This is a genomic window from Streptomyces sp. NPDC055103 (assembly GCF_053607625.1).
In genome coordinates this window covers 1-54,649 of the sequence record NZ_JBSGTX010000027.1, presented here as the reverse complement: position 1 = coordinate 54,649, position 54,649 = coordinate 1, and the positions used below count along the sequence as shown (strand labels likewise).

Genomic DNA, 54,649 nt, shown 5'->3' with positions numbered 1-54,649 from the left:
CCGGCACGTGAGGACCGAGGCGCAGGCGCTGCGCGAGGGCGGGCCCTGGCAGTCCACCGTCGGCGCCGACCTGGCCGGCCGGACCCTCGGCCTCGTCGGTCTCGGCAAGATCGGCGGCCGGGTCGCCCGGATCGGTCTCGCCTTCGGCATGGACGTCCTCGCCTGGAGCCCGAACCTGACGGAGGAGCGGGCCGCCGAACACGGCGTACGGCTCGCGAAGGACCGGCGGGAGCTGCTCGGGAGCAGCGACTTCGTCTCCCTGCACCTGGTGCTGTCCGATCGCACCCGGGGCCTGATCGGGGAGCCGGAGCTGCGGGCGATGCGCCCGTCCGCGTACCTCGTCAACACCTCACGGGCGGGGCTCGTCGACGGCGGGGCGCTGCTGCGGGCGCTGCGCGAGGGGTGGATCGCGGGGGCCGGGCTCGACGTCTACGCGACGGAGCCGCTGCCGGCCGACGACCCTCTGCGGTCCCTCCCGAACGTCCTTGCCCTCCCCCACCTGGGGTACGTGACCGAGGGCAACTACGCCCGCTACTTCGGGCAGGCGGTGGAGGACATCGAGGCGTTCCTGGCGGGCGCACCGGTGCGCGAGCTGGGCTGACGGGGGCGGCGCCTCCCCCGCACCCGCGACGGGGTACGGGAAGGGCGCCGCGTCACGCATGACTCAGGCCGGGACCGTACTCAGGCCGGGACCGTCTCCGCGACGGCGGCGCGGGCCGCGGCCGGGGCGAGCAGCCGCTCCGCCAGGACGCCGAAGGCGACGGCGAAGACCGCCCACAGGACCGCCTGGATCCCGAGGGTGGCGAGCCGGAACTCCCACAGGACGGCCGCCGGGAAGCCGGCCTGCACCGCGTCGCCGTTGCCGGGCAGGAACGCGCAGGCCACGGCGACGACGACGACGAAGCCCGCGCCGGCGACGAGGGTGGCGTTCCAGTTGCCGAGGCGCGGGGCGAGACGGCGGCCGGCGACGACCGCGGCGATGCCGAGCAGCACGCTCAGCAGGATCATCAGGAAGTAGAGCGTGGTGCGCTGCCCGATGGTGTCGGGGTTGCCGACGGCCGGCGGGGTCGCCGGGTACTTCAGGAACGGGACGAGGTACACGGTGGTGAAGGCGGCGGCCGCGACGAGCGCGGCGGTCGCCTTCGGCGTGAACCGGCCCACGCGCCCGAGGACGAAGGCGAACGCGAGGGAGGCGACGCCGCCGAGCGCGACGCCGTAGACGAGGACACCGGTGGCCAGGCCGGCCGTGGACTGGACGTCCCGGCTGACGAGTTCCTCCTCCTCGTGCGCGTGGGAGGCGGCGGCCGCCGTTCCGTGGGCCGCGTGCTCGGCCCGCGCGGCGGCCTCCTCGACGGCGATCGAGGCGTTGACGGACGGTTCGCCGACGACGTACGCGACGGCGAAGGCGAACAGTCCGGCGATCAGGCCCGCGAGCATGCCGCGGACCAGCAGTCTCCCCACGGTGGAGGACGACGTGTCAGACATGTGACGGAGCTCCTCTACCGCGTTCAGTGGCAGGGGAAGCCGAGCAGATGACGACCGTCGTGGACCCACTCGTGGACATCGCTGCCCGCGAAGACGGAGAGGGCGCCCTGCTCGGCGCCGACGAAGTAGAGCGCGACCAGCGCGAGCAGCCCGGCGAACAGCGCCCAGGGCAGCACGGTGCGGACCGGCAGGGAAACCGGCAGCGCGACAGGGGTGGCGGGGATGGCGGACGGGGCGACGGCCTCGGCCATGGCGGTACCTCCTCGGGAACTCGCGTCCCATAGCGGTGGTGCGCGACGACGGTCTCCGGGTCTGACTCGCCGGGTCCCGGGGATACCGGGGTGGCTCACAGTGGCGCGACCGTGCCGGTTTCTCACCGGACTTCCGTCTCGCCGTCGTCGGTTGTGGAATTGTCGCCGTGACCGTACCGCGCGGGCCGCACCGCGGGAAGAGCGCATGGGCGGCGGATCGAGCACTGAGGGATGAATCACCGTGAACGCGACCCCGAGCCCGGCCTCGAACCCGGCCTCGAGCCCGGCCTCGAACCCGGCCTCGAACCCAGCCTCGAGCCCGGCCTCGAACCCGGCCTCGACCCCGGTCTCGACCCCAGCCCCTGGCCAGGCCTCACCAGGCCGGACCGTACGACTCACCCTCGTGGCGCCCGCCATGAACGCGGCCCTGCGCGAGGCCCGCTTCGACGACGGCTCCCCGGTGGAGCCGGAGGACGCCGCCAGGGTGTGTCTCGGACGGTCGGTCCGGCTGCTCACCTCACCGTCCCCGCGCTGCCGGGGCACGGCCGAACTCCTCGGCCTGACGGGGGCCGTCCCCGAACCGGCGCTCGCGGGCTGCGCGATGGGCCGTTGGCGGGGCCGCCGACTGGACGAACTCGCCGCCGAGGAACCGGAGTCGGTGGCCGCCTGGCTCTCCGATCCGGACGCCGTCCCGCACGGCGGCGAGTCCCTGCGCGCCCTGTGGGACCGGGTCGCCGCCTGGATGGACGCCCTGGAGCCGGGCACCGTCTGGGCCGTCGCCGAGCCGGACGTGATCCGGGCGGCCGCCGCGCACGCCCTCGGCGCGCCGGAGGCCGCCTTCTGGCGCCTGGACGTGCGCCCCCGCTCGTCCGTCGAACTCACGGGCCGCTCGGGCCGCTGGAACGTCGGGATCGGCTCCGTACTCGGCTGAGAGGGGTACGCGGCTGCGCGTGACCCGGCCGCCACGGGGTACGCGGATCAGTTGAGGCTGGTACGCGCCATCTCCAGGAACTCCGCCTCCGTCAGGCCCAGTTCGCGGGCCTCCGCCGCCGCCTCGCGGAGGTGGGAGACAAGGCGGGCGCGGTCGGGGGCGGCGGCGCCGGGGACGATGACGGCGCCGCGGCCCCGGCGGAGTTCGATGAGGCCCTCCTCGCGGAGCCGCTGGTAGCCGCGGAGGACGGTGTGGACGTTGACGCCCAGGGAGTCGGCGAGCTCCCGAGCGGCCGGGAGGCGTTCACCGGGCTCGGCGGAGCCGTCGGCGAGCGCCCCGCGGACGCAGGCGGCGATCTGGTCGCCGAGGGGGACGGAGGAGGCCGGGTCGACGCGGAAGAGCACGTTCAGACCTTCCCATGCCGCTCGACCAGCGTGTTCAGGAGGGCGGCGGCGGTCCGCGCGTCGGGCACGGTGACCACGAACTCGCGCCCGCTCTCCGTATGCCCCGTACTCCCCTCGCTCCCCATACTTCCCTTCCGCCTCCGTACGACGAGGGCCTCGCCGGAGCGCGTCACCACGCCCGTCCGGTGGGCGCGGACGCGGTAGCCCCAGCCGCCGAAGTCGGCGAGCGGGTCGATCTCGCGGACGCTCGCGTCCGCGACGCCGTCGAGCGGGATCCGGACGCGGGGGCGGTGGACGAGGGCGGAGCGGACGGTGAGGCCGTGCCGGTCGACGGTGACCCGGACCCGGGCGAGCGCGAGCCCCGGCACGCCGACGACGAGACCGAGCAGGCCGAGCAGGGCGCCGGGCCAGGTGGCGACGAGCAGGGTGACGGGGGCGGCGGCGAGGGCGAGTACCGCGAGGGCGGTCAGCGCGCGGGAGCCGGTGTCCCGCGACCAGCCTGCGGCCTCGCCCGGGGCGAGCGGAAGGCGCGGACCGCCGGCGGAGCCCCGTACGACAGGCTTCTCGCCCGTCGCGCCCTTCGGGCCCTTCGCACCCTCCCCGGCCTCCTCGTCGCCCTCAGGCCCCTCAGGCCCCTCAGGCCCCGTGAGCCCTTCGGGCCTCTCGGGTACGAGCGCGGTCAGGGCCCATCCCGCGGCGCCGGCCACGACCGCCACCGCCAGGGCCACCCCGAGGTCCATCCCCGGGGAGAAGACGACCGACTCGAACTCGTCGACGCGGTTGGCGCGGAGGAGCTGGACGAGCAGCCCGCCGGAGAAGCCCGCGGTGGCCCAGGCCGCCCACAGGGACCGGCGCCGGACGAAGGCGGTCCAGCCGGCGGCGAGGCCGAGGAGCAGGGCCGTACCGAGGAGGACGTAGGCGGTCACGCCGGTCCAGCGGTCTGCCTCTCCCCCGAGGGAGAAGTGGGTGGCGAGTTCGTCGGGCAGCTCGTCCCGCCAGAGGGCGAAGAGCAGCAGGTGGACGGCGAGGGCGAGGAAGAAGGGGAGCGCGGCGAGCGCGCGGAGACGAGGTGTGGCACGGTTCATGGAAAACCTCCCTTGTTTGCACTCTACTAGAACAACCCCCCTTTACGAGCGGAAGGCGCCGGGGATCTTCGAGATGCGAGCGCTCCGCACCGGTTGTTGACTAGGCCAAACGCAGACACATGGGGAGACTTCATGCGCCGTCGGCCCGCCACCGCCACCCTCGCCGCCCTCACCGCCCTCGCCGCGCTCACCGCCGCGTTCGCCACCGGCTGCGGCAGCGACGACGACAAGCCCGACCCGCTGCGGAGCCAGCAGTGGGGGCTGGACGCGCTGAAGATGCCGGACGCCTGGTCCATGTCGAAGGGCGAGGACACGGTCATCGCCGTCGTCGACACCGGCGTCGACCTCGACCACCCGGACCTCAAGGGGCGGCTCGTCGACGGCTACGACTTCGTCGACAACGACGACGAGCCCAAGGACCTCAACGGCCACGGCACCCATGTCTCCGGCATCGCCGCCGCCCACACCGACAACGGCGTCGGGGTCGCGGGCGGAGCGCCCGGCGTCAAGATCATGCCGGTGCGGGTGCTCGGCATCGACGGCAGCGGCACCGACGCCAACATCACCAAGGGCATCGTCTGGGCCGCCGACCACGGCGCCCAAGTCATCAACCTCTCCCTGGGCGAGTCCGGCCTGATGGCGCGCCTCCTCAAGGGCGGCATCCTCAACCAGGCCATCACCCACGCCAACGGCAAGGGCGCGGTCGTGGTCGCCGCCGCCGGCAACGACTCGACCGCGCTCCAGCCGTACAAGGTCGAGACCCCGGTCATCATCGTCAACGCCGCAGACCAGACGGGCCGCCCGGCCTCCTTCACCAACTTCGGCGCGCAGAACGCCGTGACGGCCCCCGGGGTCGACATCCTCTCGACGCTCCCCACGTACACGACGAAGGAGACCCTGAAGAACCTCTCGGGGTACGGGAAGCTCTCCGGTACGTCGATGGCCTCGCCGTACGTCTCCGCCGTAGCCGCACTGCTGCACCACCAGGGCCTGGACCCGGCCGCCATCACGCGGACGATCCGCGACTCGGCGACCAACCCGCAGCAGCTCGTCAAACTGGGCCTCGGGAACGTCGACGCGGCGGCGGCGGTGAAGTCGGCGCAGGCAGCACAGGACAAGGGATGACCCGAAAACCGAGGTGACCCGGGACGAGCCATCCCAAGCCATGCCATCCCCCGAGACAAGCCACGCCCCGGTCCGAGGGATGACCCGAAAGGACGCGTGACGCCGCCCCGCCCCCTGTGGGACGGTGGAGACATGCCCGTACCCGTGATCCTCGACTGCGATCCCGGTCACGACGACGCCTTCAACATCCTGCTGGCCGCCGCCCACCCCTCCGTGGACCTCCTCGCGATCACCACCGTCGCGGGCAACCAGTCGGTGGAGAAGACCACGCTGAACGCGCGCCGGGTGTGCGAGGCCGCCGGGATCCGGGGCGTGCCGATCGCGGCGGGCGCGGCGGGCCCGCTGCACGGCCGGCAGCAGGGCGCGCCGCTCATCGCCGAGAACATCCACGGCGGCTCCGGGCTCGACGGCCCGAGCTGGGAGTCCGGCAGGTCGGGCCCGGGCGCGGGCTTCGGCCACGGCGAACCGACCGTGCCGCTGGACCCGCGCGACGCGCTCACGCTCCTCCGGGACACCCTGACCCGTCACCCGGCGCCCGTCACGCTCGTCCCGACGGGCCCGCTGACGAACATCGCGACGCTGCTCCTCGCGCACCCTCGGCTGACGGAGCGCATCGAGCGGATCGTCCTGATGGGCGGCTCGGTGGAGCGCGGAAACACCACGCCCGCCGCCGAGTTCAACATCCTCTGCGACCCGGAGGCGGCGGACATCGTCTTCGGCTGCGGAGTGCCCGTGACGATGTTCGGGCTCAACGCCACGCATCAGGTGCGGGCCACCCCCGAGGTGATCGGACGCCTCCGGGCGCTCGGTACGCCGCTGAGCGGGCTCTGCGTGGAGCTGCTCACCTTCTTCGCGTCGACCTACCGCGAGGTGTACGGCTTCGACGCGCCCCCGCTGCACGACCCGCTGACCGTGGCCCACCTCATCGACCCGTCGCTGGTCAGCCTGGTCCGGGCGGCGGTGCGGGTGGAGCTGGCGGGGACGTGGACGCGCGGCGCGACGGTCGTCGACCTGGACGGGGTGACGGGTCTGCCGCCCAACGCGGAGGTCGGCATGGAGGTCGACGCGGCCGGCTTCTGGGACCTGATCGTGGAAGCGGTACGGGTCCTGGGCAGCGCCGCTCCCTAGCTCACCGCTAACCGCTCACCGCTCACCGCTAACCGCTAACCGCTAACCGCTAACCGCATTCATGGTCGGCGGGATCGACGACGACCCGGTCCAACAACCCCCGCAACAGGACCTGTTCGGCCTCGGTGAGATCCCCGAACAGTTCGCGCTCGGCCGCGCTCACCGCCGAGTCGACCCGCTGGAGAGCGGCCGCGCCGGCCGGCGTGATCTCCACGATGTGGCGGCGCCGGTCGGCCGGATCACGCCGCCGCTCGGCAAGGCCTTCAGTCTCCAACTCGTTGAGGATCGCGACGAGTTGGCTGGGATCGACCTCCATCACCGCGGCCAGCTCGCGCTGGCTCATGGCCCCCGGGGCGAGCTGCATCAGGGTCATCGCGTTCCGCGGGTGCAGCCCCACGACACCCAGGGCGGCGCGGAGGCGCGCGCCGGTGAGCTCCCCCCGGAAGGAGAGGAGGAAGGCGAGGCGGTCGGAGGGAAGAGCTGCCATGTCGTCCACGGTAACAGCGGCCCTATTGTGGAGCGAGGACAATCGTTGATACCGTTCAACGATTAAGACGCACACATCATTGGGGTTGATCCATGTTCATCGGCTACGCCGTCGTCGCCGCGCTGCTCGCCTTCGCGCTCTCCGCCTCCGCCTTCCTGACCTTCACCCGGAACCCGCAGATCACCGGCAACATGGCCAAGGTGGGAGTGCCGGAGTCCTGGCTGCCCTGGCTGGCGACGGCGAAGGCGGCGGGCGCGATCGGCCTGCTCGCGGGCCTCGCCGTGGCTCCGCTCGGTGTGGCGGCGGCGATCGGCGTGACCCTCTACTTCGCGGGCGCGGTCCTCATCCACGTACGCGCGAAGGACTACGAGATGGCCCCGGCGGTCGTCCTCACCCTGATCGCGGCGACCGCCCTGGGCCTGCGCATAGCCTCCGCCTGAGCGTGCCGCCGGACGCGCTCGGGCTCAGCGGGCCGCATCCGGCGCTCCGGGTCAGCGGGCCGCATCCGAGGCGTCGTCGAGCAGCACGCACTGGTCGAACTTCATGCAGCCGCACTCCAGGCAGTCCGCGACGGCCTGCCGCAGGGCCTGCGCCTGCGCGATGTGCCGATCGAGTTCGGGCAGCTTGCGCGTGGCCATGTCCCGCCACTGGCGCGTGGCGGACGGCGTGGTGCCGTCGGCCAGCAGCCGCGTGATCTCGGCGAGGGTGAACCCGGCCCGCTGCGCCATCTTGATCAGGGCGACCCGGCGGACGGTGGACGCGGGCCACACCCGGCGTCCCTTCTCGCGGCGGGCGCCGGGCAGCAGACCGCGCTCCTCCCAGTAGCGCAACGCCGAAGCGCGGACGTGGGCCTTGTCGGCGAGCTCGCCGATGGGCATGTACCGCACACGCACCCCATCTCCTGGTCCGGCGTCCGGCCTTGACTTCAAGTCTGCTTGAAGGACGACTGTGAGCCGCATGCTCTCAGTGCTCCCGGGACGTCTGCTGCCCGGCCCCTACCGCGCGCTGTTCGCCGACCGGACGTTCCGGCGGCTGATGCCGGTCTTCGCGTTGTCCGACCTGGGCGACGGCATGACCGTCGTCGCCGTCGCGTGGCTGGCGCTCGCGCTGGGCCCGGAAGGCGGCCAGGGCACGCTGGCCGGCATCGCCGTCGCCGCCTATGTCCTGCCCGGCGCCCTGGGCGCACTGCTCCTGGGCAAATGGATGCGCCGACTTCCCGCACGCCGGCTCCTGGTCACCGACTCCGTACTCCGGGCCGTCCTCCTCGGAGCGATCCCGCTCGCACACATCACGGGCCTGCTCACCCCGGCCGTCTACGTAGGGCTCCTGGGCGCCTCGTCCCTGCTCCACGCCTGGGGCAAGGCCGGCAAGCACGCCCTCTTCGCCCCGCTGCTCACCGACGACCAGCGTCTGACGGCCAACAGCGTGCTCAGCACCAGCCTGTGGACCGCGACCATCGCGGGCCCCGCCCTCGCGGGTCTCCTCGGGGGACTCGTCTCCCCGGCCTGGATCATCGGCGCGGACGCCGCCACCTTCGCGATCCTGGCCCACCGCACGGCGCGCACCCCCCTCCCCCTCGCCCTGCCCCCGATGACCGGCGGCGGCAGCACGCACCAGGGTCTGGCCGTTCTGCGCCGCCACCCGGAACTCCTCGGCCTCCTGGCCGTGACCTGGCTGTTCAACCTCGCCTACGGCCCCGTCGAAGTCGCCCTGCCCCTGTTCATCTCCGACGACCTCCGCGCCGGCGCAGGCCTACTCGGCGCCTACTGGGCCGCCTTCGGCATCGGAGCCCTCATCGGCACCCTCGGCCTCGGCGCGGCCAGACGGCTGCCCCTGTGGCCGGCCATGCTCGGCATCATCGCGGGCCACGGCATCGCCCTGCTGCCCTTCGCCGTCACACACACCGCTCTCCCCTCCCTCCTCGGCTTCGCCTTCGCCGGACTCGTCTACGGCCCCTACTCCGCGCTCTCCCTCACCCTGCTCCAGGAACGCGCACCCGCCGAGTCCCTCACCACGGTCCTGGCCGCCCGCAGCGCGGTACTCCTGACGGCGGCCCCCCTGGGAGCGGCCCTGGGCGGCCCCCTCCTCGACCGCACGAGCGCCCCCACCGTCCTCGTCACCTGCGGAGCACTGATGATCGCCATCGCCCCCACGGCCGCCTGCGTACGGAAACTCTCCGCAACGAGGCAGCAGACCGAGACACCGGACCGGCCCCCGCGCGAAAAACCACGGAGCAAGGCCTGACCTCGACCCGTCGCACCTTTCGGCCCTCACTGCCACAGCCCGTACCGGAGACCTGACCGCCGAGGTCTTGGTACGGGGCCACCACCACCCGGACGGCACGCCGGTGTTCGCGCACCCGCGACTCCGCTCCCCGAACACCTGCGGCAGCCGGACTCGCCCCGGCAACCGACAAGCGTGCCGTCGCCCCCACATCCGCCTTGTTGCTGCTGTTTCCCACCTCACCCCATGACGGCATGTCACAGAAGGTGCCGGCGCAAGCGTCCCTCCGCCCCCGAAGACCTCAGCCACAGAAAGCGCGCCACGACGGCGGGAGAGCCGGACGGTCGCCCGTCACGTATGCCTCCATCAGCCCCGTCCGGCATCAGCCACGCTTCCCTCCAAACGGCGAACGACCCACGACGACCGTCGGCCGGGAACGACGACCCGCCCACCGCGTGCCCGGCGGCCGGAAGGGGGATGCGCCGTCTTTATAGGTAAAGGACCCCGCCGCGTCGGTAGCCTGTGCGTGCGGCCCGGCGAGTCACGCGGCTCGAAACTGTCAACCGCAGCACCGGCCGAGGTTCAAGAGCTCACCGTGCACTCGTCGGTCCAGGCCGCCGCTGGCCTGTCCTTCCGAGGAGGAGGGTTCACCACCATGGGATACGACGCACATCAGGCCCTCGCCGACGCCCCCCTCAGCGTCTCGGCGTACAAGCTGTTCCACAAGATGAGCGCCCTGCAGAACCGCAAGGACCACGGCCTCGTCCGCGTCGAAAGCCAGGCCAAGTTCGCCGAGCAGTGCGGCATGTCGCAACCTTCGGTCTCGCGCGGCCTCAGGCAGCTCGCCGAGAACGGCTTCATCCACCCTGACGGTCGCGACTGGCGCATCCGCGCTGACCTCCTGTTCAACGGCAACGGAACCGCGCAGGCGCAAGCCGTGCGGAACATCCCCGAGGACGCCCCCGACCCCTACGCCACAAACCGGCCCGCCGACCTCACCGTCATCAAGGGTGGCGACGACTCCGCCTGATTACCACTAGTGGAGTGGGTACGGATCCTCGCCCGATCTCCTCGCCGGTCAGCGCCACCTGCCGCCCCTGGGGGGACCAGTTCGAGGCCGGTCACCAGGTGCGGGCCAAGGTACGTGGACTCGCAGGGGGATTCACACCCGATTCCCTTTCAGAGCCGGTCGATCAAGGACTTTTCGATGGCCTCGAAGATGTCAGCGTCGGTCGCTTGCTGCCACGATGGCAGCTCCGGCCAGTCCGCCACGTAGCCGGGCTTGGGGTCTTCGAAGTGCTTGAACATCTGGGCGGTCCAGCACGTCGCGACGAAACGGCTCTTCTGCTCGCGGGTCAGCCGGGCAGTGGTGCCGCCACTGATCTCGATGAACTGGCGGACCTGCTCGAAGACGGAGCCCGCAGCTTCGCGCTCCCACTCCGGCGTATCCGCCCATGGCGTCACGTAGCCGGCCTTGGGCTCGCCGGGGAAGTGCTGGTGGACTCCCGCGATCCAGGCTTCCCGGAACAGTCGTGCACCCTCGGTCTGCGACATGGCTTCCCCTCTCGTCACGGCGTGCTCAGAGCGGCGATCTCCGCACCCAGCTCCGCCACGCGGTGGTCGCGGCTCAAGGGACCGAACTCGTCGCACAGGACTCGGAGTCTACGGGCGACGTACCCGGACCCGGAGGATCGGGCCAGCTCGACGGCTTCCCTGCCGAACTCCACAACCTGTTCTGCGTCCCGCCGCTTGGCACCGATGACGGCCAGGTTCGTGAGCACTGCTCCGCGTCGCCGATACGACTGCCCGAACGCCAGAGTGGTCCGCTCCAGGGCCTCCCGCAAGACGTTCTCCGCCAGGTCGAGACGGCCGAGCTGTACGTAGCGCGATCCGCGTTCCTCGGCCAGACGCGCACCGTCGAACCGAAGCCACCCGCCGTTGACGCTGTTCGGGGTGAGATCACGGACGGTCTCCGCCTGGTCCATCGCACGCTCGCAGGCATCCAGATCGCCGAGGCCGGCGTATGCCTCGGCTTGGACGGAAGCGACCCAATGCCGAGTCGCGAGGCCGCTGTCCCCTCGCCCGGCCAGTCGCTCGGCCGCACCGAGCATCTGCGCCGCCTGGCGGTAGCGTTGTTCGGAGATGTCCACGTAGGCGTGGCGAACGAGCGCGCAGGCCCACAGGTCGTACGCCTCGGCGTCCTTGCTGACCGAGGCCGCGAGCGAGTAGGACGCGGCTGCGTCGGAGTACCGGTTGGCGTCGAACGCCACCTCGCCGGCTAACTGAAAGAGGTCGGCTGCCGCGCTCAGCAGGGGGCGTGCACTTCCCTGGTTGCTCGCCAGCGCCTCGTTCAGCACCGCCAGTTGGTCCCGGATGACGGGATAGACGGATCCTTTGGAACGGGCCAGTTGATAGACCTGCCAGAGGTGTCTGTTCATGCACGCGAACTCGGCAGTCCCTCCCCGGCGGACACCCTCGGTGAGAGCTTCGGCCTCCTCGACCGGCAGGGCTGTCAAAGCCCCGCTGACAGTCAGTATGCGAAGGAACTCACGGCGGATCATTTCGTCAGGCTCTCCCGCGTTCGGGGGGTCAATGGGCTCATGCCAGGCAGCCGTCCGGCCGGCGGCTCGTGGCGGCTTCAGGAGGGTGTCCAGCTCTGGGAGGTTGACTTCGAGCGCGGCGGCCAGGCCCCTTCGCTGTAGCGGCTGAGGAGCGACTTTGCCACTTTCCCAGCGTCCGACCGTCGTGCGGTCCACGCCCAGCAACTCGGCTAGCTTCTCCTGACTGTAGCCCAGGGCCCTACGTCGTTCTGTCAGTCCCATGGCACCCCCTTCCCGCGGCTTCGGCCCCCACGGTGCCCATGCACGGACCTGCATCAAGACTGCCGCATTGATGCCGTGGAGAACGCCGACTCCTCACGCTTTCCTGGAAGTTGCCCTGGACGAGCAGCGGGATTCGCAGAGGAGTTCGGTCATGACCACGAGAGTCGAGATTCTGGCGCGCAAGCCGGATGGCAAGGCGCGGACGCACGGCCTGGACACCGAGCAGCGAGTCCTCATGACGCTCAGGGTCTCCCGTGACTCCGGCCGGACTTGGGGCCGGGTGACGGAGGTACGGGAGATCGAGAATCCCGTGACTCTCAACAACCCCATGGGCTTTCAGCCATGCATGTGTCCGCGCTGCACAGACCGCTCTCCCCACGCCGAAGACACACCCGGGCCGGTCTCGTGATGAGGTGCCCGCACTGGCGTTGGGTGCCGCTGAACCTTGCGCGGGAAGCGCGGGACAGGTCGGCTGGCGCATGCGTGGACAGGGCCGTGCAGTGCCAGTTGTCCGCGCACGGCGACGGTGAGCACTACGGCCTCCTCCTCGACGACTTCGGCGAGTACGCGACTGCGCTGTGGCTCCGCTGGCAGGAGGAGACCGACGTGGACCTGGTCGCGCTGCCGGACTGCCCGGTGGTCGCCCCGGGCCCCGACGGTGAGGGCTGCTGTCTGTTCGCCTACCACACCGAGCAGCACACCTGGGAAGACGTCCTGGAGGAGACCCCGTGCACCGGTTGATCGCGAGCCCGGACAACGCCCGACGCCCTCCCCTTCGCCCTCCTCGCAACGAGAGCTGCGGGGACTGCGGCGGCACCGGCGCCGACTCGTCCGGCAAGACCTGCGGCACCTGCAACGGCCTCGGCGAGATCCACTGCATCGCCGGCCGCCACGGCGCACGCGTGCCACCGCGTTCCATGATCCGTAAGGAGGGCCACTGATGGCCCATGCTCTGATCGCATCCCCGTTCCTCGACGGACACCTGCTCCTCAAACCGGGCGCGAGGGCCGGGGCCCGTATCCCCGCCGAGCACTACGCGAGCATCCGGCAAGCCGCCGCCGGTGGTGAAGCTCTGCCGGCCTGGGCGGTGCGGACCGCCGACGACCTGTGGGGAATCGACCTGGACGGCCGGCCCGCGCAGGGCACGGTGCTGGTGCGCGAGCCGTCCCCGTACGGCTACTGCCGTGCCTCCTGGGAGATCAACCTCGGCTGCAACTTCGGCTGCAAGCACTGCTACCTCGGCGAGCGGCCCTTCTCCGGCCTCGGCTGGGAGGACAAACTGCGACTCCTTGACCTCATGCGCGAGGCCGGGGTCCTCTGGCTTCAGATCACCGGTGGTGAACCCACCATGGACCCGCACTTCCAGGGCGCCTACCGGTACGCCTGGCAGGCCGGGATGATGCTCACCATTTCCACGAACGGCTCGCTGCTCTGGCGGCCGGACCTCCTCAAGCTCTTCCGGGACTCTCCGCCGTACCGTCTGGTGGTCAGCATGTACGGGGCGAGCGAGGAGTCCTTCGACACGCTGACCCAGCGCCGTGGCGCGTGGAAGGCGTTCCGGCGCGGCATGGACGCCGCACGCGAGGCGGGCCTGCCGCTGCGTATCAACGTCGTGGTGACCGAGGACAACGCCTCCGAGGCCGACGAGATGGCCGCCCTCGCCGAGGAGTGGAACGTCGAGAACCACGCGTACACGAACATGACGCCCACGATCTACGGCGGTGGCGAGCCGCTGCTCGCCCAGTCCGCCGCCCACCTGCGGCAGCGCAAGCCGTTCGCCGGCTGCAACGCGGGACACACCTTCTTCCACGCCGACCCGCACGCCAAGGTGTCGATCTGCAAGGTCGGCCGGGACGACCAGATCGACCTGATGGCCGAAGGCATCGACGGCCTCACCCGGCTCGGCGCCATCGCCGACCGCCTCATGCTTCGCACCGGTGGGTGCGAGGGCTGCGCCCTGTCCGGCACCTGCCGGGTCTGCCGCCCCCTGGCCAAGCACTACCAGGAGGCGAAGGCGCCGCTGCACAGCTACTGCCAACACGGAGACAAGGAGAACGCCTCATGACCCCGCCCGTACTGGTGCCCCTTCTGTCCGGCCCGCCGACCTCGGCCCGCCGCGCCGCGCCGCCCGTCGCCGCCCTCTCGGTGACCGTCGTCCAGGACCTGGACGACGTCGTGGAGAGCGCGGAGTGCTCCTGCGACGCCGGTGACGACAACCCCCACTGACCGACAGCATCCGGTCGGTTCCGTTCAGGCCCTGGCGCGTCCGCGTCGGGGCCTGAACCCCGTTCTGCCGACCGTTAGGGTGCCGGTCATGTTCTTCCGCTGGGACTGGCTCCGGCCCATGCTGACCGCGCCGATCGTGCCGACTCTCGGCCCTGTCCATCCCGATGCCCTGAGCGTCGACGTCTTCGAGGACGTCCTGCGAGCGGCCGTCACCGGGGACTTCCTGCCTTACGACAAGGACCGGCGGTGGGGCGGTGAGAAGGACGAGACGGTCCTCCGCGGCGACGTGGTGCACCAGCCCGAACACACCCTCGTCCCCACCCTGAGCCGGCGCGGTCGCGGAACCGTCAAGGTCTTCGCCTACGGGCACCGGGGCAGTGTCGTGGATGACGCCGCCGAACTGGCCGCGAAACTCGCCGCCGCGCACGACGCGGTCAACGCAAGGGTCGTGCGCCCGCTCGCACCCGAGACAAGCTCCCCTCGTGGCATCCGCATTCAGCTGAAGGACTTCACCGCCCGGCCCTGTCCCGACCCCGGTGGTCCCGTGCGTCCCGTCACCGACTGGCCGGCCGCCGTGCAGGAGACCTTCGCCCCGTTCGCCCAGGCCATGGCGGGCGATGGCCTGGCCTTCCTCCACGCCCAGTTGCAGGCAGGCCGGTGCGGTCCCGTCCTCGCCGCCGCCGTTGATCAGCGCGTCGTGGGCGCGATCGGCCCCATGGACGTACGTCCTGACGCGATCGGACGCCCCCAGCTCCTCCCCCAGTACTTCGCCGTCCTGCCCGAGGCCCGAGGACAGGGCCTCGGGCGTGTTCTGTGGCGGGCCGCGATGCACTGGGGCCAGTCCCACGGCGCCGCCTACCAGCTCCTTCAGACCGTGGTCGACGGCCCCTCCGACCGGCTCTGTCAGTCCGAAGGGCTGGCCTCCCTCGGCTTCAGCGCCTGAGCATGCCGAAGGCCCCGTCCACCGACCCCCGTGCGGTGAGCGAGGCCTTCGGGGACCTTGCGGGTGAGGAGGAGGGTTACTCCTCCTCGTCGGTTCCTCCGGCGCCTTCGAGGTCGCCTTCCGTTTCCAGGAAGACCTGGCGCAGGGCGGCCAGGGTCTCCGGGTCCGGCTTCTCCCACATGCCGCGGGACTCGGCTTCGAGGAGGCGTTCCGCGATGCCGTGCAGGGCCCAGGGGTTGGCGTCCTTGAGGAAGGCCTGGTTCGCCGGGTCCAGGACGTACTCCTGGGTGAGCTTGTCGTACATCCAGTCGGCCACCACGCCCGTCGTGGCGTCGTAGCCGAAGAGGTAGTCGACCGTCGCCGCCAGCTCGAACGCGCCCTTGTAGCCGTGGCGGCGCATCGCCTCGATCCAGCGCGGGTTGACCACGCGGGCGCGGAAGACGCGGGAGGTCTCCTCGACGAGCGTGCGCGTGCGGACCGTCTCCGGGCGGGTGGAGTCGCCGATGTACGCCTCGGGGGCCGTACCCTTCAGCGCGCGGACGGTCGCCACCATGCCGCCGTGGTACTGGAAGTAGTCGTCCGAGTCCGCGATGTCGTGCTCGCGGGTGTCGGTGTTCTTCGCCGCGACCGCGATGCGCTTGTACGCCGTCTCCATCTCGGCGCGCGCCGGGCGGCCTTCGAGGCCCCGGCCGTAGGCGTAGCCTCCCCAGACCGTGTAGACCTCCGCGAGGTCCGCGTCCGTGCGCCAGTCGCGGCTGTCGATCAGCTGGAGGATGCCCGCCCCGTAAGTCCCCGGGCGCGAGCCGAAGATACGGGTCGTCGCGCGCCGCTCGTCGCCGTGCTCGGCCAGGTCGGCCTGCGCGTGCGCCCGGACGTAGTTGTCCTCGGCCGGTTCGTCGAGGGCCGCCACCAGGCGTACCGCGTCGTCCAGGAGGCCGATGACGTGCGGGAACGCGTCGCGGAAGAAGCCCGAGATGCGGAGGGTGACGTCCACGCGGGGGCGGTTCAGTTCGGCGAGGGGGATGGCCTCCAGGCCGTTCACGCGGCGCGAGGCGTCGTCCCAGAGCGGGCGGACGCCGAGCAGGGCCAGCGCCTCGGCCACGTCGTCGCCGGCGGTGCGCATCGCGCTCGTACCCCAGAGGGAGAGTCCGACGGAGGTCGGCCACTCGCCGTTGTCCGTGCGGTAGCGCTCCAGGAGGGAGTCGGCGAGGGCCTGGCCCGTCTCCCACGCGAGGCGGGAGGGGACGGCCTTCGGGTCGACCGAGTAGAAGTTGCGGCCCGTCGGGAGGACGTTGACCAGGCCACGGAGCGGGGAGCCCGAGGGGCCCGCCGGGACGAAGCCGCCGTTCAGCGCGTGGACCGCGTGGGTCAGTTCGTCCGTCGTACCGGCGAGGCGGGGGACCACCTGCTCGCAGGCGAAGCGGAGGACCGTCTTCACGGACTCCAGCTGGATCCCGTACGCGGTGCCGCCCATCGGCGGGGCGCCCAGGCCCAGTACGGCGGCGTCCGTGATCGCGTCCACGGACCAGCCGGCGGCCTCCATGGCCTCGACCACCCGGCGGGCGCGCTCCTCGATGTCGTCGGTCCTGGCCCGGTCCATGGCCGACTCGTCCAGGCCCAGCGCCTCGCGCAGGCCCGGCAGCGCCTGCGTACCGCCCCAGATCTGACGGGCACGGAGGATCGAGAGGACCAGGTTGACGCGGGCCTCGCCCTCCGGCGCGCCGCCCAGGACGTGCAGGCCGTCGCGGATCTGCGCGTCCTTGACCTCGCACAGCCAGCCGTCGACGTGCAGCAGGAAGTCGTCGAAGCCGTCGTCCTCCGGGCGGTCCTCAAGACCCAGGTCGTGGTCGAGCTTCGCCGCCTGGATCAGCGTCCAGATCTGGGCGCGGATCGCGGGCAGCTTCGACGGGTCCATGGAGGAGATCTGCGCGTACTCGTCGAGGAGCTGCTCCAGGCGCGCGATGTCGCCGTACGACTCGGCGCGCGCCATCGGCGGCACCAGGTGGTCGACGAGCGTCGCGTGCACGCGCCGCTTCGCCTGCGTGCCCTCGCCCGGGTCGTTGACGAGGAAGGGGTAGATCAGGGGGATGTCGCCCAGGGCCGCGTCGGGGCCGCACGCGGCGGACAGGCCGGCGTTCTTGCCGGGCAGCCACTCCAGGTTGCCGTGCTTGCCCAGGTGCACCATCGCGTCGGCGCCGAAGCCGCCGTCCTCGGCGCGGGCGGCGATCCAGCGGTAGGCCGCGAGGTAGTGGTGCGACGGCGGCAGATCGGGGTCGTGGTAGATCGCGATCGGGTTCTCGCCGAAGCCGCGCGGCGGCTGGATGAGGATCAGCAGGTTCCCGCGGCGGAGGGCCGCGAGGACGATGTCGCCCTCGGGGTTGCGCGAGCGGTCCAGGAACATCTCGCCGGGCGCCGGGCCCCAGTGCTCCTCGACGTGCGAGCGGAGCTCCTCGGGCAGCGTCGCGTACCAGCGCTTGTAGTCCGCGGCCGGGATGCGGACGGGGTTGCGCGCGAGCTGCTCCTCCGTCAGCCAGTCCTGGTCGTGGCCGCCGGCGTCGATGAGGGCGTAGATCAGCTCGTCGCCGTCGCCGGAGACCAGGCCGGGGAGCTCCTCGGCCGGGCCGAAGTCGTAGCCCTCGGCGATCAGACGGCGGAGGAGGGCGACGGCCGATGCCGGGGTGTCCAGGCCGACCGCGTTGCCGATGCGGGAGTGCTTCGTCGGGTACGCGGAGAGGACGAGCGCCAGCTTCTTCTCGGCGTTCGGGATGTGGCGGAGCCGCGCGTGGCGGACGGCGATCCCCGCGACCCGGGCCGCGCGCTCGGCGTCCGCGACGTACGCCGGGAGCCCGTCCGCGTCGATCTCCTTGAAGGAGAACGGCACGGTGATGAGCCGGCCGTCGAACTCGGGCACGGCGACCTGGCTGGCCGCGTCCAGCGGCGACAGGCCCTCGTCGTTCTCCTGCCAGTTCTCGCGCGAACCGGTCAGGCACAGCGCCTGCAGGATCGGCACGTCGAGCGCGGCCAGCGCGCCCGCGTCCCAGGCCTCCTCGTCGCCGCCGGCCTGCGCCTCGGCGGGCTTGGTGCCGCCCGCCGCGAGGACGGTGGTGACGATCGCGTCGGCGGTACGGAGCCGGTCGAGCAGCTCAGGCTCGGGGGCGCGCAGGGACGCCACGTACAGCGGGAGCGCCTGCGCGCCGGTGTCCTCGATGGCCGCGCAGAGGGTGTCCACGAAGGCGGTGTTCCCGCTCATGTGGTGGGCGCGGTAGTAGAGCACCGCGATCGTCGGGCCGTCCGTGCGGCGCGCGGTCCGCTCCAGGGGGCCCCAGGTGGGGGCCGCCGCCGGGGCCTCGAAGCCGTGGCCGGTGAGGAGGACGGTGTCGGAGAGGAAGCGGGCCAGTTGCGCCAGGTTCGCGGGGCCGCCGTGCGCGAGGTAGGCGTGCGCCTCGGTGGCGACGCCGACGGGGACGGTCGAGGTCTCCATCAGCTGGGCGTCGGGGGCCTGTTCGCCGCTGAGGACGACGACCGGCTTCCCGGTGGCGCGGATCGCGTCGATCCCCTCCTCCCAGGAGCGGATGCCGCCGAGGAGGCGGACGACGACGAGGTCGGCGCCGTCGAGGAGGCCGGGCAGTTCGGCGAGGGGGAGCCGGGAGGGGTTGGCGAAGCGGTACTCGACCGGGCCACCGACCCCCTCGGCGGAGGCCGAGGCGGCGTTCGCCGCGCGGGCACTGAGCAGGTCGGTGTCGGAGTGCGACAGCAGCAGAAGCATGGCGTGCGCAGGCCCTTCCTCGGGGTTGTCCGCGCCCCGGGTGGTCGTGTGGACGGCGGGGGAGTTCCTGACTCACCCGCGCCATCGCTGGTACGGGCTCACAGTGGCGGGACCGCGCCGGATTCTCACCGGGCTTCCTCCCCGGGGTCCTGGGACCCCATGCCGATCTGCATCCTAGATCGTGGCGTCGTCGGGGCGGGGCGGGCCGTCGAGTCGGCCGGATCACACTCGGTGGTGGCCCGGTTCCCCGTGGGTATGCTCGCCGCCATGCCGCCCACCCCACCCCCGACACCCGAACGGGACGAAGCTCGCATACGGGACCGTGGCGACGCCTGCCCCGGGGCGCTGCGCCTGCACGCCGCCGACGACGGCCGACTGGCCCGACTGCGGCTCCCCGCAGGGCGCCTGACGGCACGTCAGGTCGAGGCGATGGCGGCCGTGGCGGAGTCCTTCGGCGACGGGTCGGTCAGCATCACCTCCCGGGGGAACGCGGAGCTGCGCGGCCTCACGGAGGAGTGCGGGGCGGAGCTCGCCGCGCTCCTCGCGGAAGCGGGCCTGCTGCCCTCCCCCACCCACGAGCGCGTCCGCAACATCGTGGCCTCCCCCGCCGCCGGTCTCGACGGACTCGGCGGCCCCGAGGTGCAGTTGTGGGCCCGCGCCCTGGACGGCCTCCTCTGCGCCGAGCCCTGGACGGCGGCGCTTTCCGGCCGTTTCCTGTTCGTCCTCGACGACGGGCGCGGGGACGTGGCAGGGCTCGGCGGGGATGTGACCTTGGTCGCAGTGGAGCCGGAGTCCGCCCTGGTGCGCGTCGGCGGGACGGCCTTCCGGGTCGCCGGAGCCGACGCCCCCCGCGCCGCGCTCGCCGCCGCCGGGGCCTTCCTGGACGCCGCCCTCGAGGCCGGGAACGGGGCCTGGCGGGTGCGGGAACTGCCGGAGGGGTGCGCCCCGGACCTGGCGGGCGCGCTCGCCCGCGCGGGGATCGTGGCGGAGCCCGTAGCGGAGCTCGTATCGGAGCCCGTATCGGAGCCCGTAGCGGCTGTACGCCTCCCCGAGGCCGCGACGCACCTCACCCCCGGCCCCCTCGGCCCCACCTCCCTCTACGTCCTCGCACCCCTCGGCCGCCTCACCGCCGCCCAGCTGCGCGCGCTGCTGCCCGCCGACGAGGTACGGCTGACGCCGTGGCGCGGTGCGGTCGTCGTCGGGGCGACGGCACCCGCGGCGGACCGGCTCGCCGCCCTGTCCTCCCACGGGCTGATCACCCGCCCCGACTCCCCCCGGGTGGGCGTCAGCGCCTGCACCGGGCGCCCGGGCTGCGCCAAGTCCCTCGCGGACGTCCGCGCCGACGCGCATCCGGGGTCCGCCGGAGGCCGCCCCGTCCCGGGCGCCGGGCTCCTCCCCGTCCACTACTCCGGGTGCGAGCGCCGCTGCGGGCACCCGCACGGCGCCTGGGTCGACGTCGTCGCCACCGCCGACGGCGCCTACCTGGTGAACGGCGCCCCCACCCCCCGTACCGCCCTGCCCGAAGCAGTCGCAACGGCCCGCACAACGAGATGAGCGAGAACAGGATGTTCGACTACGAGAAGGACGGGGCGGAGATCTACCGCCGGTCCTTTGCCACGATCCGCGCCGAGGCGGACCTCGCGGGCCTGCCCGCCGACGTCGCCCAGGTGGCGGTCCGGATGATCCACGCCTGCGGCATGACGGACCTCGTCCAGGACATCGCCTACTCCCCCCGGGTCGTCGCGAACGCCCGCGAGGCCCTGCGTGCCGGAGCGCCGATCCTCTGCGACGCGCAGATGGTCGCCAGCGGCGTCACCCGCAAGCGGCTGCCCGCCGACAACGAGGTGATCTGCACGCTCTCCGACCCGGCCGTGCCCGCCCTCGCCGCCGAGCTGGGCACCACCCGCTCCGCCGCCGCGCTCGAACTGTGGCGGGACCGCCTCGAAGGCTCCGTCGTCGCCATCGGCAACGCCCCCACCGCGCTCTTCCACCTCCTGGAGATGATCGCGAAGGGCGCAGGGAGGCCCGCCGCCGTCCTCGGCATACCGGTCGGCTTCATCGGCGCCGCCGAGTCCAAGGACGCGCTCGCGGAGCAGACCCTGGGCCTCGACTACCTCGTCGTACGGGGCCGGCGCGGCGGCAGCGCGATGACCGCCGCCGCCGTCAACGCCCTCGCCCACGAAGCGGAGATCCAGGCATGAGCACGGGTACGGGCAAGGGCAAGCTGTACGGGGTCGGGCTCGGCCCCGGCGACCCGGACCTGATGACGGTCGCGGCCGTGAAGGCCATCGCCGCCGCCGACGTCGTCGCGTACCACTCGGCCCGCCACGGCCGCTCGATAGCGCGCTCCATCGCCGCCGAGCACCTCCGCGAGGACCACGTCGAGGAGCGGCTGGTGTACCCGCTCACCGTCGAGACCACGGACCACCCCGGCGGCTACCGGGGCGCCCTGAACGACTTCTACGAGGAGGCCGCGGCCCGCCTCGCCGCCCACCTCGACGCCGGCCGCACGGTCGCCGTCCTCGCCGAGGGCGACCCGCTGTTCTACGGCTCGTACCAGCACATGCACAAGCGGCTCGCGGACCGCTACGACACCACCGTCATCCCCGGCGTCACCTCGGTGAGCGCCGCCGCCGCCCGGCTCGGCGAGCCGCTGTGCGAGGCGGAGGAGGTCCTCACGATCATCCCCGGCACGCTGCCGGAGGACGAGCTGACGGCCCGCCTCGCGGGCACCGACTCGGCGGTCGTGATGAAGCTCGGCCGCACCTTCCCCACCGTGAGGCGCGCGCTGGAACGGGCCGGCCGGCTCGACGACGCGCGGTACGTGGAGCGGGCGTTCATGACGGGCGAGCGCACGGAGAAGCTGACGGACGTGGACCCGGAGACCGTCCCGTACTTCTCCGTCGCCGTCCTCCCCTCCCGCGTCGACCAGGAACTCCCGGTACGGGAGCGGGGCGAGGTCGTCGTCGTCGGCACCGGCCCGGCCGGAGCGCCCTGGCTGACGCCCGAGTCGCGCGGCGCGCTCGTCAACGCCGACGTCCTCGTCGGCTACACCACCTACCTGGACCGCGTCCCGGAGCTGCGCCCCGGCCAGATCCGGCACGGCTCCGACAACAAGGTCGAGTCGGAGCGGGCCGAGTTCGCGCTCGACCTGGCCCGGCGCGGCCGGAAGGTCGCGGTCGTCTCCGGCGGCGACCCGGGCGTCTTCGCGATGGCCACGGCCGTCCTGGAGGTCGCCTGCGAGCCGGCGTACGCGGACGTGCCCGTACGGGTCCTCCCGGGCGTGACCGCCGCCAACGCGGCCGCGGCCGCGGCGGGCGCCCCGCTCGGCCACGACTACGCCACGATCTCGCTCTCCGACCGCCTCAAGCCGTGGGACGTCATCGAGACCCGGCTGCGCGCCGCCGCCACCGCCGACCTGGTCATCGCCCTCTACAACCCGGGCTCCAAGTCCCGTACGCACCAGGTGGCCGCGGCCCGCGACCTGCTCCTGGAGCTGCGCGACCCGGAGACGCCGGTCGTGGTCGCGCGGGACGTCGGCGGCCCGGAGCAGTCGGTCCGCGTCCTCACACTGAAGACCCTGGACCCGTCCGAGGTCGACATGCGCACCCTGCTCCTCGTCGGCTCCTCGCAGACGCGCGCGGTGGAGCGGGCGGACGGCCGGACGATCGCCTGGACCCCGCGCCGGTACAACTGACCGGACGCTAGGAGCGGGTCCGGGTGAAGGTGCCCAGACCCTCCTGGTCCAGGTACTCGACGCGGACGGACCTGCCGTCCGGGGAGAACGTGACGCCGGTCGGGCCGACGGCGTTCTCCCCGCGCGTCGGGAAGCTGAACGTGTTCCCGTCGTAGTGCGTGAGGCGGTACGACTGGGGCTCCGGCCCCAGTCTCAGCACCAGGACGCCGTCCTCCGCGGCCACCGAGAGCCGGCCGTAGTAGTCGTTGGTGTACGTGCCGGTGTAGGCGTCGGCGGCCTTCGCGGGGGTGGCGTCGGTGGGCGGCTTCGCGAAGTCCGTCTCCGAACGGCCCGCCTCCTCCTGCTGCTTGTAGAGCCCGTCGACCAACGGCAGCCAGTCGCGGGAGGGTTCGCCGTTCTGCGCGATGTCGAAGAAGTCGAGGGCGACGGTGTCCGCGACGCCCGCCGGGGCGCCGTTGGTGAGGACGACGATCCCGAGCCGCTCGCCCGGCAGCATCGTGACGTTGGTGTGCGCGCCGAGCGCGAACGCGCCGGTGTGCGAGAGGCGCAGCCGGCCCTCGTCGTCGTACGACACGTTCCAGCCGAGGCCGTAGAAGCCGGTCCGGCCGGCCGGGGCGCGGGGCGGGGAGGTCACGTTCTCGGGGCGGTGGGTGAGGGCCAGGGCCTCCTCGTCGACGATCCGGCGGCCGTCGAGCTCGCCGTTCGCCAGCTGGATCCGCAGCCAGGTCGCCATGTCACGCGCCGAGGAGCTGACGCCGCCGGCCGGTGACTGGGCGTCCGGGTCCCGCACGTACCGCGCCTTCCACGTCCCGTCGGACTCCTGTACGTGGCCGACGGCCCGGTCGGCGTTGGCGGCGAAGTCCTCGAAGCGGGAGCTGGTGTCGTTCATCCCGGCGGGCTTGTAGAGCAGGTCCTCGGCGAGCTTCTCCCACGGCACGCCCTGCCGCGCGGCGACGGCCTCGGCGGCCGCCGTCAGGCCGAAGTTGGTGTACGCGTAGCTCGCGCGGAAGGGCGCCAGTGGCTCGTACCGCAGGTGGGACAGGATGTACGCCTGGTCGTAGCCGAGGTCCTCCAGGAGGTCGCCCGCGTGGTCGGGCAGGCCGCTGCGGTGCGCGAACAGGTCGGCGACCGTCACATGGGAGCTCACCCACGGGTCCTTGAGCCGGAACTCCGGCAGGTCGGGGGCGACGGGCCGCTGCCAGCCCTCGACGCCGACGGCCCGGGAGACGACCGTGGACGCGATCGGCTTCGACACCGAGGCCAGTTGGAAGACGGTGTCGGCGTCGACCCTGGCCTCCTTGCCGACCTCGCGCACCCCGTACCCCTTGAGGACGAGGACCTGGTCCTCGTACACGACGGCGACGGAGACCCCGGGCACCCCGGTGCGCTTCATCAGCTCCGTGACCGTGGCGTCCAGCCGCCCGACCGCCCGGTCCACGTCCGCCCGGTCGAGCACGGGGGGCGGCTGCGGCGGGGGCGGATCCGGGGTGGCGGAGGTGCTGGGGGAGGGAGGCGGGGTGGGACTTGGGGTGGGGCTCGGGGAGGGGCTCGGCGCGAGGTTCTGGGAGGGGCTCGGTGCGGTGCCCAGCAGCGCCACGAGCCCCGCCGTAGCCAGCCAGCGGACGGTACCCACCCCTCCATTGAACGCCGGGCGCAATCCCCTGTCGCGCGGAAGGAACCAGTCGGTAGAGTGCGCCTTCGGCGGAACACACCGGCCCCAGCCGCACCGCCCCCTCCCCCACGCGTCACCCGTTCCCCGCAGGTCCGGAAAGGGCCCCACTCTTCGTGATCACCCGTACCCGACTGAGCGCGCTGGCCACCACGGCCGCCCTCGTCGCCTCCGGCGGTCTGCTGACCGCCACCCCGGCCGCCGCGGCCGTCACGTGTAATTCGCCGCTGTGGAAGACGGAGTTCTTCGCCAACTCCACCTTCGCCGGCACCCCCAAGCTGACGTCCTGCGACAGCGCCATCGCCGAGAACTACGGCTACGGCGACCCGGCAGGCGTCACGCTGCCCAACGACTACTTCTCCGTCCGCTGGTCCCTCAGCCGCGACTTCGGCTCCGGTGGCCCGTTCACGTTCACCGCCGAGGCGCAGGACGGCATACGCGTCTACCTCGACGGCGTCCGCAAGATCGACCTGTGGAAGAGCGTCTCCACGACGCAGAAGCAGACGGTCAACGTCACCGTCCCGGCCGGACGCCACAGCATCAGCGTCTACTACGCGGCCTGGACCGGCGCCGCGAACGTCAAGTTCACGTACACGCCGGTCACTTCGGCCACCGTCGACAAGATACGTCCGCTGGTGCCCACCGGCACCGGCGTCACGTACGACCGGGCGCTGAACAAGGTCTCCCTGAAGTGGGCGGCCAACAAGGAGATGGACCTCGCCGGCTACCGCGTCTACCGGCGGCTCCCCACCACCGCCTGGGCCAGGATCAGCGGCACCACCGCCCTGATCCCGGGCACCTCGTACGTCAACTACCCGCCGGCCACGGGCCAGACGTACCTCTACGAACTCCGCGCGGTCGACAAGGCCGGCAACGAGTCCTGGGGCAGCGCCGACCTCACGGTCGCCAGCGTCGACAAGACCCCGCCCACCGCGCCCCACGTCATGCAGACCGGCTGCCCGGACAACCCGCTCCACGCGGCGGCCGGACTCTCCACCACAGCGGCGAACCTGGCGGACATCGCGTGGTACGAGGGCCAGCGTCGGCACCCGGTGACAGGCGTCTGGACGACGGTCCACTCCGGCGCCAAGGGCACGTTCTGCGACGCCGGACAGCCCGCCGACGGCAGCACGGTCACCTACCGCGGCCGTGCCCGCGACGCCGCCGGGAACTGGTCCGCGTACTCGGCCGCCACCACCTTCGCCACCTGGGACCGGACGCCCCCGGCGCCCGTCGCCGACGCCCGCGTCGCCTACGAGTCGGGCGTCCCCCATCTGAAGTGGGCACCCGTGCCCGGGGCCGCCTCGTACCGGGTCTTCCAGTACGACCCGGCGACCGGCGGCCACCTGAACGCCCTTCCCGCCGGGGACACCACGACGGCGACCGACATCGTGCCGCGCCAGAAGGCAGCCGTCGCCGACACGTACCGGTACGCGGTACGGGCCTACGACGCGAACGGCAACGCCTCCGCCCCCGTGGAGATCACGCTGTCGATGGCCGACCGGGCCGAGTCCATCCCCCCGTTCCGGACGACAGCGGGCAGGTTCGACGAGGGCGTGATGATCGAGTGGGCCGGCGCCGATCCGTGGACCGTCGACGAGAACCCCCTCCCCACGTACCGGATCGTCCGCACCGACACCGCCACCGGTGAGACCAGCACCGTCGACGGCTGCAAGCCGTTCACCTCGGACGACCAGCCGCTGACGGACCCCCACGTGTACTGGTCGTGGGCCTCCAGCGGAGTTCCCTCGTACGCGGGCCCGAAGGAGGTCATCGGCACCTGCTGGGACGTCCAGGGCGCGTCCGAGACGACGTACGAGTACCGAGTCGTCACGGTCGACCGCTACGGGCACGCGTCGCAGCCCGGGCCGGCCGCCACGGAGACCACCCCGGACACCGTGCGCCCGGCGCCGGTCCAGAACCTGGCCGCCGAGCAGATCCCGCTCGGCGTCCGCCTCACCTGGACCCCGCCCGCCGACGACGACGTCCAGGAGTACGTGGTGTGGCAGGGCGTCACCGACCCCGCCACCGGCGAGACCTCCTGGTGGAAGAACTGCTGGAGGGGCGCCTCCCTGGCCGAGACCGAGATCCTCTGCCCGACCGTCCCCGACGGCCGCGAGCACGTCTACCGGGTCGCCGCCTCGGACTACCACGACGTGGACCCCCGCCCCGAGGACCTCAACCCGGCGGAGATCAGCGTCACCCTGCCGGACACCCGGCCGCCGGGCTGGACCGGTACCGGCGTCCGGGAAGCCCAGTACCCCGGGATCAACCTGGAGTGCCGCGACGGGTCCTCTGTCCCCTGCGGGACCGCCACCCAGTACCGCGTCGAGCGCTGGGACCCCCTCGCGGGCGCCTACACCACCCTCGCCACGGGTGCCCTGGGCAGCCCTCCGCCCGCGGATGCCGCGGGGACCCTGCCGGGCCACTACTACGACTCGACGGTGGCCGAGGACCTGCTGGGCCTCTACTACTACCGGGTCGTCTTCACCGACGACGCGGGCGTCGAACAGTCCGTCCGCTCGGACGCGTACGGCATCTGGGCCTCCTGGCTCTGACGCAGCCCCAGGGCCTGTCCGGACCCTGATCCGCCGGACGGGCCCTGCCGCAGCACCCAGGCGGCGGCCTCCTCGGGGGTCGCCGCCTTCTCCACGCCCTCCGGGACCGGCGGGCGGCGGACCACCACGACCGGGATGCCCGCCTCGCGGGCCGCGGTCAGTTTCGGGGCCGTCGCCGCGCCGCCGCTGTCCTTCGTCACCAGCACGTCGATCCGGTGGCGGGCGAGGAGGTCCCGCTCGCCGTCCAGCGTGAAGGGGCCCCGGTCGAGGAGGACCTCGGTGCGGGCCGGCATCGGGGCGTCCGGGGCGTCGACCGAGCGGACCAGGAACCACTCGGGGCAGGCCGCGAACGCCGCGAGGCCCATGCGGCCCGTCGTCAGGAAGACCCGCTCACCGAGACCGTCCAGCGCCCCGGCCGCCTCCTCCAGGGAGGCCGCGGAGCGCCAGTCGTCGCCCTCGGCCGGGACCCAGCCGGGACGGCGCAGCGCCAGCAGGGGAACATGGGCGGTGGCGGCCGCCCGGGCCGCGTGGAAGCTGATCCGCTCGGCGAAGGGATGCGTGGCGTCGATGACCGCGTCCACGGCGTGCCCGCCGATCCACTCGACGAGCCCGTCGACGCCGCCGAACCCGCCGATCCGGACCTCGCCCTCGGGCAGCCGGGGGCTCGCCACCCGCCCCGCGAGGGAGCTGGTGACCCGTACGCCGGTCTCGGTGTGCAGCAGTCCGGCGAGCGCGCGGGCCTCGGTGGTCCCCCCGAGAATGAGTATGTGCACAGGAGCCTCTTCGTGACTTCAGGCGGCGGGCGTGAGGCCCAACTCAAGCACACCGGTCTCCGCCCGGGCTGGACGACGGGTGCCTGCGCGACGGCGGCGACGACCGCCGCGTACACGGCGCTCCTGACCGGCGATTTCCCCGACCCCGTGAGCATCACGCTGCCGAAGGGGCAGACGCCGTCCTTCGCGCTGACCGCCGAGTCCCTGTCGGGCGGGTCGGCCATGGCCGCGGTGACCAAGGACGCGGGCGACGACCCGGACGTCACGCACGGGGCCGTGATCCGCTCGACGGTACGGCTCCTGCCGGCCGGTTCCGGCGTCGTCTTCCGCGCCGGCGAGGGCGTCGGCACGGTCACCCTGCCCGGCCTGCCCCTGGAGGTCGGCGAGCCCGCGATCAACCCCGTGCCCCGGCAGCTGATGCGCGAGCACGTCGCCGGGGTCGCCGCCCGGCACGGGGCGCCCGGCGACGTCGAGATCACCGTCTCCGTCGACAACGGCGCCGAGATCGCCCGCTCCACCTGGAACCCGCGGATCGGCATCCTCGGCGGCCTGTCGATCCTCGGCACGACCGGCGTCGTCGTCCCCTACTCCTGCTCGGCCTGGATCGACTCCATCCGGCGGGGCGTGGACGTGGCCCGCGCGGGCGGCCTCACGCACGTCGCCGGCTGCACAGGATCGACCTCCGAGCGCACGGTCGCGGGGATGTACGAGCTGCCGGAGATCGCCCTCCTCGACATGGGCGACTTCGCGGGTGCGGTCCTCAAGTACATCCGCCGCCATCCCGTGGACCGGCTCACGGTCTGCGGCGGCTTCGCCAAGCTCTCCAAACTGGCCGCGGGCCATCTCGACCTCCACTCGGCCCGCTCCCAGGTCGACAAGGGCTTCCTCGCCGACCTGGCCCGCACCGGCGGCGCCTCCGAGGCCCTCGCCGCCGAGATCGCGGAGGCCAACACGGGCCTCGCCGCGCTCCGCCTCTGCGAGGCCGCCGGAGTACCCCTCGGCGACCTCGTCGCCGCCCGCGCCCGCGACGAGTCCCTCGCGGTCCTGCGGGGCGCACCGGTCGCGGTGGACGTGATCTGCATCGACCGCGCGGGCACGGTCGTGGGCCGCTCGTCGGTACGGGGACCGTCGCCGTCATAGGTCTCGACGACCGCGCCGTACCGGCGTTCAGCCGGTCGGGTAGCCGATCTCCCGAACGTCCTCCGCGAGGCCGGCGAGATCCGTCTCCGGGTTGAGGGCCGCCACGATCTCCGGGGTCAGGGGACGCAGGGCGAGGACGTGGCGTACGGCCGCGAGGTCGACGGGCCGTTCGTAGTAGTCGGATGCCCACTCCGCGTACGCCTCCGCCGAGCGGTCCGTGAGCAGGTGGAGGAGGCGGCCGGAGCCGTCCGGGTCCTCGTGGTCGTCCAGGTCGGGGAACTCGACCGGGCCGGTGTGCCAGGCGGTGTCCGTGGGTTCGCGCCACAGGCAGGCGGTGGTCACATGGACGTCGTCCTCGTCGGTGAACGCGGGCTCCGTCAGGTATTCCCGGAAGGCCTCCGGGACTCCGTCGAGCACCCCGGGCCACGTCTGCCCGTCCGCGAGCGACCCGAACGGGCTCAGCGGCGACTCGTGGTCGAAGACGCGGGCGAACACCCCGGCGGGGGAGAGGACGATCGTGTACTCGTCCCCCTGGCCGTTCTTCATGGACGCCAGCTGTTCGGTCTCCGACCAGTGCGCGTCGAAGGAGTAGTACCGGCTCTCCCACTCCGGGCAGAGCACGGCCTCCAGCATCGCGAGCCCTCGGCTGTGGTCGCGCAGTTCCTCGATGCCCGGCAGCGCCCGGGCGACGTCGTAGACGGTCACCCGTCCATGAGACAGCACGGACACCGACAGCCGACATGCGACCCCCGGACCCCGAACCTACGCTTACCAGGACATAGCCCCCACGTGAGAGGGAGTCCCATGGCGAAGCGCGGCAACAAGAAGCGGGCACGCAAGAAGAAGAAGGCGAATCACGGCAAGCGGCCGAACGCGTAGGGCCTGTCTTTCGGATCAGGCCGGCGGGAACGCGGCGGGGCCCCGGGGTCTTCGGACTCCCCGGGGCCCCGCCGCGTTCCCGTAGGTACGGAGCCGGTCCGGGCGCCGGCCCGTGGCGGCGTCAGCAGGTGTGGCGGTCGCGCGCCGGGTCGTACAGGTGGCTGTCGCGGAACTCCGAGGCGGCGAGGGTGCGGCCGACGAGGATGACGGCGGTCTTGGTGATGCCCGCGGCCTTCACCTGGCCGGCGATGTCCTCCAGGGTGCCCCGCAGGACGAGCTCGTCCGGGCGGCTGGCCATCGCGACGACGGCGGCCGGGCAGTCCACGCCGTAGTGGGGGACGAGCTCGGAGACGATCCGGTCGACGTAGCGGGCACCCAGATGGAGGACGAGCAGGGCGCCGCTGCGGCCGAGCGTCGCGAGGTCCTCGCCCTCGGGCATCGGGGTGGCCTGCTGGGCGATGCGGGTGAGGATCACGGTCTGGCCGACGGTGGGCACGGTCAGCTCCCGCTTGAGCGCGGCCGCCGCCGCCGCGAACGCCGGGACGCCCGGCACGACCTCGTACGGGATGTCCAACGCGTCCAGCCGGCGCATCTGCTCGGCGACCGCGCTGAAGACGGACGGGTCGCCGGAGTGCAGCCGTGCCACGTCGTGGCCGTCCTCGTGCGCGCGGACGATCTCGGTGACGATCCTGTCCAGGTCGAGCTGGGCCGTGTCGACGAGCCTGGCGTCCGGCGGGCACTCGGCGAGCAGCTCGGTCGGGACGAGGGAGCCGGCGTAGAGGCAGACCCCGCACTTCGCGAGGGTCCGCGCGCCGCGCACGGTGATCAGGTCGGCCGCGCCCGGGCCCGCGCCGATGAAGTAGACGGTCATGCTTCCTCTTCCTTGGTTACGGACCACTGCGTGACGGGCATCGCCTGGCGCCAGCCCGTGAACCCGCCGACCGGGACGGCGGCCGCGACGGCGAGCCGGACCAGTTCGCCGCCGTGGTGGCGGTAGCGGTCGGCGAGCAGGGCCTCGGATTCGAGGGTCACGGTGTTGGCGACGAGCCGGCCGCCGGGCGGGAGGGCGTCCCAGCAGGCGTCGAGCAGGCCGGGGACGGTGAGGCCGCCGCCGATGAAGACGGCGTCGGGGGTGGGGAGGCCGGTCAGCGCGGCGGGGGCCGGTCCCGTGACGACACGCAGGGCGGGGACGCCGAGGGCGTCGGCGTTGCGGGTGATGCGCGCGGCGCGCTCCGGGGACTTCTCGACCGCGACCGCCCGGCAGGAGCGGTGGGTCCGCATCCATTCGATGCCGATGGAGCCGGAGCCGCCGCCGATGTCCCAGAGGAGTTCGCCGGGGGCGGGGGCGAGGGCGGCGAGCGTGGCGGCGCGGACGTACCGCTTGGTGAGCTGCCCGTCGTGCTCGTACGCCTCGTCCGGCAGGCCGGGCGCGGCGCCGAGCCGGAGCGTGCCGGGGTCGCGTACGCAGTCGAGCGCGAGGACATGGAGCGCGTCGGTCCGGTCGTACGGCCAGTCGGCGGCGGTGCCGTCGAGGAGCCGCTCGGCGGGCCCGCCGAGCTGTTCGAGGACGCGGACACGGGTGCCGCCCCAGCCGGTGCGACGCAGCAGGCCGGCGACCTCGGCGGGGGTGCCGGGGCCCTCGCCGAGGACGAGGAGCCGGCGGCCGGGGTGGAGGGCGGCGGAGAGCGCGGCGAGCGGCCTGGCGACGAGGGAGACGGTCTCGACGTCCTCCAGGGGCCAGCCGAGGCGCGCGCAGGCGTACGAGACGGAGGAGGGGTGCGGGTGGACGCGGAGTGCGGCGCGCGCGGGCCCGGTGGCCTCGGCGCCCGCCGTCCCGATGGCCTCGGAGAGCGTACGGGCGATGCCGTGGAAGGAGGGGTCTCCGCTGGCGAGGACGGCGACGGCGCGGCCCTCGTGGGCGGCGAGCAGTCCGGGGACGGCGGGCCGCAGCGGTGAGGGCCAGGTGATCCGCTCGCCGGGGCACGCGTCGGCGGGGAGCAGGTCGAGCTGGCGGGGAGCGCCGATGAGGACCTCGGCGGTCCGCAGGACGCGGCGGGAGCTCTCGGGGAGTCCGTCCCAGCCGTCCGCGCCGATTCCGACGACCGATATCGCAGCGTTCACGTGCGGGACTTTACGTGAGCCCCTACGCGGCCCTACTTCTGGGCGTTCTGCCCGACGTAGAAGAGGAGCCAGACGAAGCCGGCGAAGGCGTGCGTCGCGAAGATGTACACGAAGACGCGGAGCATGACGCCCCGCTCCTTCCAGCGCTCGTTGTCGTACGTCTTCTCAGTCATGCGCTCCAGGGTACGGCCGAGGGGGCGCGGGCGCGGGCGGCTGCCGGCGGGCGGGCGCGGGCGAGAGGCACGGGGGCTGCCGGCCGGCCGGGGGCTGGGAATACCTCGGGAGGGCGCGCCGTTGGACGTGTTAGTTTAAGTTTCAACCACTAATCAGGAACGCGAGAGGTGAGCGCGATGCAGTTCGGGATCTTCACCGTCGGCGACGTGACGGCCGACCCCACCACCGGCCGTACCCCCACCGAGCACGAGCGGATCAAGGACACCGTCGCCATCGCGCTCAAGGCCGAGGAGGTCGGGCTCGACGTCTTCGCCACCGGGGAGCACCACAACCCGCCCTTCGTGCCCTCCTCCCCCACCACCCTCCTCGGGCACATCGCCGCCCGCACCGAGAACCTGATCCTGTCCACGTCCACGACCCTCATCACCACCAACGACCCGGTGAAGATCGCCGAGGACTACGCGACCCTCCAGCACCTCGCCGACGGCCGCGTGGACCTGATGATGGGCCGCGGCAACACCGGGCCGGTCTACCCGTGGTTCGGGCAGGACATCCGCCAGGGCATCCCGCTCGCCATCGAGAACTACGCGCTCCTCCACAAGCTGTGGAGGGAGGACGTGGTCGACTGGGAGGGCAAGTTCCGCAGCGCGCTCCAGGGCTTCACGTCCACCCCGCGCCCGCTCGACGGCGTCCCGCCGTTCGTCTGGCACGGCTCCATCCGCTCCCCCGAGATCGCCGAGCAGGCCGCCTACTACGGCGACGGCTTCTTCGCGAACCACATCTTCTGGCCCAAGCAGCACACCGAGAAGATGGTCCGGCTCTACCGCCAGCGGTACGCCCACTACGGCCACGGCACCCCCGAGCAGGCGATCGTCGGCCTCGGCGGCCAGATCTTCCTGCGCAAGAACTCCCAGGACGCGGTACGGGAGTTCCGCCCGTACTTCGACAACGCGCCCGTCTACGGCCACGGCCCGTCCCTGGAGGAGTTCTCCCGGGAGACCCCGCTGACCGTCGGCTCGCCGCAGGAGGTCATCGAGCGCACCCTGTCCTTCCGCGACTACGTGGGCGACTACCAGCGCCAGCTGTTCCTCGTCGACCACGCCGGACTGCCCCTCAAGACCGTCCTGGAGCAGCTCGACATCCTCGGCGAGGAGGTCGTCCCGGTCCTGCGCAAGGAGTTCGCGAACCTCCGCCCGGCCGGCGTTCCGGAGAGCGCCCCGCTCCACCCCGCCGTCACTCGCACCGCCAAGGAGGCATGACGTCATGCGGACCCTGAAGCTGGTCGCGGTCTCCGCCGGACTCAGCACCCCCTCCTCCACCCGGCTGCTCGCCGACCGCCTGCTCCAGGCGACCCGGTACCGGCTGGCCGAGCAGGAGTACGCCGTCGACGTCCAGGTCGTCGAACTGCGCGACCTGGCCCTCGACATCGCGAAGAACCTCGTCACCGGCTTCCCCTCGGAGAAGCTCCAGGGCGCGATCGACGCGGTGACCGGCGCGGACGGGGTCATCGCGGTGACGCCGGTCTTCACCGCCTCGTACAGCGGTCTCTTCAAGTCGTTCTTCGACCTGATCGACCCGGCGGCGCTGACCGGCACCCCGGTCCTCATCGGGGCGACCGGCGGCACCGCCCGCCACTCGCTGGTCCTGGACCACGCCCTGCGGCCGCTCTTCGCCTATCTGCGGGCCCTCACGATCCCGACCGCCGTCTACGCGGCGTCGGAGGACTGGGGCTCGGGCGGCGGCGAGGCCTCCCCGACGGGATGGGGCGAGGGGCTGCCGGCCCGGATCACGCGGGCGGGCAACGAACTGGCCGACACGGTCGCGGGCCGGCCCTCCCGGCGGACCGACGAGGACGAGATCGTCCCCTTCGAGAAGCAGCTGGCCGACCTGCGCCTGGATTGACCTCTTTGTAACGTTGTGGGGGACCGTCCTGTGGTCACGGAGCGGTTCCCGACGACGAACGGAGGTCGGCGATGGCCGGCGGCAGGATCGTGGTGGGCGTGGACGGATCGGCGTCCTCCCTCAAGGCGCTGAAGTGGGCGGCCTCGCAGGCCGCCCTCACGGGGGACTCCCTCCAGGCGGTGATCAGCTGGGAGTACCCGGCCTCCTGGGCGACGCTGATGCCGGGCGTACCACCGGAGTTCGACCCCGAGCGGCTCGCCAAGCAGATCCTGGACGAGTCCCTGGACAAGGCCCTCGACCCCAAGGCCGCCGCCGCGACCACCCGCACGGTGGTCGGCGGCAACGCCCCGCAGGCCCTGCTCGACGCGGCGAAGGGCGCGACGCTCCTCGTCGTCGGCGACCGCGGCTACAGCGGCTTCAAGGCGGCGGTCCTCGGCTCGGTCTCGTCCCACGTCACCCAGCACTCCCCGTGCCCGGTCGTCGTCGTCCGAGGCGAGTGAGGAGCTCCGCGATGGACATCAAACTGGAACTGATCGGCGTCCCCGTCACCGACATCGACCGGGCCAAGGCCTTCTACGAGCGGGTCGGCTTCCACGCCGACCACGACGTCCCGGTCAGCGACGACATCCGCTTCGTCCAGATGACCCCGCCCGGCTCGGCCTGCTCGATCGCCTTCGGCAAGGGCATCACGGAGATGGCCCCCGGCTCGCTGGACAACATGCAGGTCGTCGTCACCGACATCGAGGAGGCCCACGCCGACCTCACCGCACGGGGCATCGAGGTCAGCGGCATCGACGACCAGCCCTGGGGCTCCTTCGTCTACTTCGCCGACCCCGACGGCAACCGCTGGGCCGTCCAGCAGACGACTCCGCGCACGGCGGGACAGGACGCACAGGCGGGACAGGACGCACAAGCGGGATAGGACGCGCAGGACACAGGGGCGGGCCGGGTCGCCTCCGGCCGCACAGCCGCGTGGGTCACTTCCGGTTGTACAACCTCATCGTGACCCAGCCGAAGACCAGCACGAACAGCGCCGACCAGCCCAGCGTCCAGGCGATGTCGGCGCCCGGCCACCGGCCCGCCATCAACTCACGGACCGCCGTCGCGAGATGGGTCACGGGGTTGTTGTTCACGAAGGCCTGCAGCCAGCCCGGCATCGTCTTCGGGTCGACGAAGACGTTCGACAGGAAGGTGAGCGGGAAGATCACCATCATCGAGACGCCCATGACGGACTTCTCGCTGCGCAGCAGCAGGCCGAACATCGTCCAGATCCACGAGAACGCGAACGAGAACACCAGCAGCAGCGCGACGCCCAGCAGGATCCCGGTGACGCCGCCGTCCGGGCGGTAGCCGATGATCACGCCGACCGTGAGCATGACCGCCGAGGCGATCAGATAGCGGACGACGTCGCCGAGGAGATAGCCGACCATCGGCGCGGGCCGCCAGATCGGCAGGGTCCTGAAGCGGTCGAAGACGCCCTTCTCGATGTCGGTGTTGACCGAGACGCCCGTGTACATCGTGATCATCACGACGCTCATCACGAGGATGCCCGGCAGCAGGAACTGGATGTACTCGTCGACCGAACCGGCCAGCGCACCCCCGAAGAGGTACGTGTACATCAGCACCATCATGATCGGGAAGGCCGTCACGTCGAACAGCTGCTCCGGCACGTGCTTGATCTTCAGCATGGCCCGCCAGCCGAAGGTCAGCGACGCGGCGAGCGCGCTGGGGCGCGGCGGCCGGGAGCGCCCCGTGAACAGCGCCGCGAGCTCGTCGGGCTGCGGGGCGACGAAGTCGAGGGCGTCGGTCGACTGCGGTTCCTTTCCGGTGGTGACCGTGGTCATGCCGTCGTTCCCTTCCGGTCGGTGAGGGCGAGGAAGACCTCGTCGAGGCTGGGCTGCCCGAGCGCGAAGTCGTCGACCGTGATGCCGGCCCTGGACAGCTCGGCCAGGGCGCGCGCGGCCTGTTCGGCGGCGCCCAGGTCCGTCCCGTGGCCGTTGACGGTGGCGGTGAGCGCGACGGGGTCGGGGTCGAGCTGGACGGTGGCGTTCAGGGCGCCCTGGAGGACCCGCTCGGCCTCCGGGCGCTGCTCGGGGTCCCGGAGCCGTACGTGCACCGATCCCGAGCCGACGGAGGCCTTCAGCTCGCCCTTGGTGCCCTCCGCGATGACCTTGCCGTGGTCGATGACGGCGATCCGGGAGGCGAGCTGGTCCGCCTCGTCGAGGTACTGGGTGGTCAGCATGACCGTGGTGCCCTGGGCGACGACCGCGCGGACGATGTCCCAGACCTGGTTGCGGCTGCGCGGGTCGAGCCCGGTCGTCGGTTCGTCGAGGAAGAGCAGGTCGGGGGTGTTGAGGATGGACGCGGCGATGTCGATACGGCGCCGCATGCCGCCCGAGTAGTTCTTGATCTGCTTGTCCGCCGCCTCCGCGAGACCGAACGCCGTCAGCAGCTGCCCGGAGCGCTCGCGGGCGTCGGAGCGGGTGTGGCCGAGGAGCCTGCCGAGCAGGACGAGGTTCTCGGTGCCGGTGAGGTCCTCGTCGACGGAGGCGTACTGGCCGGTGAGGCTGACCCGGCCGCGTACGGCGTCGGCGTCCTTGACGACGTCCTTGCCGAAGACGCTGGCCCGGCCGCCGTCGGGGCGGAGGAGGGTCGCGAGCATCTTGACGGCGGTGGTCTTGCCGGCGCCGTTGGGGCCGAGGACGCCGTAGACGGTCCCGGCCGGGACGCGCAGGTCGATGCCGTCGACGGCGCGGTTCGTGCCGAAGACCTTGACCAGGCCTTCGGTCTCGATGGCGAGGTCGGTGGTCATGCCGTTCCTCCGGGCTGTCCGGGACTGTCGGAAGGTGGGCGCTTCTCCCAGTCTCCGTCGGCCCGCCGCTTCCCGCCATGGCGGAGGCGTCCGCACGCGCGCTCCGCGCGGAGGAGCGCCGCCTCCCCCGCGCGGCGGAGGCGGACCCGTCGCCGGGGCGACGCCGCGCCCCCTGGCCCGGCGGGACGCTGGACGCATGATGAAGATCAAGGCCCTGCCCGACGTGCCCCGTTGGGCCGTCCTCGCCGCCCACGCCGTCCCGCTCGTCACCCTCCCGTCCGGGCTGTGGCGCCTCGCGCTCGTCGCCGGGCTTCCCGTCACGCAGGACGCCGAGCTCGGGGCGATGGGCTTCTGGACGTCCGCGTACGTCGTCTCGCTCAGCGTCGTCTCCGAGCTGCTCGCCTTCCTCACCCTGGGGCTCGTCCGCTCCTGGGGCGAGGTCTTCCCCCGGTGGATGCCCTTCCTGGGCGGGCGCCGGGTCAACCCCGCCGCCGCGACGGGCGCCGCCTTCGCCGGGGTGGCGGGGCTGTGCGCGATCGCCGCGTGGGGCGCGTACGCCTCGTACGCGGACCTCGGACCCTGCGTCCCCGCCTCCCCGGCACAGAACGCCGTGCTGATCGCCTGCTACGCGCCACTGATCGCCTGGCCGGTGCTCGTGGCCGCCGTGGCGGCCTCGTACTACCGGCGCAGGACCGGGGGCCGGGGGCGTCAGTACGGCGCCGGGCGGCCGGCCGTGTCCTCGTGGGTGTAGTAGAGGTAGAAGGCACCTGCACCGACGGCCCCGCCGACGATCAGGCCGAGCACGGTCGCCGACAGGACGCTCACGTCGGACAGGCTGTAGACGAAGCCGATCGCGATGCCCGCGAGGCTGCCCCAGGCGGCCGCGTGGAGCTCGCGCGGCAGGGCGCGGCCGACGCGGCGGATCCCGTACACCGCCCCGGCGAGCACGACCGCCGAGATCAGCCCGAGCCAGAACTGTCCCCAGGTGACCGGGGCGCCGGACTTCTCGACGAACGCCGTCCACCAGCCGTAGATCACGCCGAGCGTGGCGGGCACGGCCCAGCCGTGCGTACGGCCCTGGGTACGGCCCTGGGTTCTGGCGGCCCGGCGCCGGGCCGGTACCGCTGCGTGTGCGGCCATGGCTGGAGCTCCTTCGTCTCTCGCCCCCCTGGTTCCCGCACCCTCCAGGGCACACCCGCGCCCGGCGCCCCGCAAGTGGATCAGGCCTCCGGAGCCCCCGTGGGCCGTACGGCGACGGCGTCGATCTCGAAGAGCATGCCCGGCAGCGCGAGCGCCGCGACCCCGCTGAGGGTCTGCGCGGGCAGCCGCGCGCCGAAGTGGGTGTGCAGGGCCTTGCCGAGGACCTCCAGCTTGGCCATGTCGTGCTCGACGACGTACGTGCCGAGGCGGACGACGTGGGCGAGGCCGAGGCCGACGCCCTCCAGGGCGAGCCGCAGGTTCGTCAGGGAGAGCTCGACCTGGGCGGCGAAGTCGCCGGGGACGGGGGCGCCGGTCGCGTCGGAGGCGTACTGGCCGCCGATGAAGACGAGTTCGCCGGGCGCGGAGACGGCGTGGCTGTAGCCGAAGGGGGTGGGGTCGTGGAGCGTGCCGGGGTTGGTGATGGCGCGCTGGTCGGCGGCGGCGTCGAAGTCGTTCATGAGTGATCGTTCCTTCCGGAGAGGGCGGCCACCGGGACGGCGGCCAGGATGAGCGCGGCGCCCGCCAGGACCTGGATGTCCGACATCCAGAATTACCTCCCCCAAAAGCCCCCACAGGGGGGAGACAGGGAGGGAGGGCGGTCGCGTCAGGCAGGTCGGACGACAGACGCGTCAGACGTTGGCGAACCAGTGGCGGATCCGGTCGGGCGCGGCCGGCGCCTGGAGCTCCGCCCGCTTCCGTACGTCGTCCAGGGTCTGGGCCATGAGCTCGCGCCGCCAGGCCAGGTCGGCCCGTCCCATGGCGCCGGCGATGGCACACTCGGCGGCGTACGACCCGGAAGGCCCCGCCCCCGGCCCCTGCTGCCGGATCTCGGTGCAGCGGAAGGCCTCGTCAGGGCCTTCGACGGCGGCGACGACGTCCATGAGCGTGACGCGGTCGAGCGCGCGCGCCAGCCGGAAACCGCCCTTCGGCCCGGAGACCGAGGTGACGATCCCGGCCCGGGCGAGCGCCTGGAGCTGCTTGGTGAGATACGCGGCGGGGAGCTCGTGATACGCCGCGAGCCGCGCGGAGGCGACCGCCCGCTCCGGCCCGATCCAGGCCAGGTTCAGGCAGCTGTGCAGCGCCCACTCCACACCTTCGCTCATCCTCATGATTCAGGACCTTATATATCTTGAATACAAGAGGCAACCGTCACCGGTCAGCCCCCGTCCGCCGCCAGCGCCGCGAGGCGGGCGAGGGCCTCGCCCAGGACCGGGCGGGGCGGTGACGCGAGGCCCACCCGGATCGCGTCCGGGGCCGTGCCCGGGCCGACCGCGAAGGCGCTTCCCGGGGTGACCGCCACGCCCGCGCGCTCGGCCGCCGCCGCCACGAAGGTCTCCGCCCGCCAGGGCGCGGGCAGTTCCCACCAGCAGTAGTAGGCGTGCGGGGAGGTCCGTACGGCGTGACCGCCGAGGTGGCGCAGGACCAGACCGTGCCGGGCCTCCGTGTCCGCGCGCTTGGCGGCGACGGCCTCGGCGACCGTGCCGTCCGCGACCCAGCGGGTCGCCGCCGCGAGCGCGAGCCCGCCCGCCGTCCAGGCACCGGAGCGCAGCGCCTCCGCCGCCGCCGTACGCAGTCGCCCGGGCACGACGAGATAGCCGACGGTCAGGCCGGGGGCGAGGCGCTTGGACAGACTGTCCACGAGCAGGACCCGTTCGGGAGCGAAGGCGGCGAGCGGCGAGGGCGCACTCGGGTCCGTGTCCGTGCCCGCACCCGGGTCCGCGCCCGACCCCGGGACGAGGAAGGCCCAAGTGGTGTCCTCGACGGCCATCAGGTCCAACTTCCGTAGCATCTCCGCAAGTTCGGTCCGGCGCGCTCCGCCCATGGTCGTGGAGAGCGGATTGTGGAGGGTCGGCTGGAGGTAGACGGCGGCCAGCGGGGTCGCCCGGTGGGCCGCCGCGAGCGCCTCCGGCCGTACCCCCTCGGCGTCGAGGGCGAGCGGCACGAGACGGATGCCGAGCCGGTCGGCCACCGCCTTGACCAGCGGATACGTGAGCGCCTCGACGCCCAGCCGGCCGCCGGGCGGGACGAGCGTGGAGAGCGCGGCGGCGATGGCCTGGCGGCCGTTCCCCGCGAAGAGGACGTTCTCGGGGTCCGGCGCCCAGCCGGGCCGGGCGAGGACGGCCACCGCCGCCTCCCGGGCCTCCGGGGTGCCGGTGGCGGCCGCCGGGCGCGAGACGGCCTCGGCCAGGACGTCGGGCCGGGCGAGCGCCGCGAGCGCGCGGGCCATCAGCTCGGACTGCCCTTCTCCGACGGGGTAGTTGAGCTGGAGGTCGATCGGCGCGGCCCCGGTCGCCTCGGCGAGCGCGGGCCCGGGCAGCGGGGGCGCGGCCCGGACGAAGGTGCCGCGCCCGACCTCGCCGACGACCAGGCCGCGCCGGGCGAGCTCGCCGTAGACGCGGATGGCGGTCGAGTTCGCGATCCGGTGGCGGCGGGCGAAGACGCGCTGCGGCGGCAGCCGGTCGCCGGGCCGCAGCCGCCCGTCCCGTACGGCCGCCTCCACCCGGTCCGCGATCCTCCGGTACTCCTCCACGGCACCCCTCCCCTTCCCCGCTCGCCCTCATTGCACCGAGAGCAAAGATCTCATTGCACCGAGCGAGCGCCGCTGCCTAGCCTGCCGTCATGCGCTTCACCGACACCGTCACCGACCGCATCTACTTCGAGGACCGGGGCAGCGGCCCCGCGCTCCTCCTCGTCCACGGCCACCCCTTCGACCACACCATGTGGCAGCCCCAGATCGACCGTTTCTCGCTCACGCACCGGGTGATCGCCCCCGACCTGCGCGGTTACGGCATCACACCGCCGGGCGCGACGGGCGAGATCGCGGGCGTGACCGACCTCGGCGACTTCGCCGAGGACCTCGTCGTACTCCTCGACGACCTGGGGATCGAGGAGGCCGTCGTCGCCGGCCTCTCCATGGGCGGCCAGATCGCCATGGAGCTCCACCGCCGCCACCCGGAGCACGTCCGGGGCCTCGTCCTCGCCGACACCTTCCCCGCCGCCGAGACCGAGGAGGGGAAGGCCGCGCGGAACGCCATGGCCGACCGGCTGCTCAAGGAGGGGATGCGGGGGTACGCCGACGAGGTCCTGGACCGGATGGTCGCGCCGTACAACACCCATGCCGCGCCGCACGTCCACCGCATGATGTGCGCGACCGACCCGGTCGGCGCCGCCGCCGCGCTGCGCGGCCGGGCCGAGCGGCCGGACTACCGCGAGTCGCTGACCACGGTCGCGGTTCCCGCGCTCGTCGTGGTCGGCCGGGACGACACGTACACACCGGTCGCGGACGCCGAGGAGATGCACGCGCTGCTGCCCGACTCCACGCTCGCCGTGATCGAACGGGCCGCGCACCTGCCCAACCTGGAACGGCCCGAGGAGTTCGACGCCGTACTCGACTCCTACCTCCGCTCACTCGTTCGGCTCAGCTGAAAGTTCGGAATCGTACGAACGCTCCCACGATGGGGGCATGAGCCAGAACACCGCACCCCGCAAGCCGAGCACCTCCGGCGCCTGGGCCACCGGCGGCACCCTCTTCGCCGGTGTCCTCATGCTGGTCACCGGATTCATGGACGTCTTCCAGGGCATCGCAGGGATCGCCGAGGACGACATCTACACCCGGGTCGGCGACTACGTCTTCAAGTTCGACCTCACCACCTGGGGCTGGATCCATCTGATCCTCGGCGTCATCATCGCCGTCGCCGGCTACGGCATCCTCAAGGGCGCCGAGTGGGGCCGCGTCGCCGGCATCGCGCTGGCCTCGCTCAACGTCCTCTTCCAGTTCCTCTTCCTGCCGTACCAGCCGTGGTGGGCGCTCTTCTCCATGGCCATCTCGATCTTCGTGATCTGGGCACTGGCCACGGACGACGCCTACGGCACGAACGAGAAGTACTGAGGCCGGCCGGATGAGCACACCGCGAGCACCGCGCCCGGCCCGACCGCCCCGACCCGCACGCCCGCCACGACCGCGCGCGCGACGCACCACGGGAATCGCGCTCGCCGCCTCCGCGCTCCTCACCCTCACCGTCACCGCCTGCGACACCGTCGGGGACGCGGCGGGCGACATCGTGTCCTCCGCCACGGCCGCCGTCGCCTCGGCGGCCCAGGAGAAGATGAACGAGGTCAAGGACGGGGTGAACGCCTCCGGCGACGTGAAGGCCGGGGAGACGAGCACCGACGGGGACCGCACGGTCGCCGAGATCACGGCGACCAACCCCAAGGAGAAGAACGCCGACTACACGATCATGGTCAACTTCCGTGACGAAGGCGGGAACGTCCTCGACGCGGTCGTCATGAACATCGACAGCGTCGAACCGGGAGCCTCCAAGTCCGGTACGGCCCGCAGCAATCGGACGCTCTCGGGCGCAACGTCGGCGGAGATCGCGCAGGCCCTGCGACACTGAAGGGCGTGGACCGAGCCCTCATCGCCGAGCCCGTGACCGACGACTCCCCGCCCCGCCCCGAGCCACCCCTCCGGCCCAGGCACCGCCTCACCGCCTGGGCCGGAGGGCTGCTCCTGATCGTCCCCGCCCTGATCAGCGCCTGCCGCTTCCTCGACACGGACGGGATCACCCCCGTACCGCAGCTGCTCTCCCTCCTGCCCTGGCTCGCCGTGCCCGCCGGGCTCGGGGTGCTGCTCGCCGCCCTCGCCCGGCGCCGAGCGCTCACCCTCCTCGCCGTCGTCGTCCTCGGCGCGGTCGGCTGGAGCTCCCTGCCCTACATGCCGCAGCTCGTCACGAGCTACGGCCTGCCCCTCACCCAGGTCAAGGTCCTCGCCTCCAACGTCGAGTTCGGGCAGGCCACCGGAGCGCTGATCGACACGATCCGGCGCGAGCGCCCCCAGCTCGTCTTCGTCTCCGAGTGCGACCGCGCGTGCGGACACGCCCTGACCACGGCCTTCGCCACCGAACTCCCCCATCACGCCTCGGTCGACGCCGAGGGCTCCGCCGGCTCCGTCCTCCTGAGCGCCTACCCGCTCGCCGACGAGGCGGTGATCCCGGCGGTGATGGGCATGCCGGGCGCCACCGCCGTGATCGCCGGAGTGCGCGTACGCCTCCAACTCGCCCACCCGATGCCGCCGGTGCCGGGCCGGACCGCGACGTGGAAGCGGGAGCTCGGCCTGATCGCGGACGCCGCCTCGACAGCGTTCCTGGACGGCACCGGCCCGGGGCGCGGCGGCCCTTCCCTGATCGCCGGGGACTTCAACGCCTCCCAGGACCACAGCGCCTTCCGCGCGATCCTGGACGCCGGACACCTCCAGGACGCCGCCCGGCTCGCGGACGAGAGCCGCACCCCGACCTGGCCGATGGAGGGCCCCCTGCCGCCGTTCGTCCAGATCGACCACGTCCTGGTCAGCGAGGACTTCAGCGTCCGGAGCCTCCGCTTCCTCGACCTCGCGGGCTCCGACCACCGGGCCGTCCTCACCGAGCTCGACCTGCGCGGAGAGCCTCGCTGAGGTCTCGACCTGCGCGTCGGGCGCTGATCGGCCACGCTGGAAGGCATGGACAACGAGGAGATCCTGGGCGACATCGGCGCCCTCGTCGAGGAGGAACGCGCGCTGCGGCAGCGCACGGGCGGCCTCCTCCCGGAGGAACGCGCCCGGCTCGCCGACCTGGAGGTCAGGCTCGACCAGTGCTGGGACCTGCTGCGCCAGCGCCGCGCGAAGAGCGAGTTCGGCGAGGACCCGGACACGGCGGCGGTCCGCCCGGCCTCGGAGGTCGAGGCGTACCGCAACTGACCCGCGCCTGACCGCAGCGGACACGCGACTGACCCGCATCTGACCGCGTGCGAGTCACCGTCACGCCGCTGAGCCACCTCTGGGCCGCCGCTGCCCCGAGTGCGCCCCGTGCGTCGCTCCAGGCACGGAGCTCACGATAAGGAACCCCACCCCACCATGGCGCCACCGATGGCGCCACTAGTGCCACGCGAGCACTCGCCATGGCGCCATCGATGTGCCATGATGGCGCCATTAGTGATGCGCGCCCATGGCCTCGCCGGCCGAGGGACGCGCGTTTCGGGGAGTGAGCCGGCGGAGGGGCGGGACCATGAAGACAGCAGGGCAGAGCCACGGGCGAACGGCACCCGGCGCCACCCCCGCCACCACGGCTCTCACCGCCGCCACCACCACGCCGCCCACCACCCCCACCACCCTCACCGCCCCCACACCCCCCTCCGCCCTCACCGCCTTCGCCCGCTTCGTGCTCTGCGGCGGCGGGGTGGGCGTCGCCTCCAGCTTCGCCGTGACGGGCCTCGCCTCCTGGATCCCCTGGTTCCTGGCCAACGCCCTCATAGCCGTGGCCTCCACACTCCTCTCCACCGAGCTGCACGCCCGCTTCACCTTCGGTAAGGGCGGGCGCGCCACCTGGCGCCAGCACGCGCAGTCGGCCGGGGCGGCCGGGGCCGCGTACGTGGTGACCTGCGCGGCGATGTTCCTGCTCCAGCAACTGGTGGCGGAGCCCGGTGCGATGCTCGGACAGGTCGTCTACCTGTCCGCCTCCGCGCTCGCCGGAGTCGCACGGTTCGCGGTGCTGCGCCTGGTCGTCTTCGCACGAACCCGCTCGCGGACGACGGCCGGCAACCGCACGACCGTGGCCCACGTCCCGGCCCGGACCAGGGTCCCGGCCCGGACCAGGGCCCAGGCCCAGGCCCACCGCGCCGAACTCTGCCGCGCCGCCTGACCTGCCCCGCCCCCCGGCCTCTTCACCCGCCCGCACCGCCCGGCCCCGAAGGGCGCGCCACACGTCGAGGGCCCGACCCGCGTACGCCGCGACGTAAGTTGGGGGACATGGCACGCCCCGCTCGGCCCGTACGGCTCTCCCCGCCCACCTGGCTCACGGCCGGGCTCAAGCCCGCCCCCACACCCATCCCCTGGGCCGCCGTCGTCCGCGCGTCCGTCGCGCTCTCCGCGCCGATCGCCGTCGGACTCGCCGTCGGGCAGCCGGTCTACGGCGCCCTCGTCTCCATGGGTGCCCTCTCCGGCGTCATCGGCGACACCGCCGACGCCTACCGGATGCGGATCTACAACATCGCGGTGCCGCAGCTCTTCGGCGCCCTCGGCGTCACCCTCGGCACCCTCGTCTTCGGCCACGGCTGGCTCGCCGTCGCCGTCGTCACCCTCGTCGCGCTCGTCTCCGGGATGATCTCGTCGATCGGCGCCGTCGCCTCCGTGTCGGGGCTCCTGCTGCTCCTCAACTGCGTGGTCGGCGCGGGCCTCCCCATGCCGGATCCGTGGTGGAAGGCGCCCCTCCTCCTCACCCTCGGCGGGCTGTTCGTCCTCGTCCTCACCCTGCTCGGCTGGCCCCTGCGCCGCGCCGCCCCCGAACGCGCCGCCGTCGCCGCCACCTACCGGGCCGTCGCCGACCTCTACGAGGCCACAGGCACCGCCACCGCCGCCGCCTACGACGAGCAGCGGCACGCCGTCACCGCCTCCCTCAACCAGTCCTACGACCTGATCCTCGCCCGCCGCGCCCGCCAGCACGGCCACGCACCGCACCTCGTCCGGCTGCTCTCCCAGCTCAACGTCCTCGTCCCGCTCCTGGAGGCCGCCCCCGCCGCCCACCTCCGGGCCCGGCGCTTCGGCCCGCTGCCCGACGCGATCCCCGCGGCCGTACGGGAACTGGCCGACGCCGTCGAGGAGGGCCGCACCGGCACCCCCGTCCTGGACCTGCCCACGCCCGAGCGGCCCGCCGAGAAGGCCGTCGACCACGCCCTGCGCCACGCGGCGGCCGTCGTCCACAAGACCGACCCCGGCCCTCCCCCAAGGTCTTCGACCAGGGGGGACCCCCACGTCGACGACCGGCTCGGCCGCCCCGCCGCGCTCCGCGTCCGGGCCCGCCGCGCCACCCGCGCCGTGATGCTCTCCGAGGCGTCCTGGCGGTACGGGCTGCGCCTCGCGCTCTGCATCGGCCTCGCCCAGGCCCTCGTCTCGCTGATCGCCGTCCCCCGCTCGTACTGGGTCGCGCTCACCGTCACCTTCGTCATGAAGCCCGACTTCGGCTCGGTCTTCTCCCGGGCCGTGCTCCGCGCCCTCGGCACCGCCGCCGGCCTCGTACTCGCCGCCCTCGTCCTCGCCGAGGTCCCGAGGGGCTGGTGGGACGTCCCGGTGATGGTGGCACTCGCGGCGCTGATCCCGGCCTTCTCGGCGAAGGGGTACGCCTTCCAGACGGCGGCCATCACGCCCGTCATCCTGCTGCTGTCCGACATGCTCAACCACCAGGGCTTCGACCTCGTCATGCCCCGCCTCTACGACTCGCTCATCGGCTGCGCGATCACCCTGGTCGCGGGCTACCTCCTCTGGCCCGAGTCCTGGCACACCCGCATCGGGGACCGGCTCGCGGACGCGGTCGCCGACACCGCCACGTACGTGGAACGCGCCTTCACGTCCGGCGCCACCCCCAAGGCCACCTCCGGCACCACGCCCAACCCCCCGTCCGGCACCGCGTCCGACCCCGCCCCCGACGTCGTGGCGGCCGACCGCACCGCCCGGCACAGGGCCCGGCGGAAGCTCTACCGGGATCTGTCGACCGTCCGCTCCGAGTTCCAGCGCGCGCTGACCGAACCGCCGCCCACCGGCCCCCGTGCCGCCGCCTGGTGGCCGCTCGTCGTCGCCGTCGAGCGGATCGTCGACGCGACGACCGCGGCCCGGATCCGCGTCGACCACGGCGCCCCGGCACCCGACCCGGCCGAGGTCGCGGCAGTGGAGCGGGAGTTGCGCGAGCTGTCCGAAGGACTGCGCTACACCGACACGCTCGTGGAGGTCCGCGCGGAGCTCCCCGGCGACGAGAACGGAGTCCTCGCACCCCTCCGCCAGGAGGTCCGCGCGGCCCGTGCCATCGCCGGTCCCGACCTGCGGTAAACCTTCCCCGAGGGGCGTACGGAAGGACTTACCGGCGGTCACGGAACGGAACCCTCCCCACCGCCGTTACCGAAGGCCATCCGGGCGACTACGATGCGCTCGATCTCCCCGAGATTCACCGACACGCACAGCGATTCACCGTGATCCGTGCCCCCCGTCGTCGCGCAACCGCCCCGGCGGACGGGCCACTTCGCCCTGCCACGCCCCACGCGCCCCGAGGACTCCGCCATGCGCACCACCCACAACAGAGGGCTCCAGCCCAATGTCCTCGGCACGTTCGACACGATCGTGATGGCCGTGGCGGGCAGCGCGCCCGCCTACTCGCTGGCCGCGACCACCGCCGTGCTCTTCGGCGCGGTCGGCTTCGCCGGACCCGCCGCCCTGCTCTACTGCGCGATACCGATGCTCGGCATCGTCCTCGCCTACGCCCGCCTCGGCCGCATCGACGTCAACGCCGGCGCCGGCTACTCCTGGGTGGGCCGCACCCTCCACCCCTTCCTCGGCTTCCTCTCCGGCTGGGCGCTCGTCTTCGCCGCCACCGTCTTCATGGTGGCGGGCTCGCTGCCCGCCGGCTCCCTCACGCTCTCCCTGATCGACCCGGACCTCGCGAACGACACCCCGCTCGCGGCGGCCGTCGGCGCCGGCTGGTTCCTGATGATGCTGCTCGTCGTCCTGGGCGGCGCGCGCCTCACCGTGCGGGCGCAACTCGTCATGTCGGGCGTCGAGATGCTGATCCTCATCGGCTTCGTCCTCGCGGCCGTCCTGCACCGGGGACGGGCCACCGCCTTCGACTGGTCGTGGTTCGGCCTCACCCAGTTCGACGGCCCCCAGGGCTTCGCCGCGGGCGCGCTCATCGCCGCCTTCTACTACTGGGGCTGGGACGTCACCAGCAACCTCAGCGAGGAGACCCGCAACAGCCGCCGCACGGCGGGACTGGCCGCGCTCGTCGGCGTCGGCTTCGTCTTCGTCCTCTTCGAGGCCTTCACCGTCGCCGTGAACGTCCTGCTGACCACCGAGGAGATCCGCACCGCGGGACCCAACGTCCTCGCCGTCCTCGGCCAGGAGATCTGGCCGGGCATCGGCGGCAAACTCCTCGTCGTGGCCGTCGTCCTGTCGACCGTCGCCACCCTGGAGACCACCCTCCTCCAGGTCACCCGCTCGCTCTTCGCGATGGGCCGCGACCGGACCCTGCCCGCCGCGCTCGGCACCGTGCACCGCCGCTGGAACACCCCGTGGGTCGCGATCGCCGCCGTCGGCGGCGCCGCGCTCCTCATGTTCGCCGCCGCGGCGGCCGCCGAGTCCGTCCAGCTGATCCTCAGCGACGCCGTCGCCGCGATCGGCCTCCAGATCGCCTTCTACTACGGCCTCGCGGGCATCGCCGCCGTCGTCGCGTACAAGTCGCTCCTGCTGCGCTCCGTACGGAACTTCGTTCTGGGCGGGCTGTGGCCGCTGCTCGGCTCCGGCTTCATGCTCTGGTGCTTCGTCGAGTCCCTCGGCGAGCTCTCCACGACCGCCCTCACCATCGGCATCGGCGGACTGCTCCTCGGCATCGTCCCGCTGCTCGTGTACTGGCGGAAGGGCAGCGACTACTACCGTCCGGCCCGCCTGGACGCCGTCCGCGCGCTCGCCGCCACCGAGGACTCCGGCCCGGCCACCCCGCGCGCTCGCTCCGGAACCCACGACAAGAGCTACGCCACCGACTTCTGAGACCCGCCCGACCCCCTGAGACACCCGGGACGCCTGCCGGCTGCCGACCCGAAGGAGGCCCCATGGCCGTACGCCGCCGCTCCGTGCGCACGGCGCGCGCGGAACGCTTCGCGCCCGACTTCGACCCGGACTTCGACGACCGCGCGCTCACCGAGGCGCGCCACGACATCGTCATCGGCCGCTGGCAGGGGGTCCGCGACCTGCTCGCGGCGACCGGCGACGACTGGGCACGCCGTACGCACCGGCTGCGGCTCCTCTCGCACGCCGCCGCCGGCAGCTCCACCGTCGAGACCTGGCGGGCGGCCGAGCCCGGCAACCCCGACGCCGCCGTGCTGCGGGCCGCGACCGAGGTCGTCCGGGTCTTCGACGCGGCCATCGCGGCCGGCCGGGGGGCCGCCGTGGACCGGGGCCGGATCGACGCCGCCGTCGACACCTGCCGGCTGGCGGCCGAGACGGCACCGGCCGACCCCATGCCCTGGGTGTCACTGCTCTCGGTGGCCCGGCTCTACGAGGGCGGGGTGGCGCGCCGCGAACTGCGTCACTGGTTCGACGAGTTGCGTCGCCGCGACCCGTACAACACCGAGGGGCACATCCAGGTGCTGCGCTACTGGTCGGCACGGTGGCACGGCACGCACGGCAGCATGTACGACTTCGCCCGCGACGCGGCGGGCGTGGCCCCGCCCGGGTCGCCGCTGCCGGTCCTGGTGCAGGTGGCCCGGGTCGAGGAGTACCGCTACATCGCGGACGGGGCACTCGGCCGGGGCCCGGTACGGGGCTTCGACCAGCACTGGAAGCACGAGCTGGCGGTGACGGAACTGCGCCGCACGTACGCGCGGTGGATCGGCGGCCGGGACCCGGAGCGTCCGGTGGCGCCGGAGGAGGTCGGCGACCTCAACTTCCTCGCTCACGCGGCCTGCTACGCGGGCCAGGTGGAGATCGCGCGGGCGATGCTCGGGATGCTCGGCACGCGGGCGGCGTGGGTGCCGTGGGCGTACACGGGGGACCCGGAGGAGCAGTTCGTGAGGTTCAGGGAGGGCCTGGGAGTGGAGTAGGAGGAACCCTCGCTCCACTCCACCCCCGGACCCGTCCCGGCGTCACTCGGACGCGGACGCGTCAAACGCCGACGTCATCGGACGCGGACGCGTCAAACGCCGACGTCATCGGACGCGGACGCGTCAAACGCCGACGTCATCGGACGCGGGCGCCATCAGACGCCGATCATCAGACGCCGATGTCGCGGCCGTCCGTGCGCCAGACGGCGACGACCGACGGGCGGACGATCTTTCCGGGCCCGTCGGGCCACTGCGACTTCGGGTTCTCGACGGACGCGCCGTCGATCTCGCCCGGGTGCTGCACGGCGACCAGGACGCGGCGGTCCTGGATGATCGGGCCGCAGGTCTCGGCGCCCGCCGGCACGGTCAGGAACTGCTTGAGCTCACCGCGACGCTCACCGTGGGTGGCGACGCCGAACAGGCCGTCGTGCGAGCCGAGCTGGTTGCCGTCCGTGGAGATCCACAGGTTGCCGTGCGGGTCGAAGGCGACGTTGTCGGGGCAGGAGATCGGGGAGACCTTCTCCTTGGGGAAGCCTGCGAAGTAGGTGGCCGGGTCGTTCGGGTCGCCGGCGACGAGGAAGAGACGCCAGGCGAAGCCGTCGGCGGCCGGGTCGTCCCAGTGCTCGGCGAGCTCCAGGATCTGTCCGTGCTTGTTGGCGTTGCGCGGGTTGGCCTCGTCGGCGGGGGCCTTGCCCGCCTTGCCGCGGTCCTTGTTGTTGGTGAGGGCGACGTAGACGCGGCCGGAGCGCGGGGACGGCTCGACGTCCTCGGGCCGGTCCATCTTCGTGGCGCCGACCTTGTCACCGGCGAGGCGGGTGAAGACGAAGACCTCGTCGGCGGTCATGCCGGGCACGTGCGAGACGGCTCCGTCGGGACCGGCGGTGGCGAGCGGGATCCACTGGCCGGAGCCGTCGAACTCGCCGTCGTCGGGGAGCTTGCCGGTGCCGTCGATCTCGGCGGCCGGGGAGTCGCCGGTCAGCCTGGCGACGTACAGCGTGCCCTCGTCGAGAAGCGTGAGGTTGTGCTCGCGGGCGACCCGCGAGTTCCCCTTCTTCATCCGCTTGCTCGACACGAACTTGTAGAAGTAGTCGAAGCGCTCGTCGTCGCCCATGTAGACGACCGGGCGGCCGTCCTCGGTGAGACGGGGCTGCGCGGCCTCGTGCTTGAAGCGGCCGAGCGCGGTGCGCTTGCGGGGCGTGGACTCCGGGTCGTACGGATCGAGCTCGACGACCCAGCCCTGACGGTGCACCTCGTTGGGCTCCTGACGGAGGTCGAAGCGCTGGTCGAACCGCTCCCACTTCCGCTCGGAGGCGCCGGTCCCGACCCCGTACCGCTTGTCGGTGGCGGAGCTTCCGTACGCGAAGTACTGGTTGAAGTTCTCCTCGCCGTGGAGGGTGGTGCCCCACGGGGTGGTGCCGCCGGCGCAGTTGTTGAGCGTGCCGAGGACGATACGGCCGGACGGATCGGCGCTCGTCTTCACCAGGTCGCTGCCGGCGGCGGGGCCGGTCAGCTCGAACTCGCTGGTGGTGTGCAGCCGCCGGTTGAGGTGGTGGCGGGTGACGGGCGTCAGCTTGCCGGAGCGGTGCTCCTCCTGGACGACGACGACCGACAGGCCGTGCGCGGCCCAGGCGATCTCGACCTGCTCGCGGGTCGGGTTCTCGGCGTCGTACCCACGGAACATGAGCACCTCGTCGGTGTACTCGTGGTTGGCGACGAGGACCTGACGGTGGTGCTCCCCGCGCAGCGGCAGCAGGGAGAGGAAGTCGTTGTTGTAACCGAACTGCCCGGCCTGGGCCTTCGCGGTCTGCTTCTCCGAGTCGAAGGCGGGCGTGCCGCGGAGGATGGGCTCGCCCCAGCGGATGACCACGTTCTGGGCGTAACCGGCGGGCACGGTGACCTGGTCGGCGGTGTTGGGCGCGACGGCGGCGAACCGGAGACCGCGGGCGCCGTCGGAGCGTCCCGGCTTCCGGTCCTTCTCCGGCAGGGCGACGGCGTCCGGGGCGCTGCCGAGGACGACGGCGCCGCCGGCGGCGGAGGCGACGGTCACGACGGCGGCGGCGCGGAGAGCCGAACGACGGGAGAGCACACCGGCTATGACGTCGCCGACGTACTCGTTGTCGCTGGTGTTGGGCACCTCGTGGAAGCAGGCGTCACCACACCGGAAACGGCAGGTGAGAGCGGAACGGCCGCCTCCGTGGGGGTTCATGCTCAGCAGCGGCAGCAGTTTGCGCACTTCGTCCTCCTACGGCGCACACTGCGCCGACATCCTGTCGGGAATCCTTCGGCGGCGACGCTATGTGCGTAGATCTGCACAGGAGCGGCGCCGGAGTGAACGCCGAATGAATGCACGGCATCCGGAGGCGACCGGGTCACGGAGGACGGAGGGGGTGGCCGCTAACCTTACGTGTCCGCCCTGGCCAGGGATGAACGTCCCGAAACGCCCAGTACGGACATTCACACTGCACCCACTCATGCGAAAGGGTTCGCCCATGGGTATTCGGAGCATGCTGCGCAAGGTATTCGGCCGGGACCGCGAGGACACCCCGGCGGCCTCCGTCCCGCCCCAGACGCGTGAGGCCTCGTCGACGTCCGCGGACACGTCCGCGTCCGCGTCGGCGTCCACGGCCCCGTCTTCGTCCTCCGCGACGGCGACGGCCCCGTTGACGGCTACGGACACGGCCACGGACACCGAGGAAGCCGCGGCCCGCCGGGCAGCGGACGACCTGGTGGCGGCGTCGTTCGACAACCCGCAGGTGCCGAAGGCACGGAGCGGGGGGACGGCGGAGACGTCGGAGGCGTCGGAGGCGTCGGAGACGGCTGCGGTCGAGGCGTCGGAGACGGCGGCGGAGGCGGAGGCGGCGGTCGCTACGGCCGAGGCGCCGGAGGCGGAGGCGGAAGCGGAAGCGGAAGCGGAGGCGGAAGCGGAGGCGGAAGCGGAGGCGGAGGCGTCCGCCGACGCGGGCGAGACGGCGGAGCCGTCAGCCGCCGCCACGGACGAGGCCGCAGAGCCGGCCGCCGCTGAGGCCGAGGTGCGGACGGAATCGGAGACGGCTGCCGCCGAGGCGTCCGCTGAGGCCGAGGCCGGGGAGCAGACGGAGTCGGAGACGGCGACTGCCGAGGCGACCGTCGACGCGGACGAGGCTGCAGAGCCGGCCGCCGCCGCTGAGGCCGAGGCCGAGGCCGAAGAGCGAGCGGAGCCGGAGACGGCGACCGTCGACGCGGACGAGGCTGCGGAGCCCGCCGCCGCTGAGGCTGAGGCCGAGGCGTCTGGCACCACGGCCGAGACCGAGACCACCGAACCGGCCGCGCCCGACGCGGAGTCGGCGACGGCGACCGCCGAGGCGTCCGCCGACGCGGACGAGGCTGCGGAGCCCGCCGACGCCGAGGCCGAGGAGCGAACCGAGTCGGAGACGGCTGCTGCCGAGGCGTCCGTCGACGCGGACGAGGCTGCGGAGCCCGCCGCCGTTGAGGCTGAGGCCGAGGCGTCTGCCGCCAAGGACGAGACCGAGACCACCGAACCGGCCGTGTCCGAGGCGGAGTCGGCGACGGCGACGGCGACGGCGACGGCGACGGCGACGGCGACGGCCGAAGGGTCCGCCACCGCGACGGCGGAGCCGGAGGCGGAGCCGGTCGCCCCGGCGGAGCCGGAGGGGGCCGTCGCCGCCGAGGCGACCGAGACCCCGGCGGAGCCGGAGGCGGCGACCGCCGAAGGGTCCGCGATGGCGGAGCCGGAGGCGGAGCTGGTCGCCTCGGCGGAGCCGGAGGCGGCGGAGGCCGTCGCCGAAGCCGCTCCGCAGGAGCAGGCGCCCGAGCCGGTCGCCGCCGCCGCTCCGCAGGAGCAGGAGAGCCCGGCGGAGCCGGAGGGGGTGGTCGGCGAAGCCGACACCGGCACCGACACCGACACCGACACGGACGTCGCCGCGCCCGCCCGGTCCCTCGCCGACGTGAAGGCCGTCGCCCCGCACCTCGCCGACGCCTACAAGGCCGCCGGCGCCGTGCTGGAGAAGCAGGGGCTCACCGGGGCGCGGGCCGCCGTGTACCTCGTGGTGGACCGTTCCGGTTCGATGCGCGGGTACTTCAAGGACGGCTCCGTGCAGCGTCTCGCCGAGCAGACCGTCGCGCTCGCCGCGCACCTGGACGAGACCGCGACCGTCACGACCGTGTTCTTCTCCACGGACATCGACGGCACCGTCGAGCTCGCCCCCGCCGACCTCACGCCCACCCGCGTCGAGGAGATCAACGGCACGCTCGGCCGCCTGGGCCGCACCAACTACCACCGCGCGGTGGAGGAGGTCCTCGCCCACCACGAGAAGGCCGACCCGAAGCGCCCCGCCCTGGTCGTCTTCCAGACCGACGGCGCGCCCGAGTCGAAGACGGCGGCCACGCAGGCGCTGGCCGAGGCGGCGGACCGTCCGCTGCACTGGCGGTTCGTGGCCTGGGGCGAGGAGGACAACAAGGCCTTCGACTACCTCCGGAAGCTCGACGGCACGCCCCGTACCGCCGCGTACTTCCCCGGCGCGACCCCGGTCGAGACGGCGCACCCGGCGTTCTACGGCGGTCTGCTCGACGGCCTGAAGTTCTAGAAGGTGGCAGTGGTGACGGTGACCGGCAGGGTCACCGTCACCACCAGCCCGCCGCCCTCCTCGGCGCCCCGCGCCACGGCCCGCACGGTTCCGCCGTGGGCGAGGGCGATGGACCGGACGATGGAGAGGCCGAGCCCCGCGCCCGGCCCCATGCGGTCCCGCCCCTCGCCGCGCCGGAAGGGCTCGAAGAGCCCGGCGACCTGGTCCGGTGGGACGACGGGCCCGGTGTTGACGACGGTCAGCACCCCGCCCTCGACCCGTACGTCGACCACTCCGCCCGGCACACCCCCCAACACACCCCCCGGCACGTTGTACGCGACCGCGTTCGCGACGAGGTTCCGGACGAGCTGCCCGAGCAGCACCCGGCTCCCCCGGACGACCCCGCCGCCCACGACGCACACGTCCTCGTACTCCTCCGCGACGACCTCCCCCAGCGGCACGTCCTCCCGCTCCGCGAGGCCTCGCTCGCTCCGGGCGAGGAGGAGGAGCCCGTCGATGAGGCGTTCGCTGCGACGGTTGGTGTCGAGCAGCAGCTGCCGCACCTCGCAGTCGTCGTCTAGCCCCAACGCCGTTCAGTTAAGGGTGGGGGTTGTTCGTCAAGGCCGGTGAACGAGGCAGCGGAGCTGCTGTAGAAGAGGGTTGTCCTCCAAGACATCCT

54 protein-coding genes, 2 pseudogenes and 1 riboswitch (1 of these 57 cut by a window edge) are annotated in these 54,649 nt (G+C 72.8%); of the genes and pseudogenes, 33 read left to right on the top strand and 23 right to left on the bottom strand.

Annotated features, from left to right (window positions below; translation table 11 throughout):
• Positions 1 to 601, top strand: partial view of a D-2-hydroxyacid dehydrogenase family protein gene (locus ACWFR1_RS18845; RefSeq protein WP_453552483.1) — the 3' portion only. It extends 362 nt beyond the left edge of the window; only the last 601 of its 963 coding nucleotides appear in the window; its start codon lies off the left edge, out of view; the stop codon is at positions 599 to 601.
• Between the two features lie 80 nt (positions 602 to 681).
• Here the strand turns inward: ACWFR1_RS18845 and ACWFR1_RS18840 are convergent, their stop codons facing one another.
• A complete protein-coding gene (locus ACWFR1_RS18840; RefSeq protein WP_453552481.1) occupies positions 682 to 1,485 on the bottom strand; it encodes a CbtA family protein in 804 nt (267 codons plus the stop codon).
• Positions 1,486 to 1,508: 23 nt separating this feature from the next.
• Complete coding sequence (locus ACWFR1_RS18835) at positions 1,509 to 1,736, bottom strand: CbtB domain-containing protein (RefSeq protein ID WP_453552479.1); 228 nt, start codon at positions 1,734 to 1,736, stop codon at positions 1,509 to 1,511.
• Between the two features lie 415 nt (positions 1,737 to 2,151).
• Here ACWFR1_RS18835 and ACWFR1_RS18830 point away from each other — a divergent pair, with 415 nt between their 5' ends.
• Positions 2,152 to 2,667, top strand: coding sequence for a histidine phosphatase family protein (locus ACWFR1_RS18830; RefSeq protein WP_453552477.1), 516 nt, complete (start codon positions 2,152 to 2,154; stop codon positions 2,665 to 2,667).
• Positions 2,668 to 2,714: 47 nt separating this feature from the next.
• Here ACWFR1_RS18830 and ACWFR1_RS18825 read toward each other — a convergent pair whose 3' ends face one another.
• Both ACWFR1_RS18825 and ACWFR1_RS18820 read right to left on the bottom strand, forming a co-directional pair.
• On the bottom strand, positions 2,715 to 3,071 hold the full coding sequence (locus tag ACWFR1_RS18825; protein ID WP_453552475.1) for a GntR family transcriptional regulator: 357 nt from the start codon (positions 3,069 to 3,071) through the stop codon (positions 2,715 to 2,717).
• Between the two features lie 2 nt (positions 3,072 to 3,073).
• Positions 3,074 to 4,156 carry a DUF1648 domain-containing protein gene (locus ACWFR1_RS18820; RefSeq protein ID WP_453552473.1) on the bottom strand — a complete coding sequence of 361 codons (1,083 nt, stop codon included), beginning with the start codon at positions 4,154 to 4,156 and terminating at the stop codon, positions 3,074 to 3,076.
• A gap of 132 nt (positions 4,157 to 4,288) precedes the next feature.
• On the opposite strand from ACWFR1_RS18820, the gene ACWFR1_RS18815 reads away from it, so the two are divergent.
• Together ACWFR1_RS18815 and ACWFR1_RS18810 are read left to right on the top strand one after the other, a co-directional pair.
• Positions 4,289 to 5,281 carry a S8 family serine peptidase gene (locus ACWFR1_RS18815; protein ID WP_453552471.1) on the top strand — a complete coding sequence of 331 codons (993 nt, stop codon included), beginning with the start codon at positions 4,289 to 4,291 and terminating at the stop codon, positions 5,279 to 5,281.
• A gap of 132 nt (positions 5,282 to 5,413) precedes the next feature.
• Positions 5,414 to 6,409, top strand: coding sequence for a nucleoside hydrolase (locus ACWFR1_RS18810; RefSeq protein ID WP_453552469.1), 996 nt, complete (start codon positions 5,414 to 5,416; stop codon positions 6,407 to 6,409).
• A gap of 49 nt (positions 6,410 to 6,458) precedes the next feature.
• On the opposite strand, the gene ACWFR1_RS18805 is transcribed toward ACWFR1_RS18810, so the two are convergent.
• Entirely contained in the window at positions 6,459 to 6,896 is a 438-nt protein-coding gene (locus tag ACWFR1_RS18805; protein ID WP_453552467.1) for a MarR family winged helix-turn-helix transcriptional regulator, read from the bottom strand.
• A 92-nt stretch (positions 6,897 to 6,988) separates the two neighbouring features.
• Between ACWFR1_RS18805 and ACWFR1_RS18800 the strand changes: the two genes are divergently transcribed.
• Complete coding sequence (locus ACWFR1_RS18800; protein ID WP_453552465.1) at positions 6,989 to 7,336, top strand: DoxX family protein; 348 nt, start codon at positions 6,989 to 6,991, stop codon at positions 7,334 to 7,336.
• A 51-nt stretch (positions 7,337 to 7,387) separates the two neighbouring features.
• Here ACWFR1_RS18800 and ACWFR1_RS18795 read toward each other — a convergent pair whose 3' ends face one another.
• Positions 7,388 to 7,789, bottom strand: a complete 402-nt coding sequence (locus tag ACWFR1_RS18795) for a MerR family transcriptional regulator (RefSeq protein WP_453552463.1) — start codon at positions 7,787 to 7,789, stop codon at positions 7,388 to 7,390.
• A 64-nt stretch (positions 7,790 to 7,853) separates the two neighbouring features.
• Between ACWFR1_RS18795 and ACWFR1_RS18790 the strand changes: the two genes are divergently transcribed.
• A complete protein-coding gene (locus ACWFR1_RS18790) occupies positions 7,854 to 9,140 on the top strand; it encodes an MFS transporter (RefSeq protein WP_453552461.1) in 1,287 nt (428 codons plus the stop codon).
• Positions 9,141 to 9,774: 634 nt separating this feature from the next.
• A complete protein-coding gene (locus ACWFR1_RS18785; protein WP_453552459.1) occupies positions 9,775 to 10,149 on the top strand; it encodes a hypothetical protein in 375 nt (124 codons plus the stop codon).
• A gap of 149 nt (positions 10,150 to 10,298) precedes the next feature.
• On the opposite strand, the gene ACWFR1_RS18780 is transcribed toward ACWFR1_RS18785, so the two are convergent.
• The gene (locus ACWFR1_RS18780) at positions 10,299 to 10,673 is read right to left on the bottom strand and encodes a hypothetical protein (RefSeq protein ID WP_453552457.1); all 375 of its coding nucleotides are present in this window, start codon (positions 10,671 to 10,673) and stop codon (positions 10,299 to 10,301) included.
• Between the two features lie 14 nt (positions 10,674 to 10,687).
• Positions 10,688 to 11,941, bottom strand: coding sequence for a helix-turn-helix domain-containing protein (locus tag ACWFR1_RS18775; protein WP_453552455.1), 1,254 nt, complete (start codon positions 11,939 to 11,941; stop codon positions 10,688 to 10,690).
• A gap of 495 nt (positions 11,942 to 12,436) precedes the next feature.
• Here ACWFR1_RS18775 and ACWFR1_RS18770 point away from each other — a divergent pair, with 495 nt between their 5' ends.
• The 5 genes from ACWFR1_RS18770 to ACWFR1_RS18750 all read left to right on the top strand — a co-directional run bounded on the left by ACWFR1_RS18770 (position 12,437) and on the right by ACWFR1_RS18750 (position 15,110).
• Complete coding sequence (locus ACWFR1_RS18770; protein ID WP_453552453.1) at positions 12,437 to 12,682, top strand: hypothetical protein; 246 nt, start codon at positions 12,437 to 12,439, stop codon at positions 12,680 to 12,682.
• On the top strand, positions 12,670 to 12,882 hold the full coding sequence (locus ACWFR1_RS18765; RefSeq protein WP_453552451.1) for a hypothetical protein: 213 nt from the start codon (positions 12,670 to 12,672) through the stop codon (positions 12,880 to 12,882). Before ACWFR1_RS18770 ends, ACWFR1_RS18765 begins: the two co-directional genes overlap by 13 nt.
• Positions 12,882 to 14,006, top strand: coding sequence for a radical SAM protein (locus ACWFR1_RS18760; RefSeq protein WP_453552449.1), 1,125 nt, complete (start codon positions 12,882 to 12,884; stop codon positions 14,004 to 14,006). The genes ACWFR1_RS18765 and ACWFR1_RS18760 overlap by 1 nt, the downstream gene beginning before the upstream one ends.
• A complete protein-coding gene (locus ACWFR1_RS18755) occupies positions 14,003 to 14,167 on the top strand; it encodes a hypothetical protein (protein WP_453552447.1) in 165 nt (54 codons plus the stop codon). The genes ACWFR1_RS18760 and ACWFR1_RS18755 overlap by 4 nt, the downstream gene beginning before the upstream one ends.
• An 88-nt stretch (positions 14,168 to 14,255) precedes the next feature.
• Complete coding sequence (locus ACWFR1_RS18750) at positions 14,256 to 15,110, top strand: GNAT family N-acetyltransferase (RefSeq protein WP_453552445.1); 855 nt, start codon at positions 14,256 to 14,258, stop codon at positions 15,108 to 15,110.
• 76 nt (positions 15,111 to 15,186) lie between these two features.
• On the opposite strand, the gene cobN is transcribed toward ACWFR1_RS18750, so the two are convergent.
• Positions 15,187 to 18,876, bottom strand: a complete 3,690-nt coding sequence (gene cobN / locus ACWFR1_RS18745) for a cobaltochelatase subunit CobN (protein ID WP_453552443.1) — start codon at positions 18,874 to 18,876, stop codon at positions 15,187 to 15,189.
• A 41-nt stretch (positions 18,877 to 18,917) separates the two neighbouring features.
• A riboswitch (cobalamin riboswitch) is annotated at positions 18,918 to 19,054 on the bottom strand.
• A 77-nt stretch (positions 19,055 to 19,131) separates the two neighbouring features.
• Here cobN and ACWFR1_RS18740 point away from each other — a divergent pair.
• The 3 genes from ACWFR1_RS18740 to ACWFR1_RS18730 are packed head-to-tail and all read left to right on the top strand — an operon-like array spanning position 19,132 to position 22,573.
• Complete coding sequence (locus tag ACWFR1_RS18740) at positions 19,132 to 20,430, top strand: cobalamin biosynthesis protein CobG (RefSeq protein WP_453552558.1); 1,299 nt, start codon at positions 19,132 to 19,134, stop codon at positions 20,428 to 20,430.
• The gene (locus ACWFR1_RS18735; protein WP_453552441.1) at positions 20,427 to 21,077 is read left to right on the top strand and encodes a precorrin-8X methylmutase; all 651 of its coding nucleotides are present in this window, start codon (positions 20,427 to 20,429) and stop codon (positions 21,075 to 21,077) included. The genes ACWFR1_RS18740 and ACWFR1_RS18735 overlap by 4 nt, the downstream gene beginning before the upstream one ends.
• The gene (locus ACWFR1_RS18730; RefSeq protein ID WP_453552439.1) at positions 21,074 to 22,573 is read left to right on the top strand and encodes a precorrin-2 C(20)-methyltransferase; all 1,500 of its coding nucleotides are present in this window, start codon (positions 21,074 to 21,076) and stop codon (positions 22,571 to 22,573) included. The genes ACWFR1_RS18735 and ACWFR1_RS18730 overlap by 4 nt, the downstream gene beginning before the upstream one ends.
• Positions 22,574 to 22,580: 7 nt before the next feature.
• Here the strand turns inward: ACWFR1_RS18730 and ACWFR1_RS18725 are convergent, their stop codons facing one another.
• Positions 22,581 to 24,206 carry a serine hydrolase gene (locus tag ACWFR1_RS18725; protein ID WP_453552437.1) on the bottom strand — a complete coding sequence of 542 codons (1,626 nt, stop codon included), beginning with the start codon at positions 24,204 to 24,206 and terminating at the stop codon, positions 22,581 to 22,583.
• 152 nt (positions 24,207 to 24,358) lie between these two features.
• On the opposite strand from ACWFR1_RS18725, the gene ACWFR1_RS18720 reads away from it, so the two are divergent.
• Positions 24,359 to 26,800, top strand: a complete 2,442-nt coding sequence (locus tag ACWFR1_RS18720; RefSeq protein WP_453552435.1) for a PA14 domain-containing protein — start codon at positions 24,359 to 24,361, stop codon at positions 26,798 to 26,800.
• 53 nt (positions 26,801 to 26,853) lie between these two features.
• On the opposite strand, the pseudogene ACWFR1_RS18715 reads toward ACWFR1_RS18720, so the two are convergent.
• Positions 26,854 to 27,573, bottom strand: a pseudogene (locus ACWFR1_RS18715) (cobalt-precorrin-6A reductase); the annotation flags it as partial.
• Between the two features lie 12 nt (positions 27,574 to 27,585).
• On the opposite strand from ACWFR1_RS18715, the gene ACWFR1_RS18710 reads away from it, so the two are divergent.
• Positions 27,586 to 28,713 carry a cobalt-precorrin-5B (C(1))-methyltransferase gene (locus ACWFR1_RS18710; RefSeq protein ID WP_453552433.1) on the top strand — a complete coding sequence of 376 codons (1,128 nt, stop codon included), beginning with the start codon at positions 27,586 to 27,588 and terminating at the stop codon, positions 28,711 to 28,713.
• 27 nt (positions 28,714 to 28,740) lie between these two features.
• Here ACWFR1_RS18710 and ACWFR1_RS18705 read toward each other — a convergent pair whose 3' ends face one another.
• Positions 28,741 to 29,418, bottom strand: coding sequence for a hypothetical protein (locus ACWFR1_RS18705; RefSeq protein ID WP_453552431.1), 678 nt, complete (start codon positions 29,416 to 29,418; stop codon positions 28,741 to 28,743).
• Positions 29,419 to 29,517: 99 nt separating this feature from the next.
• On the opposite strand from ACWFR1_RS18705, the gene ACWFR1_RS18700 reads away from it, so the two are divergent.
• A complete protein-coding gene (locus ACWFR1_RS18700) occupies positions 29,518 to 29,592 on the top strand; it encodes a 50S ribosomal protein bL37 (protein ID WP_099895366.1) in 75 nt (24 codons plus the stop codon).
• A 121-nt stretch (positions 29,593 to 29,713) separates the two neighbouring features.
• Here ACWFR1_RS18700 and cobM read toward each other — a convergent pair whose 3' ends face one another.
• Genes cobM through ACWFR1_RS18685 form a run of 3 tightly spaced genes read right to left on the bottom strand, consistent with a single transcriptional unit; the run spans position 29,714 to position 31,886 of the window.
• Positions 29,714 to 30,463: a precorrin-4 C(11)-methyltransferase gene (gene cobM / locus ACWFR1_RS18695; protein ID WP_453552429.1), complete on the bottom strand. Its 750-nt coding sequence runs from the start codon at positions 30,461 to 30,463 to the stop codon at positions 29,714 to 29,716.
• Positions 30,460 to 31,713 carry a precorrin-6y C5,15-methyltransferase (decarboxylating) subunit CbiE gene (gene cbiE, locus ACWFR1_RS18690; protein WP_453552427.1) on the bottom strand — a complete coding sequence of 418 codons (1,254 nt, stop codon included), beginning with the start codon at positions 31,711 to 31,713 and terminating at the stop codon, positions 30,460 to 30,462. Before cbiE ends, cobM begins: the two co-directional genes overlap by 4 nt.
• Positions 31,714 to 31,745: 32 nt before the next feature.
• Complete coding sequence (locus ACWFR1_RS18685; RefSeq protein WP_453552425.1) at positions 31,746 to 31,886, bottom strand: DUF6126 family protein; 141 nt, start codon at positions 31,884 to 31,886, stop codon at positions 31,746 to 31,748.
• 177 nt (positions 31,887 to 32,063) lie between these two features.
• On the opposite strand from ACWFR1_RS18685, the gene ACWFR1_RS18680 reads away from it, so the two are divergent.
• From ACWFR1_RS18680 to ACWFR1_RS18665, 4 genes are all read left to right on the top strand, one after another.
• Positions 32,064 to 33,146 carry an LLM class flavin-dependent oxidoreductase gene (locus tag ACWFR1_RS18680; protein ID WP_453552556.1) on the top strand — a complete coding sequence of 361 codons (1,083 nt, stop codon included), beginning with the start codon at positions 32,064 to 32,066 and terminating at the stop codon, positions 33,144 to 33,146.
• A gap of 4 nt (positions 33,147 to 33,150) precedes the next feature.
• Positions 33,151 to 33,789, top strand: coding sequence for an FMN reductase (locus ACWFR1_RS18675; RefSeq protein ID WP_453552423.1), 639 nt, complete (start codon positions 33,151 to 33,153; stop codon positions 33,787 to 33,789).
• 71 nt (positions 33,790 to 33,860) lie between these two features.
• On the top strand, positions 33,861 to 34,289 hold the full coding sequence (locus ACWFR1_RS18670) for a universal stress protein (protein WP_453552421.1): 429 nt from the start codon (positions 33,861 to 33,863) through the stop codon (positions 34,287 to 34,289).
• A gap of 11 nt (positions 34,290 to 34,300) precedes the next feature.
• Positions 34,301 to 34,711, top strand: a complete 411-nt coding sequence (locus tag ACWFR1_RS18665; RefSeq protein WP_453552419.1) for a VOC family protein — start codon at positions 34,301 to 34,303, stop codon at positions 34,709 to 34,711.
• Between the two features lie 55 nt (positions 34,712 to 34,766).
• On the opposite strand, the gene ACWFR1_RS18660 is transcribed toward ACWFR1_RS18665, so the two are convergent.
• Both ACWFR1_RS18660 and ACWFR1_RS18655 read right to left on the bottom strand, forming a co-directional pair.
• A complete protein-coding gene (locus ACWFR1_RS18660; protein WP_453552417.1) occupies positions 34,767 to 35,633 on the bottom strand; it encodes an ABC transporter permease in 867 nt (288 codons plus the stop codon).
• Positions 35,630 to 36,601 (bottom strand): ATP-binding cassette domain-containing protein, encoded by a 972-nt coding sequence (locus tag ACWFR1_RS18655; RefSeq protein ID WP_453552415.1) that lies wholly within the window; start codon positions 36,599 to 36,601, stop codon positions 35,630 to 35,632. Before ACWFR1_RS18655 ends, ACWFR1_RS18660 begins: the two co-directional genes overlap by 4 nt.
• A gap of 196 nt (positions 36,602 to 36,797) precedes the next feature.
• Between ACWFR1_RS18655 and ACWFR1_RS18650 the strand changes: the two genes are divergently transcribed.
• Complete coding sequence (locus ACWFR1_RS18650; RefSeq protein WP_453552413.1) at positions 36,798 to 37,352, top strand: hypothetical protein; 555 nt, start codon at positions 36,798 to 36,800, stop codon at positions 37,350 to 37,352.
• On the opposite strand, the gene ACWFR1_RS18645 is transcribed toward ACWFR1_RS18650, so the two are convergent.
• From ACWFR1_RS18645 to ACWFR1_RS18630, 4 genes are all read right to left on the bottom strand, one after another.
• Positions 37,310 to 37,741, bottom strand: coding sequence for a hypothetical protein (locus ACWFR1_RS18645; RefSeq protein ID WP_453552411.1), 432 nt, complete (start codon positions 37,739 to 37,741; stop codon positions 37,310 to 37,312). The genes ACWFR1_RS18650 and ACWFR1_RS18645 overlap by 43 nt on opposite strands.
• 80 nt (positions 37,742 to 37,821) lie before the next feature.
• The gene (locus ACWFR1_RS18640) at positions 37,822 to 38,259 is read right to left on the bottom strand and encodes a RidA family protein (RefSeq protein ID WP_453552409.1); all 438 of its coding nucleotides are present in this window, start codon (positions 38,257 to 38,259) and stop codon (positions 37,822 to 37,824) included.
• A gap of 171 nt (positions 38,260 to 38,430) precedes the next feature.
• Positions 38,431 to 38,904 carry an RrF2 family transcriptional regulator gene (locus ACWFR1_RS18635; RefSeq protein WP_453552554.1) on the bottom strand — a complete coding sequence of 158 codons (474 nt, stop codon included), beginning with the start codon at positions 38,902 to 38,904 and terminating at the stop codon, positions 38,431 to 38,433.
• A 53-nt stretch (positions 38,905 to 38,957) separates the two neighbouring features.
• Positions 38,958 to 40,331, bottom strand: a complete 1,374-nt coding sequence (locus ACWFR1_RS18630) for an aminotransferase-like domain-containing protein (RefSeq protein ID WP_453552407.1) — start codon at positions 40,329 to 40,331, stop codon at positions 38,958 to 38,960.
• An 89-nt stretch (positions 40,332 to 40,420) separates the two neighbouring features.
• Here ACWFR1_RS18630 and ACWFR1_RS18625 point away from each other — a divergent pair, with 89 nt between their 5' ends.
• From ACWFR1_RS18625 to ACWFR1_RS18585, 9 genes are all read left to right on the top strand, one after another.
• On the top strand, positions 40,421 to 41,227 hold the full coding sequence (locus tag ACWFR1_RS18625) for an alpha/beta fold hydrolase (RefSeq protein WP_453552405.1): 807 nt from the start codon (positions 40,421 to 40,423) through the stop codon (positions 41,225 to 41,227).
• A 37-nt stretch (positions 41,228 to 41,264) separates the two neighbouring features.
• Entirely contained in the window at positions 41,265 to 41,690 is a 426-nt protein-coding gene (locus tag ACWFR1_RS18620) for a DUF7144 family membrane protein (RefSeq protein ID WP_453552403.1), read from the top strand.
• Between the two features lie 10 nt (positions 41,691 to 41,700).
• The gene (locus tag ACWFR1_RS18615; protein WP_453552401.1) at positions 41,701 to 42,198 is read left to right on the top strand and encodes a hypothetical protein; all 498 of its coding nucleotides are present in this window, start codon (positions 41,701 to 41,703) and stop codon (positions 42,196 to 42,198) included.
• A gap of 5 nt (positions 42,199 to 42,203) precedes the next feature.
• Positions 42,204 to 43,250, top strand: a complete 1,047-nt coding sequence (locus tag ACWFR1_RS18610) for an endonuclease/exonuclease/phosphatase family protein (protein WP_453552399.1) — start codon at positions 42,204 to 42,206, stop codon at positions 43,248 to 43,250.
• 45 nt (positions 43,251 to 43,295) lie between these two features.
• Positions 43,296 to 43,532, top strand: a complete 237-nt coding sequence (locus ACWFR1_RS18605; protein ID WP_453552397.1) for a DUF2630 family protein — start codon at positions 43,296 to 43,298, stop codon at positions 43,530 to 43,532.
• A 307-nt stretch (positions 43,533 to 43,839) separates the two neighbouring features.
• Positions 43,840 to 44,472, top strand: a complete 633-nt coding sequence (locus tag ACWFR1_RS18600; protein ID WP_453552395.1) for a hypothetical protein — start codon at positions 43,840 to 43,842, stop codon at positions 44,470 to 44,472.
• Between the two features lie 107 nt (positions 44,473 to 44,579).
• On the top strand, positions 44,580 to 46,649 hold the full coding sequence (locus ACWFR1_RS18595; protein ID WP_453552393.1) for an FUSC family protein: 2,070 nt from the start codon (positions 44,580 to 44,582) through the stop codon (positions 46,647 to 46,649).
• A 228-nt stretch (positions 46,650 to 46,877) separates the two neighbouring features.
• Complete coding sequence (locus tag ACWFR1_RS18590) at positions 46,878 to 48,356, top strand: APC family permease (RefSeq protein WP_453552391.1); 1,479 nt, start codon at positions 46,878 to 46,880, stop codon at positions 48,354 to 48,356.
• A 62-nt stretch (positions 48,357 to 48,418) separates the two neighbouring features.
• The gene (locus ACWFR1_RS18585; RefSeq protein ID WP_453552389.1) at positions 48,419 to 49,408 is read left to right on the top strand and encodes a hypothetical protein; all 990 of its coding nucleotides are present in this window, start codon (positions 48,419 to 48,421) and stop codon (positions 49,406 to 49,408) included.
• Between the two features lie 169 nt (positions 49,409 to 49,577).
• Here the strand turns inward: ACWFR1_RS18585 and ACWFR1_RS18580 are convergent, their stop codons facing one another.
• Complete coding sequence (locus ACWFR1_RS18580; protein ID WP_453552387.1) at positions 49,578 to 51,641, bottom strand: PhoX family protein; 2,064 nt, start codon at positions 51,639 to 51,641, stop codon at positions 49,578 to 49,580.
• A 256-nt stretch (positions 51,642 to 51,897) separates the two neighbouring features.
• On the opposite strand from ACWFR1_RS18580, the gene ACWFR1_RS18575 reads away from it, so the two are divergent.
• Positions 51,898 to 53,991, top strand: coding sequence for a VWA domain-containing protein (locus tag ACWFR1_RS18575; RefSeq protein WP_453552385.1), 2,094 nt, complete (start codon positions 51,898 to 51,900; stop codon positions 53,989 to 53,991).
• Here the strand turns inward: ACWFR1_RS18575 and ACWFR1_RS18570 are convergent.
• Positions 53,988 to 54,557: pseudogene (locus ACWFR1_RS18570) on the bottom strand (sensor histidine kinase); the annotation flags it as partial. The gene ACWFR1_RS18575 and the pseudogene ACWFR1_RS18570 overlap by 4 nt on opposite strands.
• Between the last annotated feature and the right edge of the window lie 92 nt (positions 54,558 to 54,649).

Excerpts from the sequence above, each read along its gene's own strand:
- ACWFR1_RS18840 (WP_453552481.1), bottom strand. The coding sequence starts at position 1,485 with ATGTCTGACACGTCGTCCTCCACCGTGGGGAGACTGCTGGTCCGCGGC.
- ACWFR1_RS18835 (WP_453552479.1), bottom strand. The coding sequence starts at position 1,736 with ATGGCCGAGGCCGTCGCCCCGTCCGCCATCCCCGCCACCCCTGTCGCG.
- ACWFR1_RS18830 (WP_453552477.1), top strand. The coding sequence starts at position 2,152 with ATGAACGCGGCCCTGCGCGAGGCCCGCTTCGACGACGGCTCCCCGGTG.
- ACWFR1_RS18820 (WP_453552473.1), bottom strand. The coding sequence starts at position 4,156 with ATGAACCGTGCCACACCTCGTCTCCGCGCGCTCGCCGCGCTCCCCTTC.
- ACWFR1_RS18815 (WP_453552471.1), top strand. The coding sequence starts at position 4,289 with ATGCGCCGTCGGCCCGCCACCGCCACCCTCGCCGCCCTCACCGCCCTC.
- ACWFR1_RS18810 (WP_453552469.1), top strand. The coding sequence starts at position 5,414 with ATGCCCGTACCCGTGATCCTCGACTGCGATCCCGGTCACGACGACGCC.
- ACWFR1_RS18805 (WP_453552467.1), bottom strand. The coding sequence starts at position 6,896 with ATGGCAGCTCTTCCCTCCGACCGCCTCGCCTTCCTCCTCTCCTTCCGG.
- ACWFR1_RS18800 (WP_453552465.1), top strand. The coding sequence starts at position 6,989 with ATGTTCATCGGCTACGCCGTCGTCGCCGCGCTGCTCGCCTTCGCGCTC.
- ACWFR1_RS18790 (WP_453552461.1), top strand. The coding sequence starts at position 7,854 with ATGCTCTCAGTGCTCCCGGGACGTCTGCTGCCCGGCCCCTACCGCGCG.
- ACWFR1_RS18785 (WP_453552459.1), top strand. The coding sequence starts at position 9,775 with ATGGGATACGACGCACATCAGGCCCTCGCCGACGCCCCCCTCAGCGTC.
- ACWFR1_RS18780 (WP_453552457.1), bottom strand. The coding sequence starts at position 10,673 with ATGTCGCAGACCGAGGGTGCACGACTGTTCCGGGAAGCCTGGATCGCG.
- ACWFR1_RS18775 (WP_453552455.1), bottom strand. The coding sequence starts at position 11,941 with ATGGGACTGACAGAACGACGTAGGGCCCTGGGCTACAGTCAGGAGAAG.
- ACWFR1_RS18760 (WP_453552449.1), top strand. The coding sequence starts at position 12,882 with ATGGCCCATGCTCTGATCGCATCCCCGTTCCTCGACGGACACCTGCTC.
- ACWFR1_RS18755 (WP_453552447.1), top strand. The coding sequence starts at position 14,003 with ATGACCCCGCCCGTACTGGTGCCCCTTCTGTCCGGCCCGCCGACCTCG.
- ACWFR1_RS18750 (WP_453552445.1), top strand. The coding sequence starts at position 14,256 with ATGTTCTTCCGCTGGGACTGGCTCCGGCCCATGCTGACCGCGCCGATC.
- cobN (WP_453552443.1), bottom strand. The coding sequence starts at position 18,876 with ATGCTTCTGCTGCTGTCGCACTCCGACACCGACCTGCTCAGTGCCCGC.
- ACWFR1_RS18740 (WP_453552558.1), top strand. The coding sequence starts at position 19,132 with ATGCTCGCCGCCATGCCGCCCACCCCACCCCCGACACCCGAACGGGAC.
- ACWFR1_RS18735 (WP_453552441.1), top strand. The coding sequence starts at position 20,427 with ATGAGCGAGAACAGGATGTTCGACTACGAGAAGGACGGGGCGGAGATC.
- ACWFR1_RS18730 (WP_453552439.1), top strand. The coding sequence starts at position 21,074 with ATGAGCACGGGTACGGGCAAGGGCAAGCTGTACGGGGTCGGGCTCGGC.
- cobM (WP_453552429.1), bottom strand. The coding sequence starts at position 30,463 with ATGACCGTCTACTTCATCGGCGCGGGCCCGGGCGCGGCCGACCTGATC.
- ACWFR1_RS18685 (WP_453552425.1), bottom strand. The coding sequence starts at position 31,886 with ATGACTGAGAAGACGTACGACAACGAGCGCTGGAAGGAGCGGGGCGTC.
- ACWFR1_RS18680 (WP_453552556.1), top strand. The coding sequence starts at position 32,064 with ATGCAGTTCGGGATCTTCACCGTCGGCGACGTGACGGCCGACCCCACC.
- ACWFR1_RS18675 (WP_453552423.1), top strand. The coding sequence starts at position 33,151 with ATGCGGACCCTGAAGCTGGTCGCGGTCTCCGCCGGACTCAGCACCCCC.
- ACWFR1_RS18670 (WP_453552421.1), top strand. The coding sequence starts at position 33,861 with ATGGCCGGCGGCAGGATCGTGGTGGGCGTGGACGGATCGGCGTCCTCC.
- ACWFR1_RS18665 (WP_453552419.1), top strand. The coding sequence starts at position 34,301 with ATGGACATCAAACTGGAACTGATCGGCGTCCCCGTCACCGACATCGAC.
- ACWFR1_RS18660 (WP_453552417.1), bottom strand. The coding sequence starts at position 35,633 with ATGACCACGGTCACCACCGGAAAGGAACCGCAGTCGACCGACGCCCTC.
- ACWFR1_RS18655 (WP_453552415.1), bottom strand. The coding sequence starts at position 36,601 with ATGACCACCGACCTCGCCATCGAGACCGAAGGCCTGGTCAAGGTCTTC.
- ACWFR1_RS18650 (WP_453552413.1), top strand. The coding sequence starts at position 36,798 with ATGATGAAGATCAAGGCCCTGCCCGACGTGCCCCGTTGGGCCGTCCTC.
- ACWFR1_RS18645 (WP_453552411.1), bottom strand. The coding sequence starts at position 37,741 with ATGGCCGCACACGCAGCGGTACCGGCCCGGCGCCGGGCCGCCAGAACC.
- ACWFR1_RS18640 (WP_453552409.1), bottom strand. The coding sequence starts at position 38,259 with ATGAACGACTTCGACGCCGCCGCCGACCAGCGCGCCATCACCAACCCC.
- ACWFR1_RS18635 (WP_453552554.1), bottom strand. The coding sequence starts at position 38,904 with ATGAGCGAAGGTGTGGAGTGGGCGCTGCACAGCTGCCTGAACCTGGCC.
- ACWFR1_RS18625 (WP_453552405.1), top strand. The coding sequence starts at position 40,421 with ATGCGCTTCACCGACACCGTCACCGACCGCATCTACTTCGAGGACCGG.
- ACWFR1_RS18620 (WP_453552403.1), top strand. The coding sequence starts at position 41,265 with ATGAGCCAGAACACCGCACCCCGCAAGCCGAGCACCTCCGGCGCCTGG.
- ACWFR1_RS18615 (WP_453552401.1), top strand. The coding sequence starts at position 41,701 with ATGAGCACACCGCGAGCACCGCGCCCGGCCCGACCGCCCCGACCCGCA.
- ACWFR1_RS18605 (WP_453552397.1), top strand. The coding sequence starts at position 43,296 with ATGGACAACGAGGAGATCCTGGGCGACATCGGCGCCCTCGTCGAGGAG.
- ACWFR1_RS18600 (WP_453552395.1), top strand. The coding sequence starts at position 43,840 with ATGAAGACAGCAGGGCAGAGCCACGGGCGAACGGCACCCGGCGCCACC.
- ACWFR1_RS18595 (WP_453552393.1), top strand. The coding sequence starts at position 44,580 with ATGGCACGCCCCGCTCGGCCCGTACGGCTCTCCCCGCCCACCTGGCTC.
- ACWFR1_RS18590 (WP_453552391.1), top strand. The coding sequence starts at position 46,878 with ATGCGCACCACCCACAACAGAGGGCTCCAGCCCAATGTCCTCGGCACG.
- ACWFR1_RS18585 (WP_453552389.1), top strand. The coding sequence starts at position 48,419 with ATGGCCGTACGCCGCCGCTCCGTGCGCACGGCGCGCGCGGAACGCTTC.
- ACWFR1_RS18575 (WP_453552385.1), top strand. The coding sequence starts at position 51,898 with ATGGGTATTCGGAGCATGCTGCGCAAGGTATTCGGCCGGGACCGCGAG.